The following is a 43,145-nucleotide window of genomic DNA, read 5'->3' on the forward strand; positions in this document are numbered from 1 at the left end:
ACAGGATGAGGGCGGCCTGGCCTCCGCGACAGCGCGTCGCACCGTGGCGCCGATGCCGTCGGTCCGCCCCACCCGCCGGGCGGTGACGGTGGCGTCGACCATCTACCGCGACCTGCGGTCGGAGATCGTGTCGCTGAAGCGCAAGCCGGGTGAGCCGATCGCCGAAAAGCAGATCGCCGAGGCCTACGGCGTCAGCCGCACCCCGGTGCGCGAGGCGGTGCTGAAGCTGGCCGACGAAGGGCTGATCGAGATCTTCCCGCAGTCCGGCACCTTCGTGTCGCGCATCCCGCTCGACGCCCTGCCGGAGGCGTTCGCCATCCGCAAGGCGCTGGAGGAGGCGACGGTGCGCTACGCCGCGGAGCGCGCGACCCGCAGCCAGATCGCTATGCTGCGCGCGAATCTGGAACTGCAGCGGGAAATGCAGGAAACGGCGAATTACCAGGGCTTCCACCAAGCCGACGAAACCTTCCACGCGCTGGTCGCGGAGATCGCCGGCTACCCCGGATTCTGGACGCTGATCCAGCAGACCAAGGTGCAGATCGACCGCTACCGGCTGCTAACCCTGCCGGTGCGCGGCCGCATCGCCGAGGTGATCGCCGAGCACACCGCCATCGTCGAGGCGCTGGCGGCCAACGACGCGGTCGCCGCCATCATGGCGCTGGACGCCCATCTCGACGACCTGCAAATCTCGGTCGACGACGTGCGGGCGTCCTACCCGCGCTATTTCACCGCACCCGGCGACCCGGCCTGAGGCGGCACCGGCACCGGCGCCCGCCCCGCCGGCCCTGGTCGATCAGCCGAGGAAGTCCTCGCGGATCGGCGTGAAGATGTCGAGCAGCACGCCCGGCTCCAGCGCCACCACGCCGTGCATCACGTTCGGCGGCACCATGTAGCCGTCGCCGACGCCGAGCCGCTTCGTCCGGCCGTCGATGGTGACGTCGAACGCCCCCTTCTCGACCACGGCGCACTGGACGTGCGGGTGGCGGTGCTGGGGGCCGATGGCGCCGGTTTCGAACTCGACCCGCACCATCATCATCGTCTCGTTGTGCCCGAGGATCTTGCGGCGCACCCCGTCGCCCAGCTCCTGCCAGGGGATGTCGGCGTCGGTCACGAAGACGTCGGTGGGCTGGATGGCGGTGGGCTGCATGGTGGTCGTCATCGCGTCAGTCTCCCCAGTTGAGTGTCCAGCGTCCGTCAGCGTGCCAGCCAGCCGCCGTCGACCGGCAGGATGGTGCCGTGGACATAGTCCGACGCGGCGGAAGCCAGGAACACCGCCGGGCCGCCCAGGTCGGCCGGGACACTCCAGCGCCCGGCGGGGATGCGGCCGAGGATCTCGGTGTTGCGCTGTGGGTCGCTACGAAGTTGCGCGGTGTTGTTGGTCTCGACATAGCCCGGCGCGATGGCGTTCACGTTGATGCCCTTGCCCGCCCATTCGCAGGCCAGCAGCTTGGTGAGGCCGGCGACGCCGCTCTTCGACGCGGTGTAGGACGGTACGCGGATGCCGCCCTGGAAGGACAGCATCGAGGCGATGTTGATGATCTTGCCCTTGCCACCGCGGCCGATGACATGGCGGCCGAAGGCCTGGCAGAGGAAGAACACCGACTTCAGGTTCACGTCCATCACCGCGTCCCAGTCGTCTTCGGTGAAGTCGAGGGAATCGGCGCGGCGGATGATGCCGGCGTTGTTGACCAGGATGTCCAGCCCGCCCAGGCCCGCCACCGCCTGCTCGACGACGCCGGGGAGGGGGGCGATGCTGGAAACGTCGGCCGGGATGGCGAGGAAGCGGCGGCCCAGCCGCTCCACCATCGCCTGGGTTTCGTCGGGCGCGCTGCGGCCGGCCACGGCAATGTCGGCGCCGGCCCCGGCCAGCGCCACCGCGATGGCTTGCCCGATGCCGGTGTTGGCGCCGGTCACCAGCGCCACCGTGCCGCTCAGATCGAAGGGGGTGGTCATGGCGGCGGCGTCCTTCAGCGCAGCCGGTCCATGGCGACGAAGTCCATGTCGGTGAAGTCCTGGTTGTCGCCGGCCATCGCCCAGATGAAGGTGTAGTTGCGGGTGCCGACACCGGAATGTATCGACCAGGGCGGCGAGATCACCGCCTGCTCGTTGGCGACCACGATGTGGCGGGTCTGCTCCGGCTCGCCCATCAGGTGGATGACGCGGGCGTCATCCGGCAGGTCGAAGTAGAAATAGACCTCGCAACGCCGGTCGTGGGTGTGGCACGGCATCGTGTTCCACATGTTGTTCGGCTTCAGCACCGTCATACCCAGCACCAGCTGCGCGGTGCGGCAGACGTCCGGGTGAATCATCTGGTAGATGGTGCGCTCGTTCGACTGGGCCGGGTCGCCCAAATGCACCGCCTTGGCTTGGCCGATGGAGATCTTCATCGTCTCGAACCGGGCGTGGGCCGGGGCGCTGTTCAGATAGAACTTGGCCGGATCGCGGCGGTCCAGGCTCTCGAACCGGACGTCCTTGCTGCCCATGGCGACGTAGAGCGCGTCGCGCGGCTCCAGGTTGAACACCGCGCCGTCCACGGTGACCCGGCCGGGGCCGCCGACGTTGACGACGCCCAGTTCGCGCCGGTCGAGGAAGTTGGGCGACCCGATCTCCTTCGACGATTCCAGCGTGATCGGCCCGGCGACCGGCAGCGCGCCGCCGACGACGAAGCGGTCGATGTGGCTGTAGGTCAGCACCGTCTCGTCCGCCTCGAACAGGGTCGGGACCAGGAAATGGTCGCGCAGCGTCTCGGAATCGAAGTTGCGCACCGCGTCGGGGTGGGAAGCGTGCCGGACGGAGATTTTCATCGCAAAGGATCCTTCGACGTGTGAGCGGCCGGCGATCGCGCGCCATCGCCTGGAAGAAACAGGTGGAGGGCATCGGTCCCGGGGCAAGGCGCCGCCATGGGGACCAGGGCGCCGCAGCGGTCGGGATGCGGCCTCGGTCACCACATCATACTAATATACTAGTGTGCGTCGCAAGGCCCAATGATGGAAGGCCGGACATTTCACGGCACGGAGAATTCGTGGTAGGACGTCGTCGTCGGACGCCGCCGAGGGGTGCGCGCAGCCGCCGCGTTGCGTGCGGCGGCGGACTGATATATTAGGTGAGGCTCTTCGTCCGGAGGACATGGTCCATGACCCGCAAGCGCATCGCCCTCGTTGCCCACGACGCCCGCAAGGCCGATCTCATCGCCTGGATCGGCGTCAACATCCAGGCGCTCGACGGGCACGCCTTCTGGGCGACCGGCACCACCGGCCAGAAGGTGCGCGACGCCCAGCCGGGGCTGGACGTGACCCCGCTGAAGAGCGGCCCGCTGGGCGGCGACCAGCAGATCGGCGCGCTGATCGCCGAGGGGCGGATCGACCTGCTGATCTTCTTCGTCGACCCGATGACGGCGCAGCCGCACGACGTCGACGTGAAGGCGCTGACCCGGCTGGCGACGCTCTACAACATCCCGATGGCCTGCAACGAGGCGACCGCCGACATGATCGTCTCGTCGCCGCTGTTCTCCAGCGGCTACATCCCGCGCGCGGCGAACTTCCTGGATTACGAAACCCGCAAGGTCTGACGATCCCGGCCGGCCCCCGGCGTCACCCCGGGGGCGCTTCAGCTCGTGAAGTACAGCGGGTTGGCGCGCTGCACGTCGGCGATGCCCAGTTGCAGGTCGGTCAAATGCTGGCGCAGGGCGGCGACGGCGCGGTCCGGGTCGTGGTCGGCGATGGCGGCGACGATGGCGGTGTGTTCGGCCAACGCCTTGCTCATCCGGCCGGCGACCGGCAGCGTCAGGTGGCGATAGCGGTCGATCTGCCGCTTGACCTGCTGCGTCATCGCCCAGAACCCCGGATAGCCGGAGATCTCCGCCAGCAGCGCGTGGAAATCCTCGTCGGCGTCGTGGAAGCCGTCCATGTCGCCGGCGGCCTCGCGCTCGCGCTGACGTTCCAGGGTGGCGCGCAGCAGCGCGATCTGGCTGCCGGTCGCCTGTTCGGCGGCGTAGCGCACCGTCGCCTCCTCCAGCGCGCGGCGGATGGCGATGGCCTCCGGCAGGGCGCCGAGCGGGATGCGGGCGACGAAGGTGCCGGACTGCGGAAAGACCTCCACCAACCCTTCGTCGGCCAGCTTCAGCATGGCCTCGCGCACCGGCGTGCGGCTGACGCCGTAGGTTTCGGCGACCTGCTTTTCGATGACCGGCTCGCCCGGCTTGCGTTTCAGCGAGACGATGTCGTCGCGCAGGTCGCGGTAGATCGTGCCGGACACGGTGGTGCCGCGGTGGGCGGGGCGCGCGGTCGCCTGGGCCGGTCGGCGCCGCCGGCGGCGCGCGGGAGCAGCCCCCGGCACCGTGTTCGAATCGCCCGCGTTCGTGTCCATGGTCGTCAGGTCCGTTCCGTCGGCGTGATGCCGTTCCACACTAATATATCGCTGCGATTCCGGCAGCGGAACGACTTTCACCGCCGGCCGGCCGCAGGCGGAAGACGCTGATGACGGCATGGGGTTGCGTGTGGTTCTTCTCCGGGAGGGAGCTGTCGTCGACGCCGCCGGCTCCCATATCGTGGACGCCGGCCAGCTTGCCTGGGCCGAATGCTCTGGAGACGCCGCGTGGCCAAGCGCAACCCCTACCACCAAGGTCTGCCGACGCACAATTTCGATGGCCTGCGCTTCTTCAATCCGGGCGAACCGAAGACGGACCGCACGCTGCGGCAGGTGCTGCGATGGAAGCTGGCGGGCGGGGCGGCGGCCTGGCCGAAGCAGGTGGCGGTCGAGCCGGTGGTCCCCGACGCCCGCGTCCACGGGCTGCGCGTCACGGTGGTGGGGCATGCGACCCTGCTGATCCAGGCCGCCGGCCTCAACATTCTCACCGACCCCGTCTGGTCGGAACGCGCCAGTCCGTTGCGCTTCGCCGGGCCGCGGCGGATCACCGCTCCGGGGATCGCCTTCGACCATCTTCCCCGGATCGACGTCGTCCTTCTGTCGCACAACCACTACGACCATCTCGATGTCGCCACGCTCAAGCGGCTGCACCACCGCGACGCCCCCCTGGTCGTGACGCCGCTCGGCAACGACGCCATCGTACGGCGCCACATCGCCGCGGCTCGGGTCGCCACCGGCGACTGGTGGCAGCATTTCGAGGTCGGCGCGGGCGTCGGCGTCCACATCGTGCCCGCCAACCACTGGTCCTCGCGCGGCGTGAGCGACCGCCGGATGGCGCTGTGGGGCGGGTTCATGCTCCGCACGCCGGTCGGGCTGGTCTACTTCGCCGGCGACACCGGCTACGGCACCGGCCGCATCTTCCGGGACATGCGGGAGCGGTACGGCCGGACCGACCTGGCCCTGCTGCCGATCGGCGCCTACGCACCGGAATGGTTCATGTCCGCCCAGCATTGCGACCCCGAGGGAGCCGCGCAGATCATGCTCGATCTCGAAGCGCAGCATGCCTTGGGCATTCACTGGGGCACCTTCCAGCTGACCGACGAGGAACGCGAAGAGCCGGTCCGGCGGCTGGGCACGGCGTTGGCCCGCCGCGACATCGATGCCGCGCGGTTCAGCGCCGCCGCTCCAGCGATGGTGTGGGAGGGGTGACGACCGGCCTTCCGGATTGTCACCGATGGCCGGCCCACCGCCGTCGTGATTGTGCCCTTCGAGAGCGCCCGCTGTTCCGTCGCCCGCCACTTTCCTTGGCAATCACCCTGAATCCCATGGGTTTTATGAATTCCAGGGGCGCTGTGGCGGAAAAGATACATCCGATATCGGAAATGTCATGGTGACAATATACGATTTGACCCCGGCGATTGCGTCCCCATAATCACGATTGTCTCGATTGTTCGAGCAATGTGCGCCAGAAGATGGAGGATCCGATGCGCCCCACCGACGTGACCCGCAGTTCCGGTTCGTACACGGCCGCCGCCGGCGCCGCCGTCCCGGCCAACCGCAACGTCACCGCCGTCGGCCCCACCGGCATCCACACGCGGAGCGTCTGGCGGCTGCTCGACCTGCTGTTCACCGCGTTGGAGCGGCGCAAACAGCGCCACGCCCTGATGGGTCTGGACGAACACCTGCTGAAGGACATCGGCGTCAGCCGGTCCGAGGTGGAGCAGGAAGTGATGAAGCCGTTCTGGCGGGGATGAGACGATGGCCGACCAATCCCTTCCGAACCCCACCCTCGCGGTCCAGTACGCGGTCGAGCCGGACCTGACCGCCGACGCCTTCATCGACGTGCTGGAACGCTCCGGGCTGGCCGAACGCCGGCCGGTCGGCGACCGCCCGCGGGTCGAGGCGATGCTGCGCAATGCCGGCCTGATCATCACCGCCCGGCTGGACGGCGCGCTGATCGGCGTCGCCCGCTCGGTCACCGACTTCGTCTATTGCTGCTACCTGTCCGACCTCGCCGTCGACCGCGCCCTTCAGGGGCGCGGCATCGGCAAGGAGCTGATGCGCCGCACCCGCGACGCGATGGGGGAGGGCACCATGTGCCTGCTGCTGTCGGCGCCCAAGGCCATCTCCTTCTATGAAGACGCCGGGCTGAAACGGCACGAGCAGGCCTTCCTCTTCACCGACCTGACCTGACCCCAGCCCACTTGACCGGGAGCGACGCCGCGATGCCCAGCACGGCCATGACCGACAGCACCGACCTCGCCATTTCCTTTGCCGACGTGGCGGCGGCGGCCGGGCGGATCGCCGGCGTCGCCCACCGCACGCCCGTCCTGACCAGCGCCACCGCCGACGCGCTGACCGGCGGCCGGCTGCTGTTCAAGTGCGAGAATTTCCAGCGCACCGGCGCCTTCAAGATCCGCGGCGCCTACAACGCCATCGCCCAGTTCACCGACGCCCAGCGCGCGGCCGGGGTCGTCGCCTATTCGTCCGGCAACCACGCCCAGGCCATCGCGCTGGCGGCGCGCCTGCTGGGCGTGAAGGCCACCATCGTCATGCCGATGGACGCCCCGGCCGCCAAGCTGGAGGCGACCCGCGGCTATGGCGGCGAGGTGGTGCTGTACGACCGCTACGCCGAGCCGCCCGACGCCGCGGTCGCCCGCGTCCTGGACCAGCGCGGCGGCACCTACATCCCGCCCTTCGACCACCCGCATGTGATGGCCGGGCAGGGCACCCTGGCCAAGGAGCTGATCGAGGAGGCCGGACCGCTCGACCTGCTGGTCGTGCCCACCAGCGGCGGCGGCCTGCTGTCCGGCTGCGCGGTGGCGGCGAAGACCCTCAGCCCCGGCTGCCGCGTCGTCGGCATCGAGCCGGAGGCCGGCAACGACGCCCAGCAGAGCCTGCGCAGCGGCTCCATCGTCCGCATCGAACCGCCCAAGACCATCGCCGACGGCGCCCAGAGCCGCAACGTCGGCCAGTTGACCTTCCCGGTGATGCAGCGGCTGGTCGACGACATCGACACGGTCAGCGACGCCCAGTTGGTCGACGCCATACGCTTCTTCGCCAGCCGGATGAAGATGCTGGTCGAGCCGACCGGCTGCCTCGCCGCCGCCGCGGTGCTGTCCGGCACGCTCGACGTCCGCGGCCTGCGCGTCGGCGTCGTCGTCACCGGCGGCAACGTCGACCTCGCCCGCTTCGCCACGCTGGTCCAGCCTGTGGCCCCGGCCGCCTGAGCCACACAGCCGCCACCGCCTTTCCGCCCAATCCTTTCCACCCGATCCTTCACGCCCCACCGCGACGGGAGCCACCCATGCGCTTGCCCCTCTATCAGGTCGATGCCTTCACCGACCGCGTCTTCGCCGGCAACCCGGCGGCGGTCGTGCCGCTGGAGTCCTGGCTGCCCGACGCCCAACTCCTGGCCATTGCGGCGGAGAACAATCTGGCGGAGACCGCCTTCTTCATCCGGGCGGGCGACGGGTACGAGTTGCGCTGGTTCACCCCGACGGTCGAGGTCGATTTGTGCGGCCACGCGACGCTGGCCACCGCCTTCGTCATCGCGACGATCCTGGAGCCCGGCCGCGACCGCATCGCGTTCGCCACCCGGCAGGCCGGCGTCCTGACCGTCACCCGCGACGGTGATCGCTACACCCTGGATTTCCCCAGCCGCCCGGCCACCCCGAACGACAGCCCGCACCCGGCCCTGCTGGCGGCCCTGGGCGGGCCGGCGCCGGTCGCCGTGCTGAGCGGGCGCGACTATCTGGTCGTCTACGAGTCGGCCGCCGCGGTGCGGGCGCTCACCCCCGACATGGTGGCGCTGTCCGGCCTGGATCTGTTCGCGGTCTGCGTCACCGCCCCGGGGGAGGACGGCGTCGATTTCGTCTCCCGCATGTTCGCCCCGGCGCAGGGCATTCCGGAAGACCCCGTCACCGGCTCCACCCACTGCATGCTGGCGCCCTATTGGGCCGAACGGCTGGGCAAGACGGCGCTGACCGCCCGCCAGGTGTCGGCCCGCGGCGGCGACCTCCACTGCGCCCTCGACGGCGACCGGGTGAAGATCAGCGGCCGGGCGGTGCTCTATCTCGACGGCAGCATCACCGTCTGAGCACGGGCCGGGGAGGGGGCCGGCACACCGTCCTCCCCCACCCCTCCCACCGGTCACGCTGAAGGCAGGCACCGCTTGTCCATATTGCCTATAAATTAGGCAAACCCACTCATCCACAGGCGGGACAGGCCATCCGAAAGGGTGTGGATGATTCTGTTCGGGGATTGCGCACACATCTATCCACAGATTCTGTGGAGAAGAAAACCGGTGGAAAGGTTATCCACACAAATTCACATTCTATCATCCCCAGCTTTTATCGCCTGCTCGCCTGACGATCCTTGTATCCATCGCCGATCCGGAATATCCAAATAATGTGGATCGGCAAGATTGGTGGGGGATCGTCATGATCGGAGATCCGTTTCATCCAAAAAAGGCGACGATCTCTTTGCGCGTTGATCGCCGAATCAAAGATGTCGCCAAGAATTACGCTCGCCAACGGCAGACGCCGCTGGCCGAGGTCATGCGTGACCTCTTGGCCCGCTACGTCGCCGAATGCGCGCGGGAGAACGCGCAGGCCTCGCCCGACCTGTTGAAGGAGCGGCCGGCGCAATATGTGGATTTCGCACAGCTGCAGGGCCTGATCGGCCGGCGGGACTGAGCCCGCCCGGCTTGAGTTCTCCACAGCGGTCCTTACATCGACGGTGGAATGGCCGACAGGGGCCAGCAACAGGGGAAAGGAGCCCCGCCATGCCCGCCACCGCCACGAACCCGACCACCGCCGGGGCCGCCGCCGACAGCCTGCACGTCGCCTGCCCCCACTGCGACACCCTGAACCGCGTGCCGGTGGCGAAGCTCGGCGGCGGCAAATGCGGGCGTTGCGGCGCCCCGCTGTTCCAGGGCAAACCGCTGGCGCTCGACGGCCGCCGCTTCGCCGCCCACGCCGAGCGCGGCGACCTGCCGCTGCTGATCGACTTCTGGGCGGAGTGGTGCGGTCCCTGCCGGATGATGGCGCCGGTCTTCGCCCAGGCCGCCGCCGCGCTTGAACCGCAGGTCCGGCTGGCCAAGGTCGACACCGAGGCCGCCCCCGACCTGGCCGCCCGCTTCGGCATCCGCAGCATCCCGTCGCTGGTCCTGGTCCACCACGGCCGCGAGATCGCCCGCACCGCCGGCGCCATGCCCCTGCCGGCCCTGGTCACCTGGGTGCGCCAGACGCTGGGCGGCCGATAGGGGCGGGCGGTAGGCGTTTGCGCCCTGCGTTACGCCGCGCGCACCGTGGCGATGAAGGTGCCGACCTCGCGGCGCAGGCGTTCGGCTTCGACCGCCAGCTCCTCCGAGGTGCCGTGCACCCGGCCGGCGGCGGAGCCGGTTTCGTGCACCGCGTTGCTGACCCCGGCGATGTTGCTCGACACCTCCCCGGTGCCCTGGGCGGCCTGGGTGACGCTGGCGGCGATGTCGCGGGTGGCGGCGGCCTGTTCCTCGATGGCGGCGGCGATGGCGGTGGCGATCTCGCTCATCCGGCCGATGGTCTGGCCGATGCTGCCGATCGCCTTCTGCGCGCCGCCGGTGGTCTGCTGGATCTCCATCACCTTGGCCTGGATCTCGTCGGTGGCCCGGGCGGTCTGGGTGGCCAGCGCCTTGACCTCGCTGGCGACGACGGCGAAGCCCTTGCCGGCCTCGCCCGCCCGGGCCGCCTCGATGGTGGCGTTCAGCGCCAGCAGGTTGGTTTGGGCAGCGATGCCGCTGATCAGCTCGACGACCTGACCGATCTGCTCGGCGGCGGACACCAAGTCGCGCATGGTGCGGTCGGCGCCATGGGCGTCGGCGACCGCCTGGGTGGCGATGCGGGTCGAGTTCTCCACCTGATGACCGATTTCGGCGATGGAGGCCGACAGCTCCTCGGTCGCGGCGGCGACGGTCTGCACGTTGGCCGACGCCTGCTCGGAGGCCGACGCGACCAGCAGCGAGCGTTCGCTCGCCTCCTGCGCGGTGGCGGTCAGCGCGGTCGCGGCGTCGCGCATGCCGGTGGCGGCGTTGGCGACGGTGTCGACGATGCCCTTCACCGTGCTCTCGAAGGTGTCGGCCATGTGCATCATGGTCTGGCGGCGGTGCTGCTCGGCTTGGCGCTGGCTCTCCTCCTGCGCCGCGCGCAGCCGCTGCATCTCCTGCGCGTTGGTCTTGAAGATCTGGAGCGCACGGGCCAGCGCGCCGATCTCGTCGCGGCGCTGGTCGTCGGTGACCGCCACCGTCAGGTCGCCCTGGGCCAGCCGGCCCATCGCCGCGGTGATGCCGCCCAGCGGCCGGGTGATGGCGCGCGAGATCATCCAGGCCAGCAGCAGGCCCAGCACCAGGGCGACGCCGGTCACCACGGTCCCACGCGTCTCGGCCGCGGCGACGGCGGCGGCGGTCGAGCGTTCCAGGTCGCGCAGGAACTCGTTGGAATGGGTGTGGATCAGGTTGATCTTGTCGTTGATCTCCTGGCCGGCCTTGCCCAGCGTCTGCTGGTTCACCGCCTTCAGCTCGTCGCTGAGCGTCGCGATGCGCTCGATCCCGGTCACATAGTTCGGCAGCTTGGCGGCGACCTCGGACAGCTTGGCCTTGACCGGCCCGTCGGCCATGCCGTTGCGCAGGGCGTCGACCTTGGCCTGGACGTCGGCCAGATCCTTGCGGATGCGGACCAGATCCTCGGCCTTCGTCTCGGCGACGAAGCGGGCGACCAGCACGCGGACCAGAAGAAACTGCTCGCTGATCTCCGCGGCGGTCAGCGTGCGGTCGAGCTGGCCGCCGTCCTTCTCGGCGCGGACGTTGGCGCTGAGCGTCCGGCGGATGTCGGCGCCCAGGCTGTTGACCACCGACTCGATCATCGAGTCGCGTTCGGTGCGCATCGCCACCAGCCGGTCGAATCCGGTGCTGAAGGTCCGCTCCAGTCCCCGGATGTCGTCGGCGGCCTGCCGGTCGCCGGGGCTCACGATCCGGCCGGCCGCCTCGTCCAGGCGCCGGCGGAAGCTGTCGATGTCCTTGCGGAAGCGTTCGGCCACGGCGGGGGAGCCGGTGGCCAGGAACTCCGCCGCCGCGCCCAGCGCGTCCGACACGTCGGTGTCGGCCGCGGCGACCGCCATCGCAACGTTGGACTGGGCCGCGTAGCTGCGCATCGCCGCGTCGCTGGACCGCAGCCCGGTCCAGGACACCGCCCCCAGCCCGACCAGCAGCGCGAGCGTGACCCCGAAGCCGGTGTAGACCTTGGTCGCGGTCCGCAAATTCGCGAAGGCACCAACGGCGGCCGGCTGGCTGGGCTGGGAACTGTTCATGGCGATTGTCCCGATATTCGACGGAGGAGCGGTCGCGGCCACGGTCAAGTGCGCAGTCCGACTGTTAAGGAACTGCGCCAAACCGCAATTTCAGCGACACTTATTTTCTACCCTGTGAAATATCCGTCAATCAGGATTAGCCCGAAAGGCCAAATGTCACACGCCACGGCACCGTAGATGGTGCCGCGGGTCCCTTGTTCCCGTTCGGTCTTTTGCCCCAACCGCCGGGGTTCAGCCGTAGAACTGGCCGCCGTTCACCTCGATCACCTGCCCGGTGACGTAGCCGGCCAGCCGGGTCGAGGCGAGGAACAGGTAGGCGCCGACGCAGTCCTGCGCGGTGCCCAACCGCTTCAGCGGGATGCGTGCCGCGGTCTGCGCCAGCTTGTCCGGGGTCGAATAGCGCTCGTGGAAGTCGGTGGCGATGGTGCCGGGGGAGACGGCGTTGACGCGGATGCCATGGGGCGCCAGTTCCGTCGCCAGCGACCGGGCGAGGCTGGCCTGGAACGCCTTGGCCGCGCTGTAGAGCGACGATCCCGGGCTGCCGCCGGTCCGGCCGGAGATCGAACCGGTGTTGACGATGGCGCCGCGCGACTCGATCAGCGCCGGCAGCGCCGCCCGGCTCGCCACCACGGCGGAGGCGGCGTTCAGGTCGAACTGCCGCTGCAGGAAGTCGTCGTCGATGTCGGCCAGCGCCACCCGGCCCAGCATGGTGCCGGCGTTGTTGATCAGCACGTCCAGCCCGCCCAACGCCGCCACCGCGCCGGCCACCACGGCGCGGGTCGCCGCCTTGTCGGCGAAGTCGCCGGCCAGCGGCACGACGCCGTGCCCCATCGCCGCCGCCGCGGCCCCGACCGCCGCCGGATCGCGGCCGTGGATGGCGACCCGGGCGCCCAGATCGGCGAAGGCCGCCGCCACCGCCGCGCCGATGCCCCGGCTGCTGCCGGTCACCAGCACCCGCTTGCCCCGGAACTCCCGCGCCAGCAGGTCGGCCGGCCAGCCGGCCTCGTTCTGGTTGGCATTGGTCTGATGAGTGTCGGTCATGGCGCCTTGCCCCCTTCGTCGCGTTCGGTTTCGAAAACCGCGCTGATTGTTCGTGTTCCAATCCGATCATAGGAGCCGCCCGTCGGAAGCGTCAATGCGGGCGGCGTCCGGTCGGCGCACCGCCGAGATTGTTGTGCCGGGACGAATAGAGTTGTCGGAACTCGTGGATTTATCCGCCGGGCAGAAACGCTTAACTCTTTCTTCACGGCCGACGCTCCCCGGCGCCGGTCGAGTACCACCCTCCAGCCCCGCCCCGCGCCCGGCGTCGTTCCCCCCGACGCCGGGCGCACCCCCGCGGAGGCTCGGCATCAGGATAAGGACACCATCATGTTTGTTCGCACCATCGCCGCCGTCGCGCTGTCCGTCGCCGCCATGACCGCCGGCTCCGCCATCGCCGCCCAGAGCGACAGCTTCGACCGCCTGCTGGCCGACACCACGGCCGCCACGGCCCAGGCCAACGCCATCACCGCCGAGCGCACCGAACGCGACGCCGCCCGCACCGCGCTGAGCGTCGCCCGCTCGCTGGCCGCCCAGGGCGACACCGAATCCGCCACCGCCTACCTGAACTTCGCCCGCGGCAAGCTCGGCCTCGGCACCACCGGGCATGACGACGTGGTCGGCCTGTCGGCCTCGGGCGACGTGGTCGGTCGCAGCGACGCCATCGCCTCGCACAGCTCCTACCGCTGACCGACCCGTTCCTGATCGTGCCGCGGGCGCCCGCCCTTTCTTCACGCCGGGGGCGCCGCGCGGCACGCAGGAGCTTCCACCCCGCCATCCCGCGGGCTATGTAGGCGGGATGAACACCGACAGCGACTTCGAAATCTTCATGGTGGCCACCCCCGGCCTGGAATCCGTACTGTGCGCGGAGGCCCAGGCCCGCGGCTTCACGAACCCAACCCCGGTCAAGGGGGGCGTGACGGTCAGCGGCGGTTGGCCCGATGTCTGGCGGGCCAATCTGGAGATGCGCGGGGCGACCCGCATCCTGGCCCGCGTCGCGTCCTTCCGCGCCTTCCATCTGGCCCAGCTCGACAAGCGGGCTCGCCGGGTTCCCTGGGCCGAGTTCCTGCGCGCCGATGTGCCGGTGCGGGTCGAGGTGTCCTGCAAGGGCTCGCGCATCTACCACGCCGGCGCCGCCGCCCAGCGCATCCAGCGCGCCATCGCCGAGGAGCTGGGCGCCCCGATCATCCGCGAGGCGCCCGAGGTGGGCGAGCCCGGCGTGTCGATCAAGGCCCGCATCGACGACGACCTCTGCACCATCAGCGTCGACAGCTCCGGCGAGTCGCTGCACAAGCGCAACCACAAGGAAGCGGTCAACAAGGCGCCGATGCGCGAGACGCTGGCCGCCCTGTTCCTGCGCCATTGCGGTTACGACGGCAGCGAACCGCTGGTCGACCCGATGTGCGGCTCCGGCACCTTCCCGATCGAGGCCGCCGAGATCGCCGCCGGCCTGAAGCCCGGCCGCTCCCGCAGCTTCGCCTTCGAGCAGCTCGCCGGCTTCGACCCGGCGGCCTGGCAGAGCCTGCGCAGCAGCGGCACCGTCACGCCGCCGACGGTGCGTTTCTACGGCAGCGACCGCGACGCCGGCGCCATCACCATGAGCCGCGCCAACGCCGAACGGGCCGGCGTGTCCGCCTGGACCGAGTTCCGCCAGCATTCCGTCAGCGACCTCGTCGCGCCGGAGGGCCCGCCCGGCCTCGTCATCGTCAACCCGCCCTACGGCGCCCGCCTCGGCACCGACCGCAAGGCGCTGGTCCCGCTGTACCACGCGCTGGGCCAGACCCTGAAAAACGGCTTCACCGGCTGGCGCGCCGCCGTCATCACCAACGAGCCGTCACTGGCCCAGGCAACCGAACTGCCCTTCGGCGACGGCGGCGTGTCGGTGTCGAACGGCGGCCTGCGGGTGACGCTGCATCTGACGGGGGCGCTGGGGTAGGATGAGCCTGTCCCGCCATATCCCCCCAGGCGCGCGTCACGCCATGGGGGACTTTATGGATACGCGCCTTTGACCACCGCCATGACGGTGTCGCGGAGCCAGCGATGGGCGGGATCGGCGTCCAGGCGAGGATGCCAAATTGCCGATATGCTGAACTCGGGCGTCGGGACCGGCGGTTCGAAGCTCTCGAGTCCCAGAATGGCGGCGTGATCGGCCATCAGGGCGTTGCCGAGGCACGAACGCGGGACGAGCGCGACCAGTTCCGAGCAGCGCGCGATCCGCATCGCATCGGGATACCCTGGAACGACCAGGGACACCGTGCGCTTCAGGCCCAATCCCTCCAGGGCATCGTCCACCGGTCCATGGAACTCTCCCCGCCGTGACGCGACGACATGGCTGCAGGCCGCATAGCGTTCCGGTGTCACGCGTCCGGTTTCCAGAAGCGGATGCCCAATCCGGGCAACCCCGACAAACCGGTCCCGGAAAAGCAGCTGGGTCCGCAGTTCCGGCGCCGAGGTTCCCAGCACGCCGATCTCCAGATCGATCAGCCCCTCCCGAAGCGGCTGTGCATCCTTGTCGGGCTTCAGCACGAACCGGAGGCGGACATGCGGCGCCGCTTTGGTGACCGCCGCCACCAACGGAGCCGAAACCAGTTCGACGAACCCCTCGCCGGCGCGAATGGTGAAGGTCCGATCGAGCGACGCCAAATCCAACCGGTTGGTGGTGGGCCGAAGAACCGCCACGGCGTCCCGGGTGAGCGCATGAACGCGCCGGCCCAGCTCTTCGGCATAGGGGGTGGGGGCGAGGGTACGACCGGCCTGCACCAGCAACGGATCACCCGTCGCCGAGCGAAGCCGCGCCAGCGTCCGGCTCATGGCGGACGGGCTCAAGCCAAGCCGTCGGGCCGCTCCCGTCACACTGCGTTCGGTGAGCAGGGCATCCAGCGCAATGAGGAGATTCAGATCCACCTGCTGCATGGCTGTGGGACTCTCCATGAACGCGCCTTGGTGTGGCGTCTCATGCAAACATCTATTGCATCATGTGCGTCTGGCGCAAGCCGGCGCGATTTGCCACATCAGGGGCCGACCTCATCAGCAAAAGGCAGCGGGCCCATGCCCCTCTCACCCACCCATCAGCGTCGCCGCACCATCTTGCTCATTGGCGCTTCACGCGGCCTCGGCCATGCCATGGCGGCCGAATTCCTGAAAAAGGGATGGAACGTCGTCGGTACGGTGCGCGGCGGAGGAACGCGGACTTTGCTGCACGATCTGGCGGACGAGTATGACGGCCGGGTCGAGATCGAAACCCTGGACATCTGCGAACCCGATCAGATCGCGGCGCTGCACGGCCGCCTGTCCGGCAGAGTGTTCGACATGTTGTTCGTCAACGCCGGGATCACCAACCGGGATCCGACCCAGACGATCGGCGAGGTTTCCACCGACGACTTCGTCCAGGTGATGATCACCAATTCTTTGAGCCCGATGCGCGTTATCGAGAGCCTGGAGGGCAACGTTTCCGCGACGGGCCTGATCGGGGTGATGTCGTCCGGCCAAGGAAGCATCACCAACAACGAAACCGGCCAGCGGGAGGTCTATCGCGGCAGCAAAGCGGCCCTGAATATGTTCATGCGAAGCTTCGCCGCCCGCCAAGCCGCGACGTCGCGTGCGATGGTGGTGATGGCGCCGGGTTGGGTTCGCACCGCCCTCGGTGGCTCGGAAGCACCGCTCTCCATGGACGAGAGCGTTCCCAACCTGGTGAATGTCCTTCTCGCGAAGCAGGGAAAGCCGGGCCTGGAATATCTCGACTATCGCGGCCGAACCGTTCCCTGGTGACCTGTCCAGGCCATGCGAACTGGGGGAAACCGAGATAGCCTGCCAGCGTTCGGGCTTGCACGCAGCAAGCTGGGGCTGCGGCCTGTATCCGGAACGGGAGCTGTGTGTATCGGAAGATGGCGTCCCCAAGGGGAGTCGAACCCCTGTTACCGCCGTGAGAGGGCGGTGTCCTAGGCCTCTAGACGATGGGGACGTCTGGTCCCGATGCTTGATTCGCGACGGTGGAGGCTTGCCACCGGTCGCGCGACCCAACCGCAAAAAGGTTGGCGTCCCCAAGGGGAGTCGAACCCCTGTTACCGCCGTGAGAGGGCGGTGTCCTAGGCCTCTAGACGATGGGGACGTCATCGGCGTGGGCGGGTTTCTAACCAAGCCCGGCCCGCCGATCAAGCCTTTTCTTACAGAGCGCGCAAAATAGCCAGCAGCCCGTCCACCGCCGACGCCGGGGTGTCGAAGGCGGTGACGAAGCGCGCGGTGCCGTCGTCCCAGCGGTAGAAGCCGTAGCCGGCGGCCTCCAGCGCCTCGGCGGCGGGGGCGGGCAGGCGGACGAACAGCTCGTTGGCCTCGACCGGGTGAGCCAGGGCGACGCCGGGCAGCGCGGTCAGGCCGGCGGCCAGACGGTCGGCCATCGCGTTGGCGTGGGCGGCCAGCCGCAGCCACAGCCCGTCGTCCAGCCATGCGTCGAGCTGCGCCGACAGGAAGCGCATCTTCGACACCAGATGGCCGGCGCGCTTGCGGCCATAGCCGAAATCCTCGGCCATCGCCGGGTTGAAGAAGACCACCGCCTCGGCGGCGAGGCAACCGCCCTTGGTGCCGCCCAGCGTCAGCACGTCGACCCCGGCGCGCCAGGTGACGTCGGCCGGGGCGCAGCCCAGCCGGGCGATGGCGTTGGCGAAGCGGGCGCCGTCCATATGCACCGCCATGCCGTTGGCGTGCGCCGCCTCGACCAGCGCCTCGACCTCCGCCGGGCGGTAGACCGTCCCGGCCTCCGTCGCCTGCGACAGGCTGAGGGCGGCCGGCTGGACCCGATGGACGACGCCGACGCCGGCCTTCGCCACGCAGCGCGTCACCACCTCCGGCGTCAGCTTGCCGTGGTCGCCCGGCAGCGGGACCAGCTTGCCGCCGGCGGTGAAGAACTCCGGCGCGCCGCACTCGTCGACGGTGACGTGGGCCTCCTCGTGGCACAGCACGGCGCCGAAGGGCGGCACCAGCGCCGACAGGGCGAGCGCGTTTGCGGCGGTGCCGGTGGCGACCGGGAAGACCGCGACCTCGGTTTCGAAGATCGCGCACAGCCGCTCGGTCACCCGGGCGGTCCAGGGATCGTTGCCGTAGGGGGCGGCGGTGCCGGTGGCGGCGGTGGCCAGCGCGGTCATCACCTGGGGCGCGGCGCCGGCGACGTTGTCGCTGCGGAAGTCATGCATGACGGGGTGTCCTGGTCAGGGAAGGGGCTTGCCGGCGGTGATGGTGGCGGTGACGGCGCCGTTGCGCGGGTCCATCAGATAGAGCCGGTCCGGCCCCTGCGGCAGCGTCACCTTGAACAGGACGCGGTTGCCCACCACCAGGATGTCGCCGATGCGGGCGCCGGCGGGGACGTCCAGCGTCACCTCGGCAGCGCGTTCGGGCTCGACCGGCACCATCGCCGTGAGGGAGCTGCGGTTGGGCGCCGACATGCGCTTGTACAGCTCCACGCCGAGAAAGCTGAAGCCGGCGAGGATCAGAACGCCCATGATGACGACGAGTGCCTTGAGGATCTGCACGGTTTGGGGTCCACTCCCGGACGATTGAAACAGGATTGCCTTGGATTAGGGAAGACGGCCGCAAGAATGCCCGAAGTGACCCCCGAAGCTACGCCGGCGCCCGGCGCCTCCACGCCGCTGGTCTACACGGTTCCCGATGCGGCGGCCGGCGAGCGCCTGGACAAGGCGCTGGCCGCCGGGCTGCCGGACCTGTCCCGCTCGCGCGTGCAGGCCCTGCTGGAACAGGGCTGCGTGCGCGAGGCCGGTCGGACGATAACGGACCCGTCCCTGAGGGTCAAACCCGGCCAGACCTTCACCCTGCGGGTGCCCGACGCCGAACCGGCCGAACCGCAGGCCCAGGACATCCCGCTGGACGTGGTCTACGAGGATTCCGACGTGCTGGTGCTCGACAAGCCGGCCGGGCTGGTGGTCCATCCGGCCGCCGGCAACCCGGACAGCACGCTGGTCAACGCGCTGCTGGCCCATTGCGGCGACAGCCTGTCCGGCATCGGCGGGGTGCGGCGGCCCGGCATCGTCCACCGGCTGGACAAGGACACCAGCGGCCTGATGGTGGTGGCCAAGAACGACCGCGCCCACCACGGCCTGACCGAGCAGTTCGCCGACCGCACGCTCAGCCGCACCTACCTGGCGCTGGTCTGGGGCGTGCCCAACCCGAAGCAGGGCCGGATCGAGGGCGCCATCGGCCGCAGCAGCGCCGACCGCAAGAAGATGGCGGTGGTCACCGGCGGCGGCAAGCACGCCGCCACCCGCTACCGCGTGCTGAAAAGCTTCGGCCAGGCGGCGGCGCTGGTCGAATGCGTGCTGGAAACCGGGCGCACCCACCAGATCCGCGTCCACATGACCCACATCGGCCACCCGCTGGTCGGCGATCCGCTGTACGGCCGCGGCCGTTCGTCGCGGCCGGGGGGCAAGCACGCCTCGACCCTGCCGGAACCCGCGCGCAGCCGGCTTGTTGAATTTCCCCGTCAGGCGCTGCACGCGGCGGCCCTGACCTTCCGGCACCCGGGAAGCGGCGAGGTTGTGGAGTTCCGCTCCCCAATGCCGGCCGATATTCATGAACTACTTGTCACCTTGGAGACGTTTTAATTCGGTACACCGGGAAATGTTTCTTGGGTAGACTCACCGTCAATGGCGAGGTTCCGCCGCCCGCTCATTGCGAGGGGCCTGTGGAACCCGCGCTGAAGAGCGGCTGCGCGCACGCGATTGTTTCGCGGGCACGCCGGCCGTCGGAGAGGGGTTAGAGTCATGGCGACGGCGTCCAACGTTCCGGCGATCGGGTCCGAAAGCAACCTGACCCGCTATCTCCAGGAAATCCGCAAGTTCCCGATGCTGGAGCCGGAGCGGGAGTACATGCTGGCCAAGCGCTGGCAGGAGCACGAGGATTCCGGCGCCGCCCACCAGCTCGTCACCAGCCACCTGCGCCTGGTCGCCAAGATCGCCATGGGCTATCGCGGCTATGGCCTGCCGCTGTCGGAGCTGATCTCCGAAGGCAATGTCGGGATGATGCAGGCGGTCAAGCGCTTCGACCCCGACCGCGGCTTCCGGCTGGCGACCTACGCGATGTGGTGGATTCGCGCGGCGATCCAGGAATACATCCTGCACAGCTGGTCGCTGGTGAAGATGGGCACCACCGCCGCCCAGAAGAAGCTGTTCTTCAACCTGCGCCGCCTGAAGGGCCAGATGCAGGCGATCGAAGAGGGCGACCTGTCGCCCGAGCAGGTCAACGCCATCGCCACCAAGCTGGACGTGCCGGAGCAGGACGTCGTCAACATGAACCGGCGCCTCGCCAGCCCCGACCACTCGCTGAACGCGCCGCTGCGCGCCGACAGCGAGGGCGAGTGGCAGGACTGGCTGGTCGATGAGACGGCCAACCAGGAGATCACGCTGGCCGACCGCGAGGAGCTGGGCAAGCGGCGCACGCTGCTGACCGGCGCCATGTCGGCGCTGAACGACCGCGAACGCGACATCCTGACCGAACGCCGCCTGCGCGAGGTGCCGACGACGCTGGAGGACCTGTCGCAGAAATACGGCATCAGCCGCGAGCGCGTCCGCCAGATCGAGGTCCGCGCCTTCGAAAAGCTGCAGAAGGCGATCAAGACCGCGGCGATCGAGCAGAAGATGGCGAGCGACGCGTAAACGCCCCTCACGGCCCCCGGCCGCCGCCGACCAGGCGCAGGCGGCCGGCGGGGGACAGCTCCGGCAGGATGGACAGGACGGTTTCCTCGGTCAAATCGCCGATCTGGCGGCGCTTGGCACGGGCGGCCTCGGTCGCGCTGCGCAGGGTCTGGGCATCCACCGGGTCGGATTGCAGCAGCGTGCGCACCCGCTGGCCGGTGTCGCGATACTCCTGGCTCAGCGCTGCGTAGCGCGGGCGCAGCGGTTCGAAGGCGGCGCGCAGCCGCCGGGCATCGTCCGCCGACAGGTCGGGCGCCACCCGCTCGACAAAGCGGTCGGGCATCGGCTGGTAAGGTGGCGGCGGCGGATGGCGCACCATCGCGATCAGCATCGCCCCCAGAAACAGGTTGAGGGCCAGCGAGGCCAGCGCCAGCGTGCGCAGCCCCGGACGCGGCAGGACGCGCGTTGCGGTGAAGCCGGCCATCGGGGCTCTCCTCATCGGGATTCTCCGTCGAACAGCGTGGCGACGTCGTCGCTCAGCAACGCCACGGCTTGGCCGCCCGGCGGGGGCGCCGGCCCGCTCCAGCCGCTGGTCAGGGTGCCGGCCAGCCAGCCGAGCGTCAGCAGCGCCACGCACAGGCCGGCCGCCGTCCGCCGCGGCATCCGCCCCAGCAGCAGCATCACCAGCGTGTCCTGCGGCCGGCCGCGCGCCGCCGCGCCCACCGCCGACAGCAGGCGGGCGACGCGCGCCTCATCCACCGCGGACAGGGGGCCGGACAGCAGGCGGTCGAAGGACAGCGCCGCGGCCTGCGCGGCGCGCAGCGCCGGCGAGCGGGCCAGCGCGTCCGCCGCAGCGGCGCGCAGCTCGGCCGGCCAGCGTTCCGGCTGCGCACCGAAATCGTCCAGATGGCGGAGGAACTGCTCGTCGGTCATGGCTTCCCCCTTCATGCGACGGTCTCCCCCGCCCCAAGCTCCCCGGCCAAGGCGGCCTTCAGCGCGGCCCGCGCCCGCGCCAGCAGCGAGGCGAAGGCGCCCTCGCTCATCGCCAGCACCTCGGCGGCCTGACGCAGGCTCAAGCCCTCCTGGTGGAACAGCACGACCGCGGCGCGCTGGCGGTCGGGCAATGCTGCCAGCGCCCGGTTGACCTGATCGGCGGTCTGGCGCGCGGCGATGCGGGCGAGCGCGTCGGGCGCGTCGTCGGCCGGGTCGCCGGCCTCCTCCAGCGGCGACCAGCCGGGGCGGCGGCCGCGATCGATGGCGAGGTTCACCACGATGCGGTAGAGCCAGGTGGTGAAGGCCGAGCGGCCGGCGTCCCAGCGGGCGGCGTGCTGCCACACCCGCAGGAAGGCGTCCTGGGCGATCTCGTCGGCGTCGGACGGGTTGCCGGTCAGGCGCTGGGCCAGCGCCACGGCACGGCGCATGTGGCGGGCGGCCAGCCGGTCGAAGGCGGCGGCGTCGCCGCCCGCCACCCGCGCCATCAGGTCACCGTCGCTGTCGCTGGCCTCGATCACCGGGGTTCCGCTCATGCCGTGGGCGAGAACTATGCCCAACAGGTGGGAGGGGTGCCAGTGTGGTGAAATCCCCCTCTCCCCGGGGGGGAGAGGGGATCTTGCGGGGGGCATGAAAATCGCTGCACATGTCAGGACCGCGTCCATCGCCGCCCCCTATTCCGCCGGCGCGGCGATGGCGTGCCGACGCCGGCGCCGCAAGGCCAGCCGTTCCAGCGTCAGGTAGACCACCGGCGTGGTGTAGAGCGTCAGCATCTGGCTGACCAGCAGGCCACCGATGATGGCGATGCCCAGCGGCCGGCGGATCTCGCCGCCGGTGCCGTAGTCGAAGGCCAGCGGCACCGCGCCCAGCAGGGCCGCCATCGTCGTCATCATGATCGGGCGGAAGCGGACCAGCCCGGCCTCGCGGATCGCCTCCAAGGGCGACAGACCGCGCTCGCGCTCCGCCTCCAGGGCGAAGTCGATCATCATGATGGCGTTCTTCTTGACGATGCCGATCAGCAGGATGATGCCGATCAGCGCGACGATCGACAGGTCGTAGCCGGTCAGGATCAGCGCGACCAGCGCCCCCAGCCCGGCCGACGGCAGGGTCGACAGGATGGTCAGCGGGTGGATCAGGCTCTCGTACAGCACACCCAGCACGATGTAGATGGTGATCAGCGCCGCCAGGATCAGCAGCGGCTGGCTCGACGCCGACTGCTGGAAGGCGCGCGCGTCGCCCTGGAAGCCGGCGCGGATGCTGGCCGGCATGCCGATGTCCTCCGCCGCGCGCTGGATCAGCTCGGTCGCCTGGGACAGCGAGACGCCGGGGGCGAGATCGAAGGTCAAATTGGCGACCGGGAAGCCGCTCTGGTGCTGGATGCTGGCCGCCTGGTTGGCGATGGCGACGCCCGCCACCGCCGACAGAGGCACCATGCCGCCGCGCCCCGGCACATAGATCGCCTTGAGGTCGTCGGGGCCGAGCGCCTGCTTCGGGTCGACCTCCAGCACCACCTTGTGTTGGTTCTGCATCAGGTACATCGTCGACACCTGCCGCTGGCCGAAGGCGTCGTACAGCGTCGCCTCCAGCGCGCTCAGCGACACGCCGAGGCGCGAGGCGGCGTCGCGGTCCACCACCACGTTGGCCTGGATGCCGCCGTTCTGGCGGTCGTTGGCGACGTCGACCAGCTCCGGCAGGGTGCGCATCTTGTCGACCAGCTTCGGCGCCCACTCGTTCAGCGCGCCGATGTCGGCGTCCTGCAGGCTGTAGCGGTACTGGCTGCGCCCCTGGAAGCCGCCGACCCGGATGTCCTGCACCGGCATCAGGAACAGCTGCACCCCCGGCACCCGGCCGCCGCGCTGGCGCAGCCGCTGGGTGACGGTCGGCAGGTCCTCGCGCTCGCCCGACGGCTTCAGCGCGATGAAGATCTGGCCGGAATAGGTGCCGCCCGGCCCGCCGCCGCCGATGGTGCCGCCGACGCTCGCCACCGCCGGGTCGCCGGCCACCGCGTCCTGCAGCGCGCGCTGCCGCGTCACCATCGCCTGGAACGAGATGTCCGGCGGCGGGTCGCTGAAGCCGATCAGCAGCCCGGTGTCCTGCTGCGGCACGAAGCCCTTCGGCACCTGCCCGTAGAGCCAGACGCTGACCCCGACGATGGCGACGGTGACCGCCAGCATGGTGCGCCGGTGCGCCAGCACCCAGTCCAGCCCGTCGGCGTAGAGCCCGAACAGGCGGTCGCCGACCCAGGCGATGGCGCGGGCGACGCGGCCGGGGGCCTTGCGCTCCGCCTCCGGCGTCAGCAGATGGGCGCACATCATCGGCGTCAGCGTCAGCGACACCACCGCCGACACCGCGATGGCGACCGACAGCACCACGGCGAACTCGCGGAACAGCCGGCCCTGGATGCCGCCCATGAACAGGATGGGGATGAAGACCGCGACCAGCGACAGGCTGATCGACACCACGGTGAAGGCGACCTGCCGGGCACCCTTCACCGCCGCCTCGAAGGGCCGGGCGCCCTTTTCGATGTGGCGGACGATGTTCTCGATGACGACGATGGCGTCGTCCACCACGAAGCCGACCGAGATGGTCAGCGCCATCAGCGAGAAATTGTCCAGGCTGTAGCCGACGACCCACATCACCGCGAAGGTGCCGGCCAGCGACAGCGGCACCGCGGCGGCCGGGATCACCGTCGCCCACAGCCGGCGCAGGAACAGCGCCATCACCATCACCACCAGCGCCACCGTGACCGCCAGCGTCTTCTGCACGTCGTCGATGGACGCGCGGATGGTCGGGGTGCGGTCGGTGCGCACCGACAGGGTGACGCCCGGCGGGATCCAGCCGCGCAGGGTCGGCAGCTCCGCCCGGATCAGGTCGACCGTCTGCACCACGTTGGTGCCCGGCTGCTTCTGGATGTTGATCAGCACGGCGCGCTGGCCATCCTGCCACGCGGCGGTGCGGCTGTTCTCCGGCGCCTCGATCACGCTGGCGACGTCGCCCAGCCGGATGGTGGCGCCGTTCTTCTCGGTGACGATCAGCCGGCGGTAGGCATCGGCGCCGAACAACTGGTCGCTGGCGCCGATCGCCCAGGACTCGAAGGTGCCGTCGAAGCTGCCCTTGGGGCTGTTGGCGTTGGCCTGGGAAATGGCGCTGCGGACGGCTTCCAGGCTGACGCCCATGTTGGCCGCGGCGGCGGCGTCGACGCGGACGCGGACCGCGGTCTTCTCCGCCCCGTTGATGGAGACCTGGGCCACCCCCTCGATCTGGCTCAGCCGCTGGCCGATGACGGTGTCGGCCAGCGTGAACAGTTCGCCCGGCGGCAGGGTGGTGGAGGTCATCGCCAGCGTCATCACCGGCGCGTCGGCCGGGTTGATGCGCCGCATCTTCGGCGGGCTCGGCAGGTCGGCCGGCAGGTCGCCGCCGGCCGCGTTGATGGCGGCCTGGACGTCGCGCGACGCCGCCTCGACGTCGCGGTTCAGGTCGAACTGCACGACGACGGCGGTGCTGCCCAGCTTGCTGTTCGACGTCATCTCCGACACGCCGGCGATGCGGGCGAGCCGCCGCTCCAGCGGCGTGGCGACCGACGCCGCCATGGTTTCCGGGCTGGCGCCGGGCAGCGCGGCGGTGACGACGATGGTCGGGAACTCCACCTGCGGCAGCGGCGCCACCGGCAGGAAGCGGTAGGCGACCATGCCCAGGATCATCAGCCCGACCATCAGCAGCGAGGTGCCGACCGGCCGCCGGATGAAGGGGCTGGAGAGCGAGAGCCGCGAGGGCGTTTCGTTCGGAAGCGCCATGGCCGCCTACTCCGCCGCCGCCCGGCCGGGGGCGTGCCCGTCCGACTGCCCGGCCGCCGGCCCGCCCTCGTCCGGAGCGCCCGCCGCCTTCCGCCGCCCCGGCCGCAGCAGACGGCCCAGCCGGTCGCCCAGCCGATCCATGTAGAGATAGACCACCGGCGTGGTGTAGAGCGTCAGCACCTGGCTCAGCAGCAGCCCGCCGACGATGGCGATGCCCATCGGCCGGCGCAGCTCCGACCCGGTGCCATGCTCCAGCGCCAGCGGCAGGGCGCCCAGCAGCGCCGCCATCGTCGTCATCATGATCGGGCGGAAGCGCAGCAGCGACGCCTCGTAGATCGAGCGTTCGGGCGCCATGCCCTGGTGACGCTCCGCCTCCAGGGCGAAGTCGATCATCATGATGGCGTTCTTCTTGACGATGCCGATCAACAGGACGATGCCGATCAGCGCGATCAGCGACAGATCGTGCCCGGTCGCCATCAGCGCCAGCAGGGCGCCGATGCCGGCCGACGGCAGGGTCGACAGGATGGTGACCGGGTGGATGGTGCTCTCGTACAGCACGCCCAGCACGATGTAGACCGCGACCACCGCCGACAGGATCAGCCAGGGCTGGGTCTGCAGCGACTGGCGGAACTCCGCCGCCGTGCCGGCGAACCGCGCGGTGGCGGTGTCGGGCATGCCGATGGTGGCGCGGGCCTGCTGGATCGCCGTCACCGCGTCGCCCAGCGACACGCCGGGCGCCACGTTGAAGGACAGGGTGACCGACGGGAACTGGCCCTGGTGGGTGATGACCAGCGGCGCGGTCCGGCGCTCCACCGTCACCAGGGCGCCCAGCGGCACGACGATGCCGCCGCTGCCCTTCACGTAGATCTTCGACAGCGAGGCCGGGTCCATCTGGAAGGACGGCTCGACCTCCAGGATCACGCGGTATTGGTTGGTCTGGGTGTAGATGGTCGACACCTGGCGCTGGCCGAAGGCGTCGTACAGGGTGTCGTCGATCGCCTGCGGCAGCACATGCAGGCGGCTCGCCGCGTCGCGGTCGATGGTCAGGAACACCTGCAACCCGTCCGGCTGCTGGTCGGTCGCGACGTCGGTCAGCTCCGGCCGGGCGCGGAGCGCGTCGAGCAGGCGCGGGGTCCAGCGCTCCAGCTCCTGCGGGTCGGCGTCCTGCAGGACATACTGGTACTGGGTGCGGCTGACCCGGCTGTCGATCTGGACGTCCTGCACCGCCTGCATGAACAGCGACACGCCCTTGAGGTCGGAGGTCGCCGCGCGCAGACGGGTGATGATCTCCTCCGCCGAGGATGTGCGCTCCTCCCGCGGTTTCAGGGCGATGGTCAGGCTGCCGGTGTTGGTGGTGGCGTTGACCGTGCCGGTGCCGACGAAGCTGGCCACGCCGGCCACGTCGGGGTCGCGGCGGACGATGTCGGCGACCTCGCGCTGGCGGTCGGCCATCGCCTTGACCGAGATGGCCGGGGCGGCGTCGGTCACCCCGATGATGACGCCGGTGTCCTGTTGCGGCAGGAAGCCCTTGGGCACGACGTCGTACAGCCACAGCGTCGCCGCCAGCGTGGCGATGGTCACCGCCAGCGTCGCCGGCTGGTGGCGCAGGACGACGCGCAGCGAGGCGGCGTAGCCGGCCAGCAGTGCATCGAACCCGCGCTCGGTCCAGCGGAAAAGGCGGTTGGGCGGGGTTTCCGCCTCCGGCTTCAGCAGGCGGGCGCACATCATCGGCGTCAGCGTCAGCGAGATCACCGCCGACACCAGCACGGCGATCGACAGGGTGATGGCGAACTCGCGGAACAGCCGGCCGACCACGCCGCCCATGAACAGCAGCGGGATGAACACCGCGATCAGCGACAGGGTCAGCGACACCACGGTGAAGCCGATCTGCCGCGCGCCCTTCAGGGCGGCCTGCAACGGCGCCTCGCCCTTCTCGATGTGGCGGACGATGTTCTCGATCATCACGATCGCGTCGTCGACGACGAAGCCCGACGCGATGGTCAGCGCCATCAGCGACAGATTGTCCAGGCTGAAGCCGCACAGCGCCATGATGCCGAAGGTGCCGATCAGCGACAGCGGCAGCGCCGCCGCCGGGATCACCGTCGCCCACGCCTTGCGCAGGAACAGGAAGATCACCATCACCACCAGGCCGGCGGTCAGCACCAGCGTCTTCTGCACGTCCATCACCGAGGCGCGGATGGTCGCCGTCCGGTCGGTCAGCACCGCCATGTGGATCTGCGGCGGCAGCGCGGCTTGCAGCGACGGCAGCAGCTTGCGGATGTGGTCGACCGTGTCGATGATGTTGGCGCCGGGCTGGCGCAGCACGTTCAGCAGCACCGCCGGCTTGCCGTCGTGCCAGGCGGCGAGCCGGGTGTTCTCCACCGAATCGACGACGGTGCCGATGTCGGTCAGCCGCACCGGGCCGCCGTTCTTGTAGGTGACGATGATCGGGCGGTAGGCGGCGGCGTTCTCGATCTGGTCGTTGACGCCGATCGACCAGGACTGGCGCGGCCCGTCGAAGCTGCCCTTGGGCGCGTTGACGTTGGCCTGGGTGATGGTGGTCCGCACATCCTCCAGCGTCAGCCCCAGCCCGGCGACCGCCGCCGGGTTGACCTGCACCCGCACGGCAGGCCGCAAGCCCCCTTCGATCCCGACATAGCCGACGCCGTCGACCTGGCTCAGCTTCTGCGCCAGCAGCGTGTCGGCGGCGTCGCTGACGGTTTCCAGCCGCAGGGACTCCGAACTCAGCGCCAGCACCATGATCGGCGTGTCGGCCGGGTTGACCTTGTCGTAGACCGGCGGATTCGGCAGCCCCTTGGGCAGGCTGCCCGAGGCGGCGCTGATCGCCGACTGCACGTCCTGCGAGGCAGCGTCGATGTTGCGGCTGAGGTCGAACTGCAGGGTGATGACCGACAGCCCGAACGAGCTGGTCGAGATCATCGAGGAGATGCCGGCGATCTGGCCGAGCTGGCGTTCCAGCGGCGCGGTGACCGACGAGGCCATCACCTCGGGCGCCGCCCCCGGCAATTGGGTGGTGATGCGCACCGTCGGGAAATCGACCGTCGGCAGCGAGGAGATCGGCAGCGCGCCGTAGCCCAGCAGGCCCAGCAGCACCACCGCCGCCATCAGCAGCCCGGTGGCGACCGGCCGCAGGATGAAGGGGGCGGAGATGTTCATGAGCGCTGCCCGTCGGCGGGCTGGGTGGCCGGCGGACGGCGGGGCGCCGCCGTGTCGGGAGTGTCGCCGCCGCGCTCACCGTCCGGCCGGGCGCCGTCGCGCTGCATGCGCTCGCGCCGCCGCTCCTCGCGGGCGACGTTCTCCGGCGGAGCGCCCGCCGGGGCCACGGTCGCCGGGGCGGAGGCCTGGGGCGATGGCATGCCGGCGGATGGCGCGGCGGCGGACGGATCGACGATCCGCACCTTGGAACCGGGTTGCAGGCGGTACTGGCCGTCGACCACCACCCGCTCGCCGGGGGTCAGCCCCTCGTCGATGATCGCCTTGTTCTCCTCCTGGCGGGCGACCTTGATCGGGCGCTGCTCCACCGTCAGGTCGTCCTTCAGGACATAGGCGTAGGTGCCCTGCGGCCCGCGCTGGACCACCGTGGCCGGGACCGTGGTGGCGCCGCGGCGGATGGCGGACAGCAGGCGGACGTTGACGAACTGGCCGGGCCACAGCTTCTGCGGGCTGTTCGGCATCTCGGCCTTCAGGCGGATGGTGCCGGTGCCGCTGTCGATCAGGTTGTCGACCACCGACAGGCGGCCGGTGTCGATGACGCGGCGGCCCTCGCGGTCCTGCGCCTCCACCGTCACCGCGCCTTGCGCCTGCGCCGCCAGGATGGCGGGGAGCTGCTTTTCCGGCAGGGTGAAGAGGACGGCGATCGGCTGGATTTGCGTGATGGTGGCGATGCCGTTCTGGTCGCTGGCGCGCACCACGTTGCCCTGGTCGATGTTGCGCAGGCCGATGCGGCCGCTGATCGGCGCGGTGATGGTGGTGTAGTTCAACTGGACCTGCACCGCCTCGATCGCCGCCTCGTCGGCGCGGATCTGCGCCTCGTACTGGGCGACCAGCGCGCGCTGGGTGTCGACCGTCTGGCGGGAGGCGAACTCCTTCAGGTTCATGTTGCGCTCCAGGTCGCGCCGGGCGTTGGCGAGCTGCGCCTCGTCCTGCGCCTTCTTCGCCTGGGCCTGGGCGAGCTGGGCCTGGAGCGGCCGCGAATCGATGGTCGCCAGCAGGTCGCCGGCCTTGACCAATTGCCCCTCCTGCAAGGGCACGCGCTGCAACTCGCCGTCGACGCGGGCGCGCACGGTCACGCTGTTGAAGGCCTGGACGGTGCCGATGCCGTCGAACCAGATCGGCACGTCCTCGCGCGCCACGATCCCGGCCTGCACCGCCACCACGCTGTTGCGCCCGGCCCCCGGCCCCGGCGGCGGTCCGGGAGGTGCCCCGGCCGGCCGGCCGGCGGTCACGGCGGGTGTCGTCAGCCGGTCGCGCACCGCATAGCCGACGCCGCCGACCAGCCCGGCGAGAACCACACCGGTGACGACCGGCTTCCAACGAATCTTCATGGCTGTCCCGACGCTCGTGGGAACGGCGCTGTCGCCGCCCTTTGTCTTGTGTCCGCCCTTGGTACGGGCGGTGGCGGCGGATTCGTCGGGGCGCCGCGACGATTTTCTTTCGGACATACGCCGATAGGCATTGAAACTGAAAATCATTTGCATTATCAGGGCGACCAATTACGAATGATTCTCATTCGCTATGGGGGCGATCAGGTGCAGAAACGAGTTGAGGGCAACGGGCTGTCGCGGGGGACGGCGTTCGGCGCGCTGGTGCTGACCGGCCTGATGGTGCCGGCCATGGCCGGCGCCCAGAGCGCCGACACCGGTTCGACCGTGCAGATGCCGGCGGTGACGGTGACCGGGCAGGGCGAGACGGCGCTGACGCCGGTGACGGGCTATGTCGCCAACCAGCAGGCGACCGGCACCAAGACCGACACCCCGCTGATCGAGGCACCGCAGTCGATCTCCGTCATCCCCGGCGACCAGATCCGCGACCAGAACGCCCAGACGCTGAACCAGGTGGTGCGCTACACCGCCGGCGTGACGCCCGAGACGCGCGGCGCGGTGGCGACCCGTTACGACCAGCTCAAGGTCCGCGGCTTCGACGCCGACACCTACCTGAACGGGCTGAAGCTCCGGTCGCTCTACTACGCCGCCCCGCAGGTCGATCCCTATCTGCTGGAACGGGTGGAGGTGCTGAAGGGCCCGACCTCCGTGCTCTACGGCCAGTCGCCGGCCGGCGGCCTGCTCAACCAGGTCAGCAAGCGCCCGACCGCCACCGCGCAGAACGAGGTCGGGATCGAATACGGCACCGACAACCATTGGCGCGGCACCGCCGATGTCTCCGGCCCGATCGACAAGGACGGCAAGTTCCTCTACCGCCTGACCGCCGTCGGCCTCAGCGAGGACGGCCAGATCCGGATGACGGAGAACGAGCGCATCGCCGTCGCCCCCTCCTTCACCTGGAAGCCGGACGCCGAGACCAGCCTGACCCTGCTGGGCCTCTACCAGCACGACCCGAAGGGCAACTCCTATGGCGGCATCCCGCCGCAGGGCACGGTGCTGGCCAACCCGCTGGGCCGGATTCCGGTCGATTTCTATGACGGCGACCCGAATTACGAAAAGTTCGACCGCCGTCAGGCCTCGCTCGGCTACGCCTTCGACAAGAAGCTGAGCGACGTCTGGACCGTCCGGCTGAACGGGCGCTGGCTGCACACCAAGGTCGCCTACGACAGCCTCTACGCCAACGGCCTCGCGGCCGACTACCGCACCCTCTACCGCGGCATCGCCACCTCGCGGGAGGAAATGAACGCCTACACCTTCGACAACCAGATCGAGGGGCGCTTCTCCACCGGCCCGGTCGGGCACACCGTGCTGGCGGGCGTCGATCACCAGCGGCTCAACGGCCATTACGCCGCCGGCTTCGGGCTGGCGCCGTCGATCGACGTCTTCAACCCGGTCTACGGCGTCGCCATCACGCCCCCCGCCACCAGCCGGACCGACATCGACGGCCGCCAGACCGGCGTCTATCTGCAGGACCAGCTGAAGCTGGACGGCTTCATCCTGACGGTCGCCGGGCGCCGCGACTGGGCCAAGACCACCTCGACCACCGCGTTCGGCAGCAGCACCCAGTCCGATCAGGCCTGGACCGGCCGCGCCGGCCTGACCTATGTCTTCGAGAACGGCATCGCGCCCTACATCAGCTACGCCGAATCCTTCACGCCCAGCAGCGGCGTCGATTTCTCCGGCACGCCCTTCAAGCCGGAGGAGGGGACCCAGTACGAGGTCGGCGTGAAGTACCAGCCGCCGGGCCTGAACAGCCTGTTCACCGCGGCGCTGTTCGACCTGACCCGCAGCAACCTCGTCACCAGCGACCCCGCCCATCCCGGCTTCTCGGTCCAGAGCGGCGAGGCGCGGTCGCGCGGCGTCGAGCTGGAGGCCAAGGTCGGCGTGACCAAGGACCTCGACCTGATCGGCACCTACACCTACCTCGACACCACATACACCAAGGACAACGACGGCCTGCAGGGCAAGCGCCTGCCGGCGGTGCCGCACCACCAGGCGTCGGCCTGGGCGATGTACCGCATGCCGGAAGGCACCCCGCTGACCGGCCTCGGCGTCGGTGCCGGCGTGCGCTACACCGGCACCACGGTGAACACGGCGAACACCTTCAAGGTGCCGTCCTTCACGCTGGTCGACGCCACCGTGTCCTACGACCTCGGCGCCCTGTCGTCCAAGCTGCAGGGGGCGGAGGTCTCGATCAACGGCAAGAACCTGTTCAACAAGGAGTATGTCGCCTCCTGCTATTACGGCGAATGGTGCGCCTATGGCTACCAGCGGACGGTGACCGCGGGCCTGCGCTACCGCTGGTAAGTTTCGTGCCGTCCCTCCTCCCCCACTGCCGAAGGAAGCCGTCATGACGCCTGCGAGCCTGCGGGGCTGGCGCCTCGTCCATCGCTGGACCAGCCTGATCTGCTCGGCAAACCTGCTGATCCTCTGCGTCACCGGGCTGATCCTGGTGTTCCACCACGAGATCCAGCACATGATGGGGGAGGATCTCGACAGCAGCCACACCGAGGGGCAGGCCCGCCTGCCCCTCCAGTCGCTGGTGGACATCGCGCGGCAGGCCGACCCCGCGCTGGTGCCCAGGCTGCTGTCCTTCGATGCGGAGGACAAGGCGGTCAACTACATCTATCTCGGCCCGCCGGAGGAGCGCGGCTTCGATCTGGGCCGCTGGGTGGTGCTGAACGGCTTCACCGGGGCCAACCAGATGCTGAAGCAGCCGGAAGAGACGCTGACCGGCTTCCTGCTGAAGCTGCATGTCGACCTGTTCACCGGTTTCGCCGGCCAGATGTTCGTCGGCGTCATGGGGCTGCTGTTCGTGGTCAGCACGGTCAGTGGGCTGGTGGTCTACGGCCCCTTCATGAAGAAGCTGGCCTTCGGGGTCCTGCGCTTCGGCCGCGGCACCCGCATCGGCAACATCGACCTGCACAACCTGTTCGGCGTGGCGACGCTGGTGTGGGCCTTCGTCGTCGGGCTGACCGGCGCCATCCTGTCCTTCTCGCCGCTGATCACCGGCTATTGGCAGAAGACCGAGCTGGCCGCCCTGACCGCCCGCCATCCGGAACCGATGACGGGCAGCGCGGTGGCGATCGACCGGGTGGCCGCGGCCGGGCTGGCCGCCTTTCCCGGCAAGGATCTGGCCTTCATCGCCTATCCCGGCAACGAATACGCCGGCAGCCGCCATTTCGGCGTGATGGTGCGCGGCCACACCGAACTGACCCAGCGGCTGCTCAGCGTCGCGCTGGTCGATGCCGAAACCGGCGTGGTGGCGGAGACGGCCGGCACGCCCTGGTACATGACGGTGCTGATGCTGTCGGGGCCGTTCCATTTCGGCGATTACGGCGGCCTGCCGCTGCAGATCATCTGGGCGCTGTTCACCATCGTCACCGGCGTGGTGACCGTCACCGGCTTCGTCGTCTGGCTGAAACGCCCGCGCGCCCGCACGGCGCCGGCGGGCTCCGCGGCCGGGCGCGGCAACGCCCAAGGCAAGCTGGGGAGCAAGGCATGACCGGCGTCTGGCGCATTCCCGCCGCCCTGGCGGCGCTGTCCTTCGTCGGGCTGGCCGCGGCCATCCTGGGCGACGGAGTCTGGGACTGGACCTGCTGGGCCGCGCTGTCGGTGCCGCTGGCGGTCTGTGCCGTGAAGCTCTGGCGGCAATGGCCGGGGTGAGGGGGCTTGCCGCACCCCCCCTTTGCGCAGGGATCAGGGCGCCAGCAGTTGGCGCGCCAGCATCAGGCCGACGTCGTCGTCGGTGTTCTCGTCGCCGTTCAGGATCAACGACACCGCGACGTCGCGGTCCGGGTAGTACCAGGCTTCGGCCCGGAAGCCGGCCAGACGGCCGGGATGGCCGTATTTCGGGCCGAAGTCGCTGTCCTCCACCATGATGCCGTAGCCATAGCCGTCGTCGGCCTCGCCGGCACGGTCGACCAGCATCTCCCGCAGCGTGGCGGGATCGAGCAGCAGCCCCGGACGGCGGAACAGCGCGGTCATGAAACGGTCGAGGTCGCCCACCGTCGTCGTCACCGGCGCGTCGCCCAGCGGGCTGGAATAGGCGTAGAGGCTGGCGTCGGCCCGGCTGCCGTCCGGCTTCGGCGCGCGGTAGCCGTGGGCGACGTCCGGCGCCTCGGGGCTGGCGCCGAGCGTGGTCGCGGTCATGCCGGCCGGGCGGAAGATGCGCCGTTCCAGCGACGCGGCCAGCGACGTGCCGTCCACCCGCTCCAGGATCCGGCCCAGCAGCATGTAGTTGGTGTTGGAGTAGTGGTAGATCCCCGGCTGGGTCGGCGCGCCGCAGGGCGCCACGGTCAGCGCCTCCACCACCGTCCAGGACGGGTTGGGGTGGCGGGCGCTGGTGGCCCCGGCGTTGCGCAGGCAATCGGGAATGCCGGAGCGGTGGCTCAGCAGGTCCGCCACCGTCGCGCTGTCGAGGTGGGCGAGCCGGCCGGCGGCGGGAAGGGCGATCAGCGGCACCACCGGGTCGTCCAGCCGGATGGTGCCGGCCTGCACCAGTTGCAGGACCGCGACCGCCGTCATCATCTTGCCGGTCGAGGCGATGTGGAACCGGGTGTCGGGCGTCACCGCCCGCTGCCGCGCCCGGTCGGCCAGACCGGCCGCCGCGACCCCGACGCCGTTCGGCCCGGACAGCAGCAGCACGCCGCCCGGCACGTCATAGCGCTGCAACAGGGTGGCCAGCGCGGCGTCGAGGCGGGGGTCGGGAACAGCCTCGCTCGCCGCCGGACACGCCGTCAAACCGGCGGTGGTCAGCACGGCAAGCGCGAGCCACAGCCGCGCGCCCCATCCGCGCCACCCCGACCCAAGCGCCCCGATCCGCCGTTTTGCCACCGCTTGCCCCCCTGCCCACCGTTCCGATCGGCCCAGGGTGGGCAAGCAATCCAGCGGGGACCAGCGGCAAATCGCCGGAACGGCTCAGCCGACCAGCCGGAACGGCTCAGCCGACAAGGCCGGCGGCGAGGTTGACCCCGAGCGCCAGGATCGCGGTGTTGAACAGGAAGGACAGCCCGGCGTGGAGCGTCACCAGCCGGCGGATGCCGGCGCCGCGCGTCGTCACGTCCGACACCTGGGCGGTCATGCCGATGGTGAAGCTGAAATAGATGAACTCGAGATACTCCGGCGCGTCGTTGCCGGGGAAATCCAGGCAGCGTTCCGCCGCCGGCCGGTCGTCGAGCCAATAGTCGTGGGCGTAGTGCTGGGCGAAGAACAGATGCAGGAAGGTCCAGGACAGCAGCACCGTCACCGCCGCCAGCACCGCCGACCAGCCGGCGTGGGCGGAGCCCTTGGTCAGCACCAGCTCGGCGATGATCGCCGCCAGCGCCGCCAGCGTGGCCGCCACCGCCCCGACCAGCACGCCGCCCTTGCCGGGATCGAGCGCGCGGGCGCGGCGGCGCATCGACGTCACCGTCGCCCGGCTCATCAGCCGGGAGGCCAGCAGGATGTAGGTCGCGACGCCCAGGTCCCAGCCGACCAGGGCGGCGGTGGTCGGCCGCAGCCAGGACAGCGACAGCGACAGCGCGATGGTCGTCAGCGCCACGGCGATCGCGCCCAGCAGCGACGGGCGGCTGCGGAGATGGTTCAGGCTCCGGCGCATGCGCCCCCCGAGGCCGAACGGCCGACGCCGGCGGGCATCAGCCTTCCTGGAGCAGTTCGACCTCGACGAAGACGATGTCCGCATCGCCGTCGTTGATGACGTTGTGGCTGACCCCCGCCTTGCGGAAGTAGGAGCGGCCCGGCTCCAGCGGGAACAGCCGCTCGGCGCCCGACGGGTCGACGAGGCGGAAGGTGCCGGGCGTAACCGGGACGATCACGTAATCGTAGCCATGGACATGGGCACCGGTTTCCGCCCCGGGCACGAGACGCCATTCGGTGACCCGGGTGCGTTCGTTTTCCACGTGCGACACTGAAACCGCTTGCGGGCGCGTCGTCATGCTCGACCCCATCCTCTTGAAACCGGTCGCCTTGGAACGGCCTGTTCTCCTGAGGTAGCACGCCGCCCCTCCGGGCACCAGACGGCGCGACGCCGGCCCGGCCCCCGCCTCAGTTGGAGGCGGGGTAGAGCGGCAGCAGGTTCTGCTGGCGGCGCTGGTAGCACACCAACTCCCACGCCGTCAGCGGCTTGGCGCCGCGCGCCCGGTTGGCGTCGGCGACCTCGAACATCAGCGCCTGCTGCTGGAACAGGGTGGTGTAGGCGTCGCCCAGCCGGAATTCCGGATCCCACATGTGGATGGCTTCGGCCCCGGCGCCGTTGACCTCGATGATGCGGAAGCCCTCGCCCAGGCCGAGCCGCTCGACCGACTCGAAGCGGACGTCGAAGCGGCCGAAATGGAAGCCGGGCATCGTGTCGGCGATCTCGTCGAAGCGGGCGGTCAGCGTCGCCGTGACATGGCCGCAGGCGTCCTTGTAGAGGCCGCCGACCCGGCTGCTGCCGACCAGCGACAGCCGCACCGTCTCGCCGGCCGGCGGCACGCGGTCCAGCCGGTCGGCCAGCGCCTCGTGGTGCAGGTCGGCCTTCCAGGAGGCGCGCGGGTCGGCGGCGATCAGCTGGCGCAGGGTGGACCGGCCGTCGCCCACCACATGCGGGTAATAGCGGAAGGTCATGGAGAAGATGCGCCCGTGCCGTTCCCCCGGCTTGCGGACGTAGAAGATCCCGGCCTCCCCGGCATACTCGACATGCTCCTGCAGGATCAGGCAGGCGTCGGCGGGGAAGCCGCCGAGATAGGCCATCAGGTCGTCGGCGTCGCGCACCAGCCGCACGCCGATGCCGCGCCAGCCGATGTCGGGCTTGGCCACCAGCGGGAAGGCGATGCCGGCCCCGGCCACCAGCGCGTCCAGCCCGGCCGCGGTCAGCGACGGCCGGTTGGTCAGCGACACCGACCGCGCCGCCCAGCGCCGCGCCGCCGGCCCGATCAGGTCCATGCAGGCGATCTTCGATTCGCCCAGCAGCCCGCCCGCCTCGATCGACGGGTTGGCGGCGGTCGGCAGGGTCAGGCTGCGGTAACGCAGGCCCAGGGCAAACCACTGCACCACCAGCGGGATGTAGAACAGCAGGGGCGGGATGCGCTCGGCCCAGCCGATGGTCGGCGCGCCGGCCGGAACCACCGGCAGGCCGGGCAGGGTGATGGCTCGCGGCGTCGGGTTGCGGCGCAGCGCGTCGCGCAGTTCCACCGGCAGGTGGGGCTCGACGCGGCCACGGATGCGGCCGAGCAGCGACGCCGCCACCGTCTGGGCGCGGCGGGTGCGCAGCGCCATCAGCACCAGCACCGCGGCGATGCCGATCGCCTGCACCTGGATCGCCGCCGCCTCCAGCGACGAGGTCATCAGCGTCAGCAGCAGACCGACATGCACGGACGCCGTCACCAGGGTGATGATGGTGAAGCGCAGGAACGGCACCCGCATCGCCCCGCAGGCGAAATAGGTCGGAAACAAGACTCCGGGGACCAGCCGGCAAGTCACCAGCGTCGGCAGCAGATTTCGCCGCAACGCCCCGCGGCAGCGGTCAAGCATCGGCCCTTCGGTCCGCCGCCTTATCCAGGTTATGCGCAACGACAGCAGCCCGAGGACATAAATGAAAACGTCCCCGACAATAATCCCAGCCAGCAGCGTCAGGGCGGTGACGCCTATGCTGACGGTGCCGACGCTGACGAGGCTGGCACCCGCCGCAATCGCGACGTCCTCGTGCAACAACGTCAGCAAAGCAAGGCCAAACAACAGGGGGAACCCGGCGAAGGCAGTTATTGGTTGCAATGCAGCAAACACGGGTGTGATGTCCGTTGGATAAGGTGGCGGCCACGGAGCCGCCGATAAAATTGCATGAGAAATGGTAAGCTTCACGTTAAAAGTTTTATGGAACCGAGGGGTGTCGCGACAATTTGCCCCTCCCCATATCGGTTCGTTATGGGCATGATCGCAAATATGTGTTTGTGACTATGGCGCCGGCACGGCACAGTGGGCTTCAATCGGTGGCCCCGACCGCCGCCGCCAACACCAGCAACCGTCACCAAGAACCGATCCAGGAGACGCACCGTGAAGAGCATGCAGTGGGACGACGCCTTTCTCCTTGAAGACCAGTTGACCGAGGACGAGAAGCTGGTCCGCGACAGCGCCCGCGCCTACTGCCAGGACCGCTTGCAGCCCCGCGTGATCTCCGCCTTCCGCGAGGAGCGGTTCGACCGCGAGATCATGACCGAGATGGGCGCGCTGGGCCTGCTGGGCCCGACCATTCCGGAGGAGTATGGCGGGCCGGGCGTCGGCCATGTCGCCTACGGCCTGGTCGCCCGCGAGGTGGAACGGGTGGACAGCGGCTACCGCTCGGCGATGTCGGTGCAGTCCTCGCTGGTGATGCACCCGATCTTCTCCTACGGCAACGAGGAGCAGAAGAAGAAGTGGCTGCCGCGTCTCGCCACCGGCGAGCTGGTCGGCTGCTTCGGCCTGACCGAGCCGGACCACGGCTCCGATCCCGGCGGCATGAAGACCCGCGCCACCAAGGTTGACGGCGGCTATCTGCTGTCCGGCTCCAAGATGTGGATCACCAACTCGCCCATCGCCGATCTCGCCGTCGTCTGGGCCAAGTCGGACGCCCACGACAACAAGATCAAGGGCTTCGTGGTCGAACGCGGCACCAAGGGCTTCTCCACCCCGAAGATCGAGGGCAAGCTGTCGCTGCGCTCCTCGGTCACCGGCGAGATCGTGCTCGACGAGGCCTTCGTGCCGGACGAGAACCTGCTGCCCAACGCGTCGGGCCTGGGCGGGCCGTTCGGCTGCCTGAACAAGGCGCGCTACGGCATCGCCTGGGGCGTCCTGGGCTCGGCGGAGTTCTGCTGGCACGCCGCCCGCCAGTACACGCTGGACCGCAAGCAGTTCGGCCGTCCGCTCGCCGCCACCCAGCTGGTGCAGAAGAAGCTGGCCGACATGATGACCGAGATCGCGCTGGGCCTTCAGGCTGCCTTGCGCGTCGGCCGCATGATGGACGAGGGCAGCTGGTCGCCGGAGGTGGTGTCGCTGATCAAGCGCAACAACTGCGGCAAGGCGCTCGACATCGCCCGCGTCGCCCGCGACATGCACGGCGGCAACGGCATCTCCGACGAGTTCCAGGTCATCCGCCACATGGTCAACCTGGAAACCGTGAACACCTACGAAGGCACCCACGACGTTCACGCCCTGATCCTGGGCCGGGCGCAGACCGGCATCCAGGCTTTCGCGTAACGCCACCGGCACCCCTGCCCCGCAAGGGGCCGGGACGGGTGAGGGCCGGCGCCGGACTCGGTGTGGTTGCGGAGTCGCGGGTCATCCCTCACCCCCTTTTTTCCTCAGCCGGCGCCCTTTTTCTCAGCCGATCCGCCGGCACAGCTCCAGGAAATCCGCCATCTCCGGCCGGTGCTCGTCGCGGCGGGCGTAGAGGCAGAAGGCGGCGGTCGGCAGGTCCGGCAGCCCCAGCGTCTCCCCGACATCGACCAGCGACGGCCCGGCCAGGCTGTGGCGGGTCCGCACCGTCAAGCCGACCCCGGCTTCCACCGCCGCCCGCAATCCGGCAAGGCTGGGGCTGGTCACCGCGATGCGGGCCGGGCGGCCGGCGGCGGACAGCGCGTCCAGCGCCGCCGTGCGGAAGCTGCAGGGCGGCTCGAACAGCGCCAGCGGCAGCGGCCGGTCGGCCGACAGCTCCCCGATTCTCCAGCGCCATTGCGGCGCGCCGATCCACAGCATCCGCTCCTCCGCCAGCGTGCCGAGGTTGGCCGGCGTGTCGCGGTGCAGCGCGATGGCGACGTCGAGCGCGCCCGTCTCCACCGCCTCCACCACCGCCAGCGAGCGGTCGATGCGCAGGGTCAGCTCGACCTCCGGATGGTCGCGCGCGAAGCGGCGCAGCAGGTCGGGCAGGGCGGCCTCGGCAATGTCCTGGGTGGCGCCGACGCGCAAGGGCCGCCGCTCCGCCGGGCGGAAGGCCGACAGCGTCTCGTCGTTCAGCGCCAGCAGCCGGCGGGCGTAGCCCAGCAGCCGCTCCCCGGCCAGCGTCGGCTCCACCCCACGGGCGTTGCGGCGCAGGATGGCGGCGCCCAGTTCTTCCTCCAGCTTCTGGATGTGCAGGCTGACCGCCGAGGGCGAGCGCCCGACCAGCTCGGCGGCCTCGGCGAAGCTCCGTCCCTCCGCGATCAGCAGGAAGGTGCGCAGTTGGGCAAGGTCGAGGTTGCGAATCATGCTTCAGAATAGCTGCATCATAGATGCCGATAAACCCGTTTTTCTAAAGGACCGGTGACCGCTAGCCTCTGGGGACCAACCCTGAGGAGGCTGCCATGCCCATCATCACCGTGAAGGTGTCCGCCACCCCCTCGGCCGCGCTGACGGCGCGGCTGGCCGACGGCATCGTCGGCATCACCGCCGGCGTGCTGCGCAAGAAGCCGGAGATCACCGCCGTGACCGTCGACTACACCCCGCCCGAACACTGGATCGTCGGCGGCAGGAGCCTGAAGGACCACGGCAAGGCCAGTTTCTGGCTGGACATCAAGGTGGTCGACGGCACCAACCTGAAGGACGAGAAGGCGCGCTACCTGCACGACCTGTTCGCCTTCATGGAAACGGTGCTGGGACCGCTGCACGAGGAAAGCTACGCCCTGGTGCACGAGGTGCCGGCCGATGCCTACGGCTACGGCGGCCGGACGCAGGAACACCGCTACATCGCGGCGTCGCTGTCCTGAAGACGGCCGTCCCCGACAAGACCGGCGGCGGAACGGCTCAGGCCGGCTCCTCCGCCGGCCACAGGCTGCCGGGGCGCACCACGCTGCGGATGGCGAAGCTCGACTGGATGCGCACCACCCCCGGCAGGCGCGACAGCGAGTCCTTGTAGACGCGGTCGTAGTCGGCCGGATCCTGCGCCACCACCCGCAGCAGATAGTCGGAACTGCCCGACAGCAGGTAGCATTCCCGCACCTCCGGGCAACGGCGGACGGCGGCGTCGAAACGGCGCAGGAAATCGTCGGTCTGCCGTTCCAGCGTGATCTGGACGATGACGGTGACCGACCGATCCTCCTCCGCCGTCTCGATGATGGCGGTGTAGCCGCGGATCACCCCCGAATGCTCCAGCATGTGCAGGCGGCGCAGGCAGGCCGACGGCGACAGCCCGACCTCCGCCGCCAGCTTGGCGTTGCTCATCCGGCCGTCCTTGCGCAGCAGGCGGAGGATCTTGTGGTCCAGGGCGTCCAGGGCGTGCATGCAACTTTATTCGAAGACGTGGTGGATCATGCGAAAGCAGCACCACACAATGGGGGATTCATGCAAGGCTTTGCAGAGATTCACCTCGCTGGCCGGCCGTATAGTGACCTTGTTGAGACAATCCGCCCAACCGATAGTTTCAAAGGTTCCGGGGTGGGGTGCGAAGCGAGGAGGCTTGCATGGTCACGCGCATCGGCGTTCCCAAGGAAATCAAGAACCACGAGTACCGCGTCGGCCTGACGCCAGCCTCGGTCCGCGAACTGGCGGCGGACGGCCATGCCCTGCTGGTGCAGACCGGCGCCGGGGCCGACATCGGCTTTTCCGACGAGGCCTACCGCGCGGCGGGCGCCGAGATCGCCGACTCCGCCGAAGACGTGTTCGCCAAGGTCGACCTTATCGTGAAGGTGAAGGAGCCGCAGCCGGCGGAATGCCGCAGGCTGCGCCCCGGCCAGGTGCTGTTCACCTACCTCCACCTCGCCCCCGATCCGGAGCAGGCGCATCTGTTGATGGACAGCGGCTGCACCGCCATTGCCTACGAGACGGTCACCGACCGCGCCGGCCGCCTGCCGCTGCTGGCGCCGATGTCGGAGATCGCCGGCCGCATGGCGATCCAGGTCGGCGCCGTCGCCCTGCAGAAGAGCAACGGCGGCTCCGGCATCCTGCTGGGCGGCGTGCCCGGCGTGCTGCCCGGCAAGGTGCTGGTGATCGGCGGCGGCGTGGTCGGCACCAACGCCGCCCGCATGGCGATGGGGCTGGGCGCCGACGTGACCATCGCCGACCGCTCGGTGCCGCGGCTGGCCCAGCTCGACGACCTGTATGGGCCGCGGCTGAAGACGGTCTACGCCTCGACCGACGCGCTCGACCGGTTGGTGATCGAGTCCGATCTCGTGGTCGGCGCCGTGCTGATCCCCGGCGCGGCGGCGCCCAAGCTGGTGCGGCGCGACCAATTGCCGCGCATGCGCCGCGGTTCGGTGCTGGTCGACGTCGCCATCGACCAGGGCGGCTGTTTCGAGACCAGCCACGCCACCACCCATTCCGATCCGACCTATGTGGTGGACGGCGTCGTCCATTACTGCGTCGCCAACATGCCGGGCGCGGTCGCCCGCACCTCGACAGAGGCGCTGAACCACGCCACCCTGCCGTTCGTCCAGGCGCTGGCCGGCAAGGGCTGGGCGCGCGCGCTGGCCGAGGATCCGCACCTGATGGCCGGGCTGAACGTCCAGGCCGGACGCCTGACCCACGCGGCGGTGGCGGAGGCGCTGGGCCAACCCTTCACCGACCCGAAAACCCTTGTGAATGGCTGTTGACTGGAAACTGAATGAAATTTCTCCAGGAGCAGTCCTGGGGAAATTTTCATTGGAAACCATGCGGCGGCCCGGAACATTTGTTGTTTTTTTCACCCGCCGGAAAGAGAGTGTTGCGCGTACGGATCAAGTTGCATTACCTGTCTGTGGCAAGAAAAAGCGTAACATCCGCCACCGGTGCTTAAGTGCCGGGGCTAAAGATTAAGAACAGTTTTGAACAGGGTAAGGCTCGGCGCCTTGCGCCGACTGGGCTGGGCCGGACGGTCACTCCGTCCGATCCGGCCGTTTCACCACAACACGCCCGGCAGCGATGCCGGTGGGAACGCCACGGCCGCAGGCCGTGCCGCGCAAGGGGGAACCGTTCGTATGGTCGATCGCCGGACTGCCGTTCGGGTGCACAGCCGCACCCTGACGACCCTGTCGTGTTTCCTGACGACGCATTGTCGTCCGACGCCGGTCCACCGCGGACGGACCCTCCCGACCCCTCTGCGCCACCCCCTACACCGCGGTTGACCAAAGCCCCGCCGGACAGCCGTCCGGCGGGGTTTCGGCAGGAACCGGGTGCGGCGGCGGGGTTCCAAGCGTCCCCTGCCTTGGTCCTGGATGTTCACCCCCGTTCATCCAGGATCGGAACACCGCCGTCGCACACGGCTCAACCCTTCGCCTTCACGCCCTTCGCGTTCATGCCGCGCGCGTCATCGGGCGGACCGCCCTCAGCCGACAGGCGGTCCGTGGGTGACGGCGTTCTGGGAGACTGGGAGAAGCCAGCCTGATGGACTATTTTCTACAGCAATTGATCAACGGCTTGTCGCTTGGAGCGATCTACGGCCTGATCGCGATCGG

At 69.7% G+C, this 43,145-nt stretch carries 41 protein-coding genes and 2 tRNA genes (1 of these 43 running past the window's edge); 20 read left to right on the plus strand and 23 right to left on the minus strand.

Annotation, left to right across the window (positions count from 1 at the left end; genetic code table 11):
• A protein-coding gene (locus TSO352_RS19260; protein ID WP_109108890.1) for a GntR family transcriptional regulator crosses the window boundary here: on the plus strand, nucleotides 1-751 show its 3' portion. 32 nt of this gene lie to the left of the window's left edge; 751 of the gene's 783 nt are visible here — the last part of the coding sequence; its start codon lies off the left edge, out of view; the stop codon is at nucleotides 749-751.
• A 42-nt stretch (nucleotides 752-793) separates the two neighbouring features.
• Here the strand turns inward: TSO352_RS19260 and TSO352_RS19265 are convergent, their stop codons facing one another.
• The 3 genes from TSO352_RS19265 to kduI are packed head-to-tail and all read right to left on the minus strand — an operon-like array spanning nucleotide 794 to nucleotide 2,804.
• Entirely contained in the window at nucleotides 794-1,159 is a 366-nt protein-coding gene (locus TSO352_RS19265; protein WP_247872261.1) for a cupin domain-containing protein, read from the minus strand.
• Nucleotides 1,160-1,194: 35 nt separating this feature from the next.
• A complete protein-coding gene (gene kduD / locus TSO352_RS19270; protein WP_109108891.1) occupies nucleotides 1,195-1,953 on the minus strand; it encodes a 2-dehydro-3-deoxy-D-gluconate 5-dehydrogenase KduD in 759 nt (252 codons plus the stop codon).
• A gap of 14 nt (nucleotides 1,954-1,967) precedes the next feature.
• Nucleotides 1,968-2,804 carry a 5-dehydro-4-deoxy-D-glucuronate isomerase gene (kduI, locus tag TSO352_RS19275; RefSeq protein WP_109108892.1) on the minus strand — a complete coding sequence of 279 codons (837 nt, stop codon included), beginning with the start codon at nucleotides 2,802-2,804 and terminating at the stop codon, nucleotides 1,968-1,970.
• Between the two features lie 329 nt (nucleotides 2,805-3,133).
• Between kduI and TSO352_RS19280 the strand changes: the two genes are divergently transcribed.
• Nucleotides 3,134-3,568, plus strand: a complete 435-nt coding sequence (locus TSO352_RS19280) for a methylglyoxal synthase (protein ID WP_109108893.1) — start codon at nucleotides 3,134-3,136, stop codon at nucleotides 3,566-3,568.
• Between the two features lie 38 nt (nucleotides 3,569-3,606).
• On the opposite strand, the gene TSO352_RS19285 is transcribed toward TSO352_RS19280, so the two are convergent.
• Entirely contained in the window at nucleotides 3,607-4,365 is a 759-nt protein-coding gene (locus tag TSO352_RS19285; protein ID WP_109110743.1) for a GntR family transcriptional regulator, read from the minus strand.
• A 228-nt stretch (nucleotides 4,366-4,593) separates the two neighbouring features.
• Here TSO352_RS19285 and TSO352_RS19290 point away from each other — a divergent pair, with 228 nt between their 5' ends.
• The 7 genes from TSO352_RS19290 (at nucleotide 4,594) to trxC (ending at nucleotide 9,631) form a co-directional block, all read left to right on the plus strand.
• Entirely contained in the window at nucleotides 4,594-5,574 is a 981-nt protein-coding gene (locus TSO352_RS19290) for an MBL fold metallo-hydrolase (protein ID WP_247872262.1), read from the plus strand.
• 275 nt (nucleotides 5,575-5,849) lie between these two features.
• Complete coding sequence (locus tag TSO352_RS19295) at nucleotides 5,850-6,119, plus strand: DUF1127 domain-containing protein (RefSeq protein ID WP_247872263.1); 270 nt, start codon at nucleotides 5,850-5,852, stop codon at nucleotides 6,117-6,119.
• 4 nt (nucleotides 6,120-6,123) lie between these two features.
• A complete protein-coding gene (locus TSO352_RS19300) occupies nucleotides 6,124-6,558 on the plus strand; it encodes a GNAT family N-acetyltransferase (RefSeq protein ID WP_109108896.1) in 435 nt (144 codons plus the stop codon).
• 32 nt (nucleotides 6,559-6,590) lie between these two features.
• Nucleotides 6,591-7,595, plus strand: coding sequence for a threo-3-hydroxy-L-aspartate ammonia-lyase (locus tag TSO352_RS19305; RefSeq protein ID WP_199231661.1), 1,005 nt, complete (start codon nucleotides 6,591-6,593; stop codon nucleotides 7,593-7,595).
• Nucleotides 7,596-7,672: 77 nt separating this feature from the next.
• A complete protein-coding gene (locus tag TSO352_RS19310; protein WP_109108897.1) occupies nucleotides 7,673-8,464 on the plus strand; it encodes a PhzF family phenazine biosynthesis protein in 792 nt (263 codons plus the stop codon).
• A gap of 343 nt (nucleotides 8,465-8,807) precedes the next feature.
• Nucleotides 8,808-9,062: a hypothetical protein gene (locus TSO352_RS19315; RefSeq protein WP_247872264.1), complete on the plus strand. Its 255-nt coding sequence runs from the start codon at nucleotides 8,808-8,810 to the stop codon at nucleotides 9,060-9,062.
• Nucleotides 9,063-9,151: 89 nt separating this feature from the next.
• Nucleotides 9,152-9,631, plus strand: a complete 480-nt coding sequence (trxC, locus tag TSO352_RS19320; RefSeq protein WP_109108899.1) for a thioredoxin TrxC — start codon at nucleotides 9,152-9,154, stop codon at nucleotides 9,629-9,631.
• A gap of 29 nt (nucleotides 9,632-9,660) precedes the next feature.
• On the opposite strand, the gene TSO352_RS19325 is transcribed toward trxC, so the two are convergent.
• Nucleotides 9,661-11,709: a HAMP domain-containing methyl-accepting chemotaxis protein gene (locus TSO352_RS19325; protein WP_109108900.1), complete on the minus strand. Its 2,049-nt coding sequence runs from the start codon at nucleotides 11,707-11,709 to the stop codon at nucleotides 9,661-9,663.
• Between the two features lie 231 nt (nucleotides 11,710-11,940).
• Entirely contained in the window at nucleotides 11,941-12,750 is an 810-nt protein-coding gene (locus TSO352_RS19330; protein ID WP_109108901.1) for an SDR family oxidoreductase, read from the minus strand.
• A 327-nt stretch (nucleotides 12,751-13,077) separates the two neighbouring features.
• Between TSO352_RS19330 and TSO352_RS19335 the strand changes: the two genes are divergently transcribed.
• Together TSO352_RS19335 and TSO352_RS19340 are read left to right on the plus strand one after the other, a co-directional pair.
• Nucleotides 13,078-13,437 (plus strand): hypothetical protein, encoded by a 360-nt coding sequence (locus TSO352_RS19335; protein ID WP_109108902.1) that lies wholly within the window; start codon nucleotides 13,078-13,080, stop codon nucleotides 13,435-13,437.
• Nucleotides 13,438-13,546: 109 nt separating this feature from the next.
• Entirely contained in the window at nucleotides 13,547-14,683 is a 1,137-nt protein-coding gene (locus tag TSO352_RS19340; RefSeq protein WP_109108903.1) for an RNA methyltransferase, read from the plus strand.
• 53 nt (nucleotides 14,684-14,736) lie between these two features.
• Here TSO352_RS19340 and TSO352_RS19345 read toward each other — a convergent pair whose 3' ends face one another.
• Nucleotides 14,737-15,660: a LysR family transcriptional regulator gene (locus TSO352_RS19345; protein WP_109108904.1), complete on the minus strand. Its 924-nt coding sequence runs from the start codon at nucleotides 15,658-15,660 to the stop codon at nucleotides 14,737-14,739.
• 135 nt (nucleotides 15,661-15,795) lie between these two features.
• Here TSO352_RS19345 and TSO352_RS19350 point away from each other — a divergent pair, with 135 nt between their 5' ends.
• The gene (locus TSO352_RS19350; RefSeq protein WP_109108905.1) at nucleotides 15,796-16,515 is read left to right on the plus strand and encodes an SDR family NAD(P)-dependent oxidoreductase; all 720 of its coding nucleotides are present in this window, start codon (nucleotides 15,796-15,798) and stop codon (nucleotides 16,513-16,515) included.
• Between the two features lie 117 nt (nucleotides 16,516-16,632).
• On the opposite strand, the gene TSO352_RS19355 is transcribed toward TSO352_RS19350, so the two are convergent.
• The 4 genes from TSO352_RS19355 to TSO352_RS19370 form a co-directional block, all read right to left on the minus strand.
• Nucleotides 16,633-16,708: transfer RNA gene (locus TSO352_RS19355), tRNA-Glu, on the minus strand.
• 71 nt (nucleotides 16,709-16,779) lie between these two features.
• Nucleotides 16,780-16,855, minus strand: a tRNA-Glu gene (locus TSO352_RS19360).
• Between the two features lie 55 nt (nucleotides 16,856-16,910).
• The gene (locus TSO352_RS19365) at nucleotides 16,911-17,933 is read right to left on the minus strand and encodes a beta-eliminating lyase-related protein (RefSeq protein ID WP_109108906.1); all 1,023 of its coding nucleotides are present in this window, start codon (nucleotides 17,931-17,933) and stop codon (nucleotides 16,911-16,913) included.
• Nucleotides 17,934-17,948: 15 nt separating this feature from the next.
• A complete protein-coding gene (locus TSO352_RS19370) occupies nucleotides 17,949-18,269 on the minus strand; it encodes a hypothetical protein (RefSeq protein WP_109108907.1) in 321 nt (106 codons plus the stop codon).
• Nucleotides 18,270-18,335: 66 nt separating this feature from the next.
• Here TSO352_RS19370 and TSO352_RS19375 point away from each other — a divergent pair, with 66 nt between their 5' ends.
• A complete protein-coding gene (locus tag TSO352_RS19375) occupies nucleotides 18,336-19,355 on the plus strand; it encodes an RluA family pseudouridine synthase (RefSeq protein WP_109108908.1) in 1,020 nt (339 codons plus the stop codon).
• Nucleotides 19,356-19,514: 159 nt separating this feature from the next.
• On the plus strand, nucleotides 19,515-20,405 hold the full coding sequence (gene rpoH / locus TSO352_RS19380; RefSeq protein ID WP_109108909.1) for an RNA polymerase sigma factor RpoH: 891 nt from the start codon (nucleotides 19,515-19,517) through the stop codon (nucleotides 20,403-20,405).
• Nucleotides 20,406-20,412: 7 nt separating this feature from the next.
• Here the strand turns inward: rpoH and TSO352_RS19385 are convergent, their stop codons facing one another.
• From TSO352_RS19385 to TSO352_RS19410, 6 genes are all read right to left on the minus strand, one after another.
• Nucleotides 20,413-20,868 carry a periplasmic heavy metal sensor gene (locus TSO352_RS19385; RefSeq protein WP_109108910.1) on the minus strand — a complete coding sequence of 152 codons (456 nt, stop codon included), beginning with the start codon at nucleotides 20,866-20,868 and terminating at the stop codon, nucleotides 20,413-20,415.
• 11 nt (nucleotides 20,869-20,879) lie between these two features.
• A complete protein-coding gene (locus tag TSO352_RS19390; protein WP_109108911.1) occupies nucleotides 20,880-21,332 on the minus strand; it encodes a hypothetical protein in 453 nt (150 codons plus the stop codon).
• Entirely contained in the window at nucleotides 21,329-21,910 is a 582-nt protein-coding gene (locus TSO352_RS19395; protein ID WP_247872265.1) for an RNA polymerase sigma factor, read from the minus strand. Before TSO352_RS19395 ends, TSO352_RS19390 begins: the two co-directional genes overlap by 4 nt.
• 138 nt (nucleotides 21,911-22,048) lie before the next feature.
• Nucleotides 22,049-25,168: an efflux RND transporter permease subunit gene (locus TSO352_RS19400; protein WP_109108912.1), complete on the minus strand. Its 3,120-nt coding sequence runs from the start codon at nucleotides 25,166-25,168 to the stop codon at nucleotides 22,049-22,051.
• A gap of 6 nt (nucleotides 25,169-25,174) precedes the next feature.
• Entirely contained in the window at nucleotides 25,175-28,345 is a 3,171-nt protein-coding gene (locus TSO352_RS19405; RefSeq protein WP_109108913.1) for a multidrug efflux RND transporter permease subunit, read from the minus strand.
• Nucleotides 28,342-29,733, minus strand: coding sequence for an efflux RND transporter periplasmic adaptor subunit (locus TSO352_RS19410; protein ID WP_109108914.1), 1,392 nt, complete (start codon nucleotides 29,731-29,733; stop codon nucleotides 28,342-28,344). The genes TSO352_RS19405 and TSO352_RS19410 overlap by 4 nt, the downstream gene beginning before the upstream one ends.
• Nucleotides 29,734-29,937: 204 nt before the next feature.
• Between TSO352_RS19410 and TSO352_RS19415 the strand changes: the two genes are divergently transcribed.
• Genes TSO352_RS19415 through TSO352_RS33580 form a run of 3 tightly spaced genes read left to right on the plus strand, consistent with a single transcriptional unit; the run spans nucleotide 29,938 to nucleotide 33,456 of the window.
• Nucleotides 29,938-32,097, plus strand: coding sequence for a TonB-dependent siderophore receptor (locus TSO352_RS19415; RefSeq protein ID WP_247872266.1), 2,160 nt, complete (start codon nucleotides 29,938-29,940; stop codon nucleotides 32,095-32,097).
• A 43-nt stretch (nucleotides 32,098-32,140) separates the two neighbouring features.
• Entirely contained in the window at nucleotides 32,141-33,295 is a 1,155-nt protein-coding gene (locus tag TSO352_RS19420) for a PepSY-associated TM helix domain-containing protein (RefSeq protein ID WP_109108916.1), read from the plus strand.
• Nucleotides 33,292-33,456 carry a hypothetical protein gene (locus TSO352_RS33580; protein WP_199231662.1) on the plus strand — a complete coding sequence of 55 codons (165 nt, stop codon included), beginning with the start codon at nucleotides 33,292-33,294 and terminating at the stop codon, nucleotides 33,454-33,456. Before TSO352_RS19420 ends, TSO352_RS33580 begins: the two co-directional genes overlap by 4 nt.
• 33 nt (nucleotides 33,457-33,489) lie before the next feature.
• Here TSO352_RS33580 and TSO352_RS19425 read toward each other — a convergent pair whose 3' ends face one another.
• From TSO352_RS19425 to TSO352_RS19440, 4 genes are all read right to left on the minus strand, one after another.
• Entirely contained in the window at nucleotides 33,490-34,551 is a 1,062-nt protein-coding gene (locus tag TSO352_RS19425) for a serine hydrolase domain-containing protein (protein WP_158284606.1), read from the minus strand.
• 181 nt (nucleotides 34,552-34,732) lie between these two features.
• Entirely contained in the window at nucleotides 34,733-35,389 is a 657-nt protein-coding gene (locus TSO352_RS19430) for a DUF1345 domain-containing protein (RefSeq protein WP_109108918.1), read from the minus strand.
• Between the two features lie 37 nt (nucleotides 35,390-35,426).
• Nucleotides 35,427-35,726, minus strand: coding sequence for a cupin domain-containing protein (locus TSO352_RS19435; RefSeq protein WP_109108919.1), 300 nt, complete (start codon nucleotides 35,724-35,726; stop codon nucleotides 35,427-35,429).
• Nucleotides 35,727-35,835: 109 nt separating this feature from the next.
• Nucleotides 35,836-37,554, minus strand: coding sequence for a VTT domain-containing protein (locus tag TSO352_RS19440; protein WP_109108920.1), 1,719 nt, complete (start codon nucleotides 37,552-37,554; stop codon nucleotides 35,836-35,838).
• Between the two features lie 267 nt (nucleotides 37,555-37,821).
• Between TSO352_RS19440 and TSO352_RS19445 the strand changes: the two genes are divergently transcribed.
• Complete coding sequence (locus tag TSO352_RS19445; RefSeq protein WP_109108921.1) at nucleotides 37,822-39,000, plus strand: acyl-CoA dehydrogenase; 1,179 nt, start codon at nucleotides 37,822-37,824, stop codon at nucleotides 38,998-39,000.
• 123 nt (nucleotides 39,001-39,123) lie between these two features.
• On the opposite strand, the gene TSO352_RS19450 is transcribed toward TSO352_RS19445, so the two are convergent.
• The gene (locus TSO352_RS19450) at nucleotides 39,124-39,987 is read right to left on the minus strand and encodes a LysR substrate-binding domain-containing protein (RefSeq protein WP_109108922.1); all 864 of its coding nucleotides are present in this window, start codon (nucleotides 39,985-39,987) and stop codon (nucleotides 39,124-39,126) included.
• 95 nt (nucleotides 39,988-40,082) lie between these two features.
• On the opposite strand from TSO352_RS19450, the gene TSO352_RS19455 reads away from it, so the two are divergent.
• Nucleotides 40,083-40,484, plus strand: coding sequence for a 4-oxalocrotonate tautomerase family protein (locus tag TSO352_RS19455; RefSeq protein WP_109108923.1), 402 nt, complete (start codon nucleotides 40,083-40,085; stop codon nucleotides 40,482-40,484).
• Nucleotides 40,485-40,521: 37 nt separating this feature from the next.
• Here the strand turns inward: TSO352_RS19455 and TSO352_RS19460 are convergent, their stop codons facing one another.
• Nucleotides 40,522-40,998 carry an Lrp/AsnC family transcriptional regulator gene (locus TSO352_RS19460; protein WP_109108924.1) on the minus strand — a complete coding sequence of 159 codons (477 nt, stop codon included), beginning with the start codon at nucleotides 40,996-40,998 and terminating at the stop codon, nucleotides 40,522-40,524.
• A gap of 179 nt (nucleotides 40,999-41,177) precedes the next feature.
• Between TSO352_RS19460 and ald the strand changes: the two genes are divergently transcribed.
• The gene (ald, locus tag TSO352_RS19465) at nucleotides 41,178-42,305 is read left to right on the plus strand and encodes an alanine dehydrogenase (RefSeq protein WP_109108925.1); all 1,128 of its coding nucleotides are present in this window, start codon (nucleotides 41,178-41,180) and stop codon (nucleotides 42,303-42,305) included.
• Nucleotides 42,306-43,145 lie beyond the last annotated feature (840 nt).

Source organism: Azospirillum sp. TSO35-2, assembly GCF_003116095.1.
In the GTDB taxonomy this organism is placed as follows: Bacteria; Pseudomonadota; Alphaproteobacteria; order Azospirillales; family Azospirillaceae; genus Azospirillum.

Bases quoted from the DNA above. Each gene is read 5' to 3' on its own strand.
- TSO352_RS19265 (WP_247872261.1), bottom strand. From the start codon at position 1,159: ATGACGACCACCATGCAGCCCACCGCCATCCAGCCCACCGACGTCTTC.
- kduD (WP_109108891.1), bottom strand. From the start codon at position 1,953: ATGACCACCCCCTTCGATCTGAGCGGCACGGTGGCGCTGGTGACCGGC.
- kduI (WP_109108892.1), bottom strand. From the start codon at position 2,804: ATGAAAATCTCCGTCCGGCACGCTTCCCACCCCGACGCGGTGCGCAAC.
- TSO352_RS19280 (WP_109108893.1), top strand. From the start codon at position 3,134: ATGACCCGCAAGCGCATCGCCCTCGTTGCCCACGACGCCCGCAAGGCC.
- TSO352_RS19285 (WP_109110743.1), bottom strand. From the start codon at position 4,365: ATGGACACGAACGCGGGCGATTCGAACACGGTGCCGGGGGCTGCTCCC.
- TSO352_RS19295 (WP_247872263.1), top strand. From the start codon at position 5,850: ATGCGCCCCACCGACGTGACCCGCAGTTCCGGTTCGTACACGGCCGCC.
- TSO352_RS19300 (WP_109108896.1), top strand. From the start codon at position 6,124: ATGGCCGACCAATCCCTTCCGAACCCCACCCTCGCGGTCCAGTACGCG.
- TSO352_RS19305 (WP_199231661.1), top strand. From the start codon at position 6,591: ATGCCCAGCACGGCCATGACCGACAGCACCGACCTCGCCATTTCCTTT.
- TSO352_RS19310 (WP_109108897.1), top strand. From the start codon at position 7,673: ATGCGCTTGCCCCTCTATCAGGTCGATGCCTTCACCGACCGCGTCTTC.
- TSO352_RS19315 (WP_247872264.1), top strand. From the start codon at position 8,808: ATGATCGGAGATCCGTTTCATCCAAAAAAGGCGACGATCTCTTTGCGC.
- trxC (WP_109108899.1), top strand. From the start codon at position 9,152: ATGCCCGCCACCGCCACGAACCCGACCACCGCCGGGGCCGCCGCCGAC.
- TSO352_RS19325 (WP_109108900.1), bottom strand. From the start codon at position 11,709: ATGAACAGTTCCCAGCCCAGCCAGCCGGCCGCCGTTGGTGCCTTCGCG.
- TSO352_RS19330 (WP_109108901.1), bottom strand. From the start codon at position 12,750: ATGACCGACACTCATCAGACCAATGCCAACCAGAACGAGGCCGGCTGG.
- TSO352_RS19335 (WP_109108902.1), top strand. From the start codon at position 13,078: ATGTTTGTTCGCACCATCGCCGCCGTCGCGCTGTCCGTCGCCGCCATG.
- TSO352_RS19340 (WP_109108903.1), top strand. From the start codon at position 13,547: ATGAACACCGACAGCGACTTCGAAATCTTCATGGTGGCCACCCCCGGC.
- TSO352_RS19345 (WP_109108904.1), bottom strand. From the start codon at position 15,660: ATGCAGCAGGTGGATCTGAATCTCCTCATTGCGCTGGATGCCCTGCTC.
- TSO352_RS19350 (WP_109108905.1), top strand. From the start codon at position 15,796: ATGCCCCTCTCACCCACCCATCAGCGTCGCCGCACCATCTTGCTCATT.
- TSO352_RS19365 (WP_109108906.1), bottom strand. From the start codon at position 17,933: ATGCATGACTTCCGCAGCGACAACGTCGCCGGCGCCGCGCCCCAGGTG.
- TSO352_RS19375 (WP_109108908.1), top strand. From the start codon at position 18,336: ATGCCCGAAGTGACCCCCGAAGCTACGCCGGCGCCCGGCGCCTCCACG.
- rpoH (WP_109108909.1), top strand. From the start codon at position 19,515: ATGGCGACGGCGTCCAACGTTCCGGCGATCGGGTCCGAAAGCAACCTG.
- TSO352_RS19385 (WP_109108910.1), bottom strand. From the start codon at position 20,868: ATGGCCGGCTTCACCGCAACGCGCGTCCTGCCGCGTCCGGGGCTGCGC.
- TSO352_RS19390 (WP_109108911.1), bottom strand. From the start codon at position 21,332: ATGAAGGGGGAAGCCATGACCGACGAGCAGTTCCTCCGCCATCTGGAC.
- TSO352_RS19395 (WP_247872265.1), bottom strand. From the start codon at position 21,910: ATGAGCGGAACCCCGGTGATCGAGGCCAGCGACAGCGACGGTGACCTG.
- TSO352_RS19400 (WP_109108912.1), bottom strand. From the start codon at position 25,168: ATGGCGCTTCCGAACGAAACGCCCTCGCGGCTCTCGCTCTCCAGCCCC.
- TSO352_RS19405 (WP_109108913.1), bottom strand. From the start codon at position 28,345: ATGAACATCTCCGCCCCCTTCATCCTGCGGCCGGTCGCCACCGGGCTG.
- TSO352_RS19410 (WP_109108914.1), bottom strand. From the start codon at position 29,733: ATGAAGATTCGTTGGAAGCCGGTCGTCACCGGTGTGGTTCTCGCCGGG.
- TSO352_RS19420 (WP_109108916.1), top strand. From the start codon at position 32,141: ATGACGCCTGCGAGCCTGCGGGGCTGGCGCCTCGTCCATCGCTGGACC.
- TSO352_RS33580 (WP_199231662.1), top strand. From the start codon at position 33,292: ATGACCGGCGTCTGGCGCATTCCCGCCGCCCTGGCGGCGCTGTCCTTC.
- TSO352_RS19430 (WP_109108918.1), bottom strand. From the start codon at position 35,389: ATGCGCCGGAGCCTGAACCATCTCCGCAGCCGCCCGTCGCTGCTGGGC.
- TSO352_RS19435 (WP_109108919.1), bottom strand. From the start codon at position 35,726: ATGACGACGCGCCCGCAAGCGGTTTCAGTGTCGCACGTGGAAAACGAA.
- TSO352_RS19450 (WP_109108922.1), bottom strand. From the start codon at position 39,987: ATGATTCGCAACCTCGACCTTGCCCAACTGCGCACCTTCCTGCTGATC.
- TSO352_RS19455 (WP_109108923.1), top strand. From the start codon at position 40,083: ATGCCCATCATCACCGTGAAGGTGTCCGCCACCCCCTCGGCCGCGCTG.
- TSO352_RS19460 (WP_109108924.1), bottom strand. From the start codon at position 40,998: ATGCACGCCCTGGACGCCCTGGACCACAAGATCCTCCGCCTGCTGCGC.
- ald (WP_109108925.1), top strand. From the start codon at position 41,178: ATGGTCACGCGCATCGGCGTTCCCAAGGAAATCAAGAACCACGAGTAC.